The sequence below is a fragment of the Streptomyces sp. NPDC047982 genome, assembly GCF_043204165.1.
Taxonomy (GTDB): domain Bacteria; phylum Actinomycetota; class Actinomycetes; order Streptomycetales; family Streptomycetaceae; genus Streptomyces.
Genome location: NZ_JBIDBS010000002.1, coordinates 233,173 through 290,441, shown reverse-complemented (window position 1 = coordinate 290,441; position 57,269 = coordinate 233,173). Strand labels below are relative to the sequence as shown.

Genomic DNA, 57,269 nt, shown 5'->3' with positions numbered 1-57,269 from the left:
GCGCTGCTCGCCGCTGGGACGCACGAACAGGTCGACGTCCGGCATGTCCGGGTAGTAGATGTACTTCGCGAACGTCTTCTCGTTGACCTTGGACGGGTCCAGCTTCCCGGCCGCGACGTCCCGCGCGATGCGCTGCGCGGCGTCGGCGATCTCGGCCCGGCCGCCGTAGTTGACGCAGAAGTACAGCGTCATCCGGTCGTTGTCCTTCGTCTGCTCCTGGGCGACCTGGAGCTCCTGGACGACGGACTTCCACAGCTTCGGCATGCGCCCCACCCAGCGGATGCGGATGCCCAGTTCGTCCATCTCGTCGCGGCGGCGGCGGATCACGTCCCGGTTGAAGTTCATCAGGAACTTCACCTCCTCCGGGGACCGCTTCCAGTTCTCCGTGGAGAACGCGTACAGCGAGAGGTTCTTGACGCCCATCTCGATGCAGCCCTTGAGGACGTCCATGACGACGCCCTCGCCGACCTTGTGCCCCTCGGTGCGCGGCAGACCGCGCTCCTTGGCCCAGCGCCCGTTGCCGTCCATCACGATGGCCACGTGCTTGGGCACCAGCTCGCCGGGGATCCTCGGGGGCGTGGCACCGGAGGGGTGCGGCTCCGGGGTCTTGTAGTCGCGCCGGTTACGGCCGCCCAGCATCCCGCGTACTGCCATGAACTGTCTCGCTCCCTGTACCTGATCCATGCCGGATCCGTGCCTGATCCGTCCGTGTCACTTCTCTACGTACCGCAGTGAGCGCAGCCCGCGCTCCAGATGCCAGTGCAGATAGGCGGAAACCAGTCCGCTGCCCTCCCTGACATGACGCGCCTCGCACGCGTCCGCCGTCTCCCAGTCGCCGGTGAGCAGCGCGCTCAGCAGGCCGACGGCCTCGGTCGAGGGTACGACGCTGCCGGGCACCCGGCAGTCACCGCATACGACGCCGCCCGCCGCGACGGAGAAGAACCGGTTCGGCCCGGGCATGCCGCACCTCGCGCAGTCCTCGAAGCTGGGCGCGTAGCCGTTGACCGCGAGCGAGCGCAGCAGAAAGGCGTCGAGGACGAGATGCGGTTCGTGCTCGCCGCGGGCGAGGGTGCGCAGCCCGCCGACGAGCAGCAGATACTGCTGGACCGCGGGCTCGCCCTCGTGGTCGGTGAACCGCTCGGCGGTCTCCAGCATCGCGGTGCCCGCGGTGTAGCGGGCATAGTCCGTGACGATGCCGCCACCGTACGGGGCGATCGTCTCGCTCTGCGTGCAGAGCGGCAGCCCCCGGCCGACCAGTTCGCCGCCCCGGGCGAAGAACTGCACGTCGACGTGGGAGAACGGCTCCAGCCGGGCGCCGAACTTGGACTTGGTGCGCCGCACCCCGCGCGCCACGGCCCGTACCCGGCCGTGGCCGCGGGTGAGGATCGTGATGATCCGGTCGGCCTCGCCCAGCTTCTGCGTGCGCAGCACCACGCCGTCGTCCCGGAACAAGCTCATGCGTCCATTGTCCGGTACGGGGACGGGGCCCCGAACCCGCACGTCCCGGGAGGGGCCCCGTCCCGGGAGCGGTCAGGAGGGGGTACGGGCCGCCGCGGCCAGCAGCCGGGCGGTGTCCTGCGCACAGATCCGCAGCGCCGCGCCGACCGTGGTCAGCACCTCGCGCTCGGACGGGCCGTAGGGACCGTCGGCGAGGGCGATCCTGGCGCCCTGGAGGAGGATCGCCTCGCGTCCGGCGGGGGCCAGGTGCGGGGCGAGGGGCTCCAGCGCCTCGTGCAGTTCGATGGCGAGGGCCGCGCCACACGCCTCGGCCGCCGGGTCGAAGGCGGAGCCGCGGCCGATGTCGGCGGAGAGGACCTCGACGACGGTGGAGAGCTGTTCCTCCGTGCAGTCGTCGAAGCCCGCGCCGCGCACGGTCGCGGCGGCGGTCCGCAGGACCGTGCGGGAGGTGGTGCCACCGGCCGCGAGGACACCGAGGGCGACCGTGTGGACGGCGTCCCGGAGCATCGTGGAGAGCCGGGTGGTGGTCGGGTGGTCGAGCACATCGGTGTCGAAGCGCCCCCGGCAGGCGGCGCATTCGACGACGGGGCCGGTGGTGCCGCGGCGCAGCATCGGCACGCCGAGCACGGCGAAGCGGCGGCGTCCGGTGAGCCTGCGGTAGTTGCGGTCGCCGCCGCAGCCGGGGCAGAAGAACTCTCCGTCGCCGACGGCGTCCCAGACGGTGCGGATGCCGCAGATGCGCAGCTTCATGGCGCGTCGTCCCAGGGCTGACCGCACGTCGCACACCTCCGTAACTCCCCCGTGGCCCTCAGGGCACGGGGGTGCCCCTCCGGCAACATTGCCGCGTGGACGTGATGTTAACCACAGTCGCGAGGCGCCGTCAGTACCCCGATCGTCACAACCCCGGAGATGGCCGAACCCCGCCCCGGCTTGAGAGGGGGCGGGGTCCTGGGCCGTGCGGCTCCGGGCGCCCGTGGGCGGGTCGGGTCAGCGGCCGGCGCGGTTGACCGCGGAGACGACCGCCTTCAGCGAGGCGCGCGTGGTGTTGGCGTCGATGCCGATGCCCCACAGCACCCGTCCGTCGATGGCGCACTCGATGTACGAGGCCGCCTGGGCGCTGGCGCCCTCGCTCATGGTGTGCTCGGTGTAGTCCAGGAGGCGGGCGTCGATGCCGATGGCCTGCAGCGCCTCGAAGAACGCGGAGATCGGACCGTTGCCGGTGCCGGTCAGCACGGTGTCGGTGCCGTCCACGGTCGCCTCGACGGTGATCGTGTCCCTGCCGTCGGAGCCGGTCGTGGACTGGCCGGAGCGGATCTGCACGCGACCCCATTGAGCCGCCGCGTTCTCGGGGTTGGGCAGGTACTCGTCCTGGAACACGGACCAGATCTGTGCCGGGGTGACCTCGCCGCCCTCGGCGTCGGTCTTGGCCTGAATGATCCGGGAGAATTCGATCTGCATCCGGCGCGGCAGGTCGAGCTTGTGATCGTTCTTCAGGACGTACGCGATTCCGCCCTTGCCGGACTGCGAGTTGACCCGGATGACGGCCTCGTAACTGCGGCCGACGTCCTTCGGGTCGATCGGCAGGTACGGCACGGCCCACTCGATCTCGTCGACGGTCTTGCCCCGGGCGGCCGCGTCGGCCTCCATGGCGTCGAAGCCCTTCTTGATGGCGTCCTGGTGGGAGCCGGAGAAGGCGGTGTAGACGAGGTCGCCCGCGTAGGGGTGGCGCGGGTGCACCTCCATCTGGTTGCAGTACTCGCTGGTGCGACGGATCTCGTCGATCTGCGAGAAGTCGATCTGCGGGTCGACCCCCTGCGAGAACAGGTTCATGCCCAGCGTGACCAGGTCGACGTTGCCGGTGCGCTCGCCCTGGCCGAACAGGCAGCCCTCGATCCGGTCCGCTCCGGCCATGAGGGCCAGTTCGGCGGCGGCGACGGCGGTGCCGCGGTCGTTGTGCGGGTGGACGGACAGGCAGATGTGCTCGCGGCGGGTCAGGTTCCGCGACATCCACTCGAACCGGTCCGCGTGCGTGGACGGAGTCGAACGCTCCACGGTCGCGGGCAGGTTGAGGATGATCTCGCGCCCCTCCTCGGGCTGCCAGACGTCGCAGACCGCCTCGCAGACCTCCAGGGCGAAGTCCAGTTCGGTGTCGGTGAAGATCTCCGGGCTGTACTGGTAGCCGAAGATCGTTTCCGGGCCCAGCAGCTTCTCCGCGTACTCCATGACCAGCCGGGTGCCGTCGACGGCGATCTGCTTGATGTCGTCCTTGGAGCCGCGGAAGACGACCCGGCGGAAGGTGGGGGCCGTGGCGTTGTACAGGTGCACGGTGGCGCGGCGGGCGCCGATCAGGGACTCGACGGTCCGCTCGATCAGGTCCTCGCGGGCCTGCGTCAGGACGGAGATCGTCACGTCCTCGGGGATCGCGCCGTCTTCGATGATGGAGCGGACGAACGCGAAGTCGGTCTCGCCGGAGGACGGGAAGCCGACCTCGATCTCCTTGTAGCCCATGCGTACGAGCAGGTCGAACATCTCGCGCTTGCGGGCCGGCGACATCGGGTCGATCAGAGCCTGGTTGCCGTCGCGCAGGTCGGTGGAGAGCCAGCGGGGCGCGACGGTGATCCGCTTGTCCGGCCAGGTGCGGTCGGGGATGTCGACGGCCTCGTACCGGCCGTACTTGTGGATCGGCATCCCGGACGGCTTCTGCATCCGGGTGGCATGGGTGATCGGCGTCGGGCGTCCGACAGCGGTCGCGGCGGGCATCGGTGCGGGGCGGTCGGTGGTCATGGTGTGCGGCTCCTCGGGGTCCGACAAGGGGACGGCCGACGTGTCGCTGCACCACCAGACTCCGCGGGGAGGGGGTCGGCCTACGACTACAGGCCCTCGCCGCGGCAGCTAAGAAGAAGCAGCCCGAAACGCATGATGCGACGAGAGTAACCGAGATACGTCTGATGCGTCCGGGCCGTATCACTATGCGGGATCGGGATCGCCGTGCGGGATCGCGATCACCGTGCGGCATCGAGGTCGCACGGGCCGGAAACCTCTTTGCGCGGTCGGGCACTCGAAACGCCTGGGCGCGGCCGGTCACTCCATCTGACCAACCGCCGTCGCAACCGGTGACAAGGCGGTTACGTGCTGCCACAGTCGGGTGTATGCAGCCTCAGTATCAGAACGGGTTCCGCCCCGTCTTCTGCACCATCGTGCCGCCCCATGTCCTCGACAGGATCTCCCGGTCGGACAACCCCGACCTGGCCGGTCCGGCCCGTCGCACGCTGGAGAGCGACGCCGCCCGCCGCACCCGCCGCCAGATGGCGACGGCCACCGCCCCGCCCGCCGCCCGCACGCCCGGGAGCGAGCCGTCCGACACGCCCGATCGGACGCTGTACGACTGCCGGAACAGCACCCGGCTTCCCGGCACCAAGGTCCGCTCCGAGGGCGAGGAGCCGACGCGGGACGCGAGCGTCAACCGCGCGTACGCGGGACTCGGTGCCACCTTCGACCTCCTGTTCAAGGTGTACGGCCGCCGTTCGATCGACGACAACGGACTGCCGCTGATCGGTTCCGTGCACTACGACGAGAAGTACAACAACGCCTTCTTCGACGGCGAGCAGATGGTGTTCGGCGACGGCGACGGCGAGATCTTCCTGGACTTCACCCTGCCGATCGATGTGATCGCCCACGAGCTGGCGCACGGCCTGACCCAGTACACCGCCAATCTGAGCTACTACGGCCAGTCCGGCGCGCTCAACGAGTCGGTGTCCGACGTCTTCGGCTCGCTGGTGAAGCAGTACACGCTGGGTCAGAGCGCGGACCGGGCGGACTGGCTGATCGGCGCCGGGCTGCTGGCCCCCGGGGTCCAGGGCGTCGCGCTGCGCTCGATGAAGGAGCCTGGCACGGCCTACGACGACGACGTGCTCGGCAAGGATCCGCAGCCGGGGAAGATGGAGGACTACGTACGCACCAGTCAGGACAACGGCGGGGTGCACATCAACTCCGGCATTCCGAACCGCGCGTTCTACGTGCTGGCGACGGCGCTCGGCGGCCACGCGTGGGAGCGGGCCGGGCAGATCTGGTTCGATGTGCTCACGGGCGGCGAGTTGGCGGTGGACGCGGACTTCGCGGACTTCGCCCGGTTGACGGCGGCCGCCGCCCGCAGCCGCTTCGGGAACGGCGACGAGACCGAAGCGGTGCTGAAGGCATGGTCGGAGGTGGGCGTTCCGACCGCGTAGGACGATCGGACCGGCCACGCGGGACGATCGGGCCCGTGCTCCGGTCCGTCCGGCGACGACAGGGCCCTGCCCGGCCCGTCCAGCGATGGAGGACAACCGCATGCGGATTCAGGTCAGCAGGACCGGCGGCTTCGCCGGTATCGCACGCCACGGCGAGGTCGACACCTCCGGACGGGCCGATGCCGCGGAGTGGGAGGCGCTGGCCGAATCCGCGCTTGCCGCAGGCCAGGGTTTCCCGCCCCGGGGGGTGCCGGACGGCTTCCAGTACCGGATCACGGTGGATGGCCGTTCGGTGCACTGCGCGGACCCCCGGCTGACCGACGCGCAGCGCGCCCTGGTCTCACGCGTCCTGAAGGAGGGCGCGTGAGACGGCTCGGCCCCGAAGGGGACCAGGCACACGGCTGACGGGACGAACGGCGAGCGGCCTGGGGCCCGGACCCGGACCCGGTACGCCGGGTTCAGAAGCCCAGTTTCCGCAACTGCTTGGGGTCGCGCTGCCAGTCCTTGGCGACCTTCACGTGCAGGTCGAGGAAGACGGGCGTACCGAGCAGCGCCTCGATGTGCTTGCGGGACTTCGTGCCGACTTCCTTCAGCCGCCTGCCCTTCGGGCCGATGATGATGCCCTTCTGGCTCGGGCGTTCGATGTAGACGTTGGCGTGGATGTCGAGCAGCGGCCGGTCCGCCGGGCGCCCCTCGCGCGGCAGCATCTCCTCGACGACGACGGCGATGGAGTGCGGCAGCTCGTCGCGCACGCCTTCGAGCGCGGCCTCCCGGATCAGCTCCGCGACCATGACCATCTCGGGCTCGTCGGTGAGATCGCCCTCCGGGTAGAGCGGGGGGCTCTCCGGGAGCAACGGGGCGAGCAGATCGGCCAGCAGACCGACCTGGCTGTCCTTGACCGCCGAGACCGGGACGATCTCGGCCCATTCGAAGCCGAGTTCCTCGCCGAGGCGGGACACGGCGAGGAGCTGTTCTGCGAGCTGCTTGGAATCGACGAGGTCGGTCTTGGTGACGATGGCGATCTTCGGGGTCTTCTTGATGCCCGCGAGCTCCTTGGCGATGAACCGGTCGCCGGGGCCGAGCTTCTGGTCGGCGGGCAGGCAGAAGCCGATGACGTCGACCTCGGCCCAGGTGGTCCGCACGACATCGTTGAGCCGCTCGCCCAGCAGCGTGCGCGGCTTGTGGAGACCGGGCGTATCGACCAGGACCAGCTGGGCGTCCTCGCGGTGCACGATGCCGCGCACGGTGTGCCGGGTGGTCTGGGGCCGGTTGGAGGTGATCGCCACCTTCCGGCCGACCAGAGCGTTCGTGAGAGTGGACTTGCCCGCGTTGGGGCGGCCCACGAAGCAGGCGAAGCCGGCCCGGTGGGGTGCGCGGTCGGCGCCCTGCTGTGCGGCGGCTTCTGTGTCAGGTCGAACGCTCATGGCGCCCATTGTCCCCGATCCCGGCAGCCCCGCCGTACCGAGGGCCGCGGCGCGCCATCGAGTGTCGGCTCAGCCGTTGCGCGCGCGGCTCCGGCGGATCCGCAGCCGGATCGCCGCGCTCCCGGCGGCGACGGCCGCCAGCAGGACCACGGCCACCAACCAGGGCAGCGCGATGTACGGGACGGAGGCGGACTCGCGGGTGTCGCGGGCGCTCGCGGTCAGCTCGATCTCACCCCATTCCAGCTGCGGCGCGTCGGCCCATCGCTCGGTGAGCCGGACCCGCTGGCGGGGCAGCAGCTCGGATGGAATCGCTTTCAGTTCGCGGGCGAGCAGGGTGCGACCGAAGAGCCCCTCGGCCCGGAGGGCGACCTCGGGGTCGAGGGTGACATTGCCCCGGTTGTGGAGCGTGTACGAGATGACGGCGCTGCTCCGGCCCGTGCCCGGGACCAGCGGCCGGGTGTGCTCGACCTCGATGTCCTCCACGGAGAGCGCGGGCAGCGTCGGCCCGTTCACCCGCAGATAGATCCGTGCCCCGACCGCTTTCCGGATGCCGACGGCGACGGCTCCCCCGTCGGCGGGTTCGACGTGGTCGTCGAGGGCGACGAGGGCCCCGGGGTGGTCCCCCGGCTCGGCGTCGCGGGGAACGGTGATGGTGACCGGGACGCCGACCGACCCGCGCGGGGGCACGGTGACCAGGGTGCGACCGGGTCTGGCCCAGGCGCCGACCGAGCGCTGCCGCTCGCCCCGCGAGCGGACGGCGAACCCGCCGTCGCGGGCGGTGTTGTAGGCGTCGGCGGCGTACAGCCGGAACGTCCGCGGCCGGTCCGTCTTGTTGGCGACGGTGACAGTGTCGCGGAGGGTGGCTCCCGGGTCGGCGGAGAGGTAGAAGTACGGGCGCCGGCCACTCTGCGCGGCGGCCGGGTAGACCGACCAGCTGCCGTTGTCCGCGGCGTGGGCCGCGGGAGCGCCGGTGAGCAGGAGGGCGCCGGCCAGGAGGAGTACGTACAGCTTGCGCACGGTGCGGAGCCTCCGGATCGGTCGGGGGATCGGTTGCCCGGGCGGGGGCTGCGGGCCGGGGCCGGTGGTCCTGGGCGGGTGCGCGCCAGGACCACCGGCCGGGCCCGCGTCAGGTGAGGGTGAGGGTGAGCACGGCGGAGTACGCGCCGGGGGCGGTGTACGCCGGGACCTCCAGGGCGAGCCGCGCGTCGACGGTGAACTCGCCGCCGGTGGCCGTCGCGTTCGGCGTGGATGCCAGGGTGGCGCCCGCGCTGCCGACCGGCCCCGCCGAACCGGCCGCGCAGGTGCTGGGGCTGCCGGGCTTCGTCGCGCAGGCCGGGGTCCAGCGCAGCGCGGACGCGTCGATGACCGCGCCGCCGGGGCCGGTGAAGTCGGTGACCTTTCCGGTCAGGGACCAGCCGGCGGGTCCGCCGCGGTAGTCCTCGACCGTCACGGTCCGCAGGGAGCCCCGCGAGGCGCCGCCGCGTCCGAAGTCGACCGCCGACAGGTCGACGGTGTCGCCGTCCTGGACCATGGACAGGGTGCCCGCCCTGACGGAGGTGTGGAGCCGCTGGCTGCCGTCCGGGACCTCGCCGCCGCCGGTGACGGTGTACGCCTGCGGGCCCGCTCCCTTGGTCGCGTCCCAGGCATCGCCCTCGTAGGCGACGATCCCCGTGGTCGCCGGGTCGTCGACGGTGATCCGGCCGCTGAAGCCGCCGGTGGCGTCCGCCGTGACGGTGGCGGTGTCGGCGGTCTGGCGGTCGCCCGCCCGGCCCGCGAGCGTGACGGCCGCGCCCGGGGTGAACTTCGACCCGGTCACGCTGACCGCGTCACCCGCCGCACCGGACGCGGCCCCGAGCAGGATGGAGCGCTCGTTGACCTGTCCGCCGCCGTCCGTCGCGATGATCGTCTCGGAGACGGGGGCGGGCGGATCCGTCACCGTGCACGGGGTGTCCAGCTCCATGATGTAGCTGGTGTGGATGTTGTAGTCGCCGGGCGACAGGGTGATCGAGCCGGGCGCGGTGACCGTGAAGGTGCCGGTCATCGAGAACGACGGGAAGGCGCCCTTGCCGGGCACCGGCGCGTTCTTCTTCGGCCCGGTGACGGTGACGCTCGCGGTCTGGGCGCCGCCGACGGTGACCCGGCCGGTGGGCGTCATGATGTCGGCGGGCAGCGGCAGGTCGACCGGGTTGCCCGCGGCCGGCTGGACGACGGTGTACGTGACCGTGACCGTGTCGCCCACCTCCGGCACGGCGTTGTCGACGGTGATCTCGGCCTTCGTCGTCCCGTCGATCGGCGGGATGCCCGCGATGTCCGGCGGGATGCAGTGGGTGGGGAAGTCGACCGGCACGGAGGCCGTCACCATGGCCTGCGCGGGCGTCGCGAGCCCGCCTCCCCCGGCGACGACGAGCGCGCCCACGCCCAGCGCGGCGGCCCAGCGGCGTCCGCGGCCGGAGTGTCTTCGAGCGGCGGATCTTCGGATGGTCGGATGCGTGATCGGACGCATGGGCCCCCTCCTGCGGGACGCGGCGCAGCGGCTCTTTCGCGCCGACGGGGGCTCATTGACGGCTCCGGCCGAAAAGAAGTCAAGGACAGCGGGGCACCCTGACTGATGGGCCATCAGATGCTGTCAAGATCCCCTGTCCTGCGGGGCCTCGACCGGCCCCGGCGTCAGCCCGCCGTCACACTGACCCGCAGGGTGCCGTCGGGCCCGGCGAGCAGCACCGGGGTCCGCGGGCCGCCCAGGTCCCGCACCGCGGCCCGGTCCTCGTCCGACGGGGTCTCGGCCTCGGAGACAATCGCCGCCGCCTCCAGCGAGGTGGCGCCACTGGCCACGGCCATGGCCACGGCGGTCCGGAGCGCGCTGAGCCTCAGCGACTCCAGTTGCACGGTGCCCGCGACGTACGTGCGCCCGGTCTCGTCCCGGACGGCCGCGCCCTCCGGCACGCCGTTGCGGGCGCGGGCGCTGCGCGCCAGCGTGACGATCTTGCGGTCCTCGGGGCCGAGGTCGGTGCTCTCAGTCATGTGCCGAGCATACGAGTCCCGTCACGGCAGCCCCTCCCCCGCGGTTCCCGGGGCCGCGCCTTCGAACCGCCGTCGCCCGGCCTCCGGTCGGACGACGGCGGTTGTGGGACACGACCTACGCCCGGTCCAGCCGCAGCCGCTGGGCCCTGGGCAGCCCCGCGACCACCAGGTCGTAGGAGTCCTCGACGAGTTCGCGGAGCAGCCGGTCCGGCACGCCGGAGACGGTCACGGTGTTCCAGTGCCGCTTGTTCATGTGCCAGCCCGGCACCACCGCCTCGTGCTCCTCCCGCAGCCGCACCGCGTCGTCGGGGTCGCACTTGAGGTTGACCGTCAGCGGACGCGCGTCCAGCGTGCTGAGGGCGAACATCTTGCCGAGCACCTTGAAGACGGAGATCTCCGGACCGAACGGGAACTCCTCGACGCTCGCGTCGAACTCCAGGCAGAAATCCCTCAGTTGCTGCGGAGTCACTCCTTCTCCTCCCCCTCCGGCTCCACCGGCTCCACCAGCACCGTGACGATCTTGTTGCGGCGGCCCGCCGTGGACTCGGCGGTCAGCCGGATCCGCCGCCCGTCGGGCAGGTCGACCACCGCGGAGGCGCCTGCGATCGGCACCCGTCCGAGCGCCTTGGCCAGCAGCCCGCCGACCGTCTCCACGTCCTCGTCGTCGTACGCGCCGAGGTCGAACAGTTCCCCGAGGTCGCCGACGTCGAGGCGGGCGGTCACCCGGTAGCAGCCGTTCTCCAGCTCCTGGACGGGCGGGAGTTCCCGGTCGTACTCGTCGGTGATCTCGCCGACGATCTCCTCGAGGATGTCCTCGATGGTGACGATGCCCGCCGTGCCGCCGTACTCGTCGATCACGACGGCGACGTGGCTGCGTTCCTGCTGCATCTCGCGCAGCAGGTCACCGGCGTTCTTCGTGTCGGGCACGAACGCGGCGGGCCGCATCGCGGTGGAGACGAGGTCGGCCTCCGACTCGCGGTTGATGTGCGTCTTGCGGACCAGGTCCTTGAGGTAGACGACACCGACGATGTCGTCCTCGTTCTCCCCGGTGACGGGGATGCGGGAGAAGCCGGAGCGCAGGGCCAGGGTCAACGCCTGCCGGATCGTCTTGTAGCGCTCGATGCAGACCAGGTCGGTGCGCGGCACCATGACCTCGCGCACGAGCGTGTCGCCGAGTTCGAAGACGGAGTGCACCATGCGGCGCTCCTCGTCCTCGATCAGCGATTCCGCCTCTGCCAGGTCGACCATCGCCCGCAGTTCGGCCTCGCTGGCGAACGGTCCCTTGCGAAACCCCTTGCCCGGTGTCAGCGCGTTTCCGATGAGGATCAGCAGCTGCGGGATCGGGCCCATCACCCTGGCCAGCGGCAGGAGCACGTACGCGGCGGCCGTGGCGGTGTTCAGCGGATGCTGGCGGCCGATGGTGCGCGGCGAGACGCCGATGGCGACGTAGGAGACGAGGACCATCACCGCCATGGCGACGGCCAGCGCCTCCCAGGTCCTCTCGAACTCCTGGAGACAGGCGTACGTGACGAGGACGCCGGCCGACATCTCGCAGGCGACCCGCACCAGCAGGGCGACGTTGAGGTAGCGGGTCGGGTCCGCCGCGACCTGCTCCAGCTTCTGGCTGCCGCGCCGCGCGGAGCGGACCGCCTCGGCGGCCCGGAAGCTCGACACGCGGGCGATGCCCGCCTCCGCGCAGGCCGCCAGCCAGCCGGCGACGACCAGCAGGACGGCGCCCAGGACGAGGGGAAGGCTCACGAGACCGTGGGGGCGGGCGAGGGACCGGTGAGACCCCGCTCGGCGCGCCAGCCGTCGACGATCGCGGCCTGGAGGCCGAACATCTCGGCCCTCTCGTCCGGCTCCTCGTGGTCGTACCCGAGGAGGTGCAGCACCCCGTGGACGGTGAGCATCTGGAGCTCCTCGTCCATGGAGTGCCGGGTCTGCGCCTCCTCGCCCTGCTTCTTCGCGACCTCGGGGCAGAGCACGATGTCGCCGAGGAGCCCCTGCGGGGGCTCCTCGGTGTCCTTGGACGGCGGGCGCAGTTCGTCCATCGGGAAGGACATGACGTCCGTCGGTCCCGGCAGATCCATCCACTGGATGTGGAGCTGCTCCATGGCGTCGGCGTCCACCACGATCACTGAGAGCTCGGAGAGGGGGTGGATCCGCATCCGCGCGAGCGCGTAGCGGGCGATGTCGAGGATCGCCCGCTCGTCGACCTCGGTTCCGGACTCGTTGTTGACGTCGATCGACATGGTGCGCTGCGACTACTTCCCGTGGTGGCTGTTTCGGCTGTCGTACTTCTCGTACGCGTCGACGATACGGCCGACGAGCCGGTGCCGGACGACGTCGTGGGAGGTGAGCCAGGAAAAATGCACGTCCTCGACGCCTTCCAGAATCTCCTGGACCTGGCGCAGACCGCTCTTGGTCCCGTTCGGCAGATCGACCTGGGTGACGTCACCGGTGATGACGATCTTCGAGTCGAAGCCGAGGCGGGTGAGGAACATCTTCATCTGCTCGGGATTGGTGTTCTGCGCCTCGTCGAGGATGATGAACGCGTCATTGAGCGTCCTGCCACGCATGTAGGCCAGCGGCGCGACCTCGATCGTGCCCGCCGCCATGAGCCGGGGGATCGAGTCGGGGTCGAGCATGTCGTGCAGCGCGTCGTACAGCGGGCGCAGGTAAGGGTCGATCTTCTCGTAGAGAGTGCCCGGCAGGAAGCCGAGACGTTCGCCCGCCTCGACCGCGGGCCGGGTCAGGATGATCCTGTTGACCTGCTTGGACTGGAGCGCCTGGACCGCCTTCGCCATGGCGAGGTAGGTCTTTCCGGTGCCCGCCGGGCCGATGCCGAACACGACCGTGTGCTGGTCGATGGCGTCGACGTACCGCTTCTGGTTGAGCGTCTTGGGGCGGATCGTACGACCGCGGCTGGAGAGGATGTTCTGGGTGAGCACCTCGGCCGGCGTCTCCTCGCCCTCCCCCTCGCCGCTCTCGCTCGCCCTGAGCATGGCGATCGAGCGTTCCACTGCGTCCTCCGTCATCGGCTGACCGGTGCGGAGCACCAGCATCATTTCGTTGAACAGGCGCTGGATGAGGGCGACTTCCCTCGCGTCTCCGGCGGCACTGACCTCGTTGCCCCGGACGTGGATGTCGACCGCGGGGAATGCCTTCTCGATCACGCGCAACAGCGAGTCGCCCGAGCCCAGCACGGTCACCATCGGGTGCTTGGCCGGGACGGTGAACTGGGCTCGCGCCTGCCCGGGCGCGGGGGTCTGGGCTATGGGTGTCTGCGTCATGGGCCGGCCCTGTGGCCTGCACATACCTCCCGTTGCGGGGTTCTCGCCGATCGACAACCTCTGGCTACCAGCCTACGACTCGCCACGGACAGCACCGAGAGCTTTTTCGTGCGCGCCACGAACACGTGTACCGCCCATCACGCCGGGTGGCGGAAGCCGATCGTCGGTACGGCCCTGCGCAGCGGCCACGGCCGGGCGGTGGCGGGCAACAGGTGCTCCAGGAACGCGTACCGCCTGAGCGCCGCCGGGTCCTGGTCGGGGAGCGTGCGTACCCGCTGCCACCAGGCGGCGATCTCGTCCCAGTCCGGGGCCGACAGCGAACCGCCGAACTCCTGCACCGAAAGCGCTGCGGTCAGTCCGGCGAAGGCCAGCCGGTCGGCCAGCGGCCAGTCCGCCAGCGTGCCGGTGACGAATCCGGCGACGAAGACGTCACCGGCGCCGGTCGGGTCCAGCGCCTCGACCTCGATGGCGGGCACCTCCGCGCTCGCCCCGGTCCCCGCGTCCACCGCGTACGCGCCTTCCGCTCCGAGGGTGACCACGGCGAGCGGTACCCGCTCGGCCAGGGCGTGGGCGGCGGCGCGCGGGCATTCGGTGCGGGTGTAGCGCATGGCCTCCTCGGCGTTGGGCAGGAACGCCTGGCAGTGCTCCAGGTCGACGAGAGCGTCCAGGTCCCAGCGGCCGGTTTCGTCCCAGCCGATGTCGGCGAAGATCCTGGCTCCGTTCCCGGCCGCCGCGGCGACCCACGGTTCGCCGCACCCGGGAGCGAGCGAGGCGATGGCGGCGCGGGCGCGGGGCGGGCACCACGGGAAGGCGGTCGCCGCGTCGGGCGGCGCGGCGCCGACGGCTCCGGCGGGGGCCGGAACGCAGGGGCCCGTGGCTGCGCGCGTGCCGGGGACGACCGCGGGGGGCGGGGCCTCGTGGCCGTGCGAGACCATCGTCCGCTCGCCCTCGTACGCCATCGAAACGGTCACTGGCGAGTGCCAGCCGGGAACGGTGTGCGACATGGACAGGTCGATGCCCTCGCCGTGTTCCAGGGCGTCCCAGCAGTACTCCCCGTAGTGGTCGTCGCCGAACGCCGCGGCCAGGGAGGTGTGAAGTCCCAGCCGGGCCAGCGCGGTGGCCATGTTGGCGACGCCTCCGGGGCTGGAGCCCATGCCGCGCGCCCAGGTCTCGGTGCCGCGCACCGGGGCACTGTCCAGGCCGGTGAAGATGATGTCGAGGAAGACCGTGCCGGTGAGGAAGACATCGCAGTCGGGGTCCTGCGGGGCACGCAGCCCGTCCAGCGGGTCGATCCCGTCCAGCGGGGCGGTCTCCGGAATGTCCGCTCTCACCTTGCACTCCCCGGTCGTGGCAGATCCGGCCAGTCTGCCTGATCCGGGCCATCAACCGGAGTGCTCCGCGCCGCTCCTCCGCGAGGGCCTGCGTCTGCACCCGGGCTCCGACCTGCAAAAACGTTTGCGCCTACCCGCCCATGCGGCATGCAAACCAATTGGTGACTCGGATCACACCAAGGTGCCTTCCTGGGAGCCGAAGCCAGTTGATACAAATTGGGCCGCGAGCCCGGTCGGCGACTCTTGCCGACGCGTGCGCCTCGTCTCCCCCGCCCTGCTTCTCCCCCGCTCCACCACCCCATGCCTCCCTGCCGTCCTTCGGCATGCCCTCGTGTCCTCAGGAACGCCCATGTCCCCGCGCCCGCGCACCGCCTGGCCCCTGGTCGCCGTCTTCACCGCCGGTCACCTCGCCGCCTACCTGCTCCCCACCGTCGTCGGCCGGCTCTCCGTCCATCTGGGCCTGGGCGCGACCCGGGCCGGCGTGGTGGGCAGCGCCCTGCTGCTGAGCTCGGCGGTCGCCGGGTTCGCGCTGGCGGGCCGGGTCGAATCGTTCGGGCCGCGCAGAGCCGCCCGGACCGGCCTGGTGCTCGCCGCGGCGGGATACGGCTGCGCGGCACTGGCGGGCTCCGTGCCGCTGGTGGTGGCCGGTGCGGTGGTCGGCGGTCTCGGTTCCGGTACGGCAAGCGCGGTGGCCGCGGCGGGTATCGCCGGACGGCAGGACCCGCACCGGACTTCGTCGCTCGGCCTGCTGGGCGTCTCCGCGACGGCCGGCGCCCTCTATCTGACGCTCCCGCACCTCGGCGGTGGCCACCGGCTGCCGTTCGCGTCGATCACACTGGTCGCGCTGCTCGTATGGCCCGCCACCGCCCGGCTCGACGGGGCCACGGGCAGCGGAACCGCCGCCCCCGCCGCCCGTCGGCTGCCGCACCGCCGCTCCGGCATGGTGTTGGCGGGCGGCATGCTCGTCTGGTCCATGGCGCAGAACGCGCTGTGGGGCGTCAGCGGCCGGATCGGCACGGTGCAGGCCGGGCTGTCGGAGGTCACCGTCGGGGCGGTGTTCGCCGCCGCGCTCGGCGCGGGCCTGCTCGGGGTGACGGGCGCCGGGATGCTGGGCGCCCGGCTCGGCCGGGCGGTGCCGGTCGGCCTGGGCACGGTGGTCATCGCGGCGAGCATCGTGCTCAGCTCGTCGGCCGGGAACCTCGGCTCGTTCGCGACCGGCGAGATCCTGTGGAACACCGTCTACCCGGTGGTCCTGTCGTACCTGATCGGCCTGGCCGCGTCCCTGGACGTGCACGGCCGGTGGGCGGTCCTCGCGGGCTCCGCCTCGTCCGTCGGCGTGGCCTGCGGGCCGGTGCTCGGCAGCGTGCTGTCCGAGCGGGCCGGGTACCCGGTCATGGGCCTGCTGCTCGGTTTCCTCACGCTCCTGGTCGCCGTCCCGTTCACGGCCGTCGCCCTGCACACCGGCGGCCGCCCGCTGCTGCCGGGAGCGGTGCGCCGCGGGGGCGGCGCCCCGGCCGCGCTGCTCGCCGCCGTCGGCGGCGGCGCGGTGCCTGGGCCGGGGCCGGAGCCTGTCCGGAGCCTCCCGCCCGCGGTGCGCCGGCCGGTGCGGTACCTCGCCGCGTCAAGATCGCCCGCGTACGTCCGGTACGCGGGCGGCCCTCCGCCGTGCGACGCGCCGCGCCGAGCGCCGCGGCGCCTGCCCTGCGGGCGGACGACGGAAATCTCCGGACAGGCCCTGCGCCTGCCGGGGCAGGCCGTCGCGGAGATCAGCCCGCCCGCGCTGCGCGGCGGCGTCCCGGACAGGGACGCGTTGCCGACGGCCGGCCCCTCGGGCGGGGCCGCTCAGTCGAACGCGTACGCGTCGACCTCGGCCAGGTAGCGGGCCCTGCGCTCCTCGTCGTGGTCGAGGAAGGCGGCCTCGAAGGAGTTGCGGGCCAGGGTGCGCAACTGCTCCCGGTCCAGGCCGAGGGCCTCGTGGACGGCGTGGAAGGTGTCGGCGACGTAGCCGCCGAAGTAGGCGGGGTCGTCGGAGTTCACCGTGCAGAGCAGCCCGGCGGCCATCATCTCCCGCAGCGGGTGCCGCTCCAGGGTGTCTATCGCGCGCAGCCGTACGTTGGACAGCGGGCAGAGGGTGAGCGGCACGCGCTCGGCGACCAGCCGTTCCACCAGCTCCGGGTCCTCCATGCAGCGCAGTCCGTGGTCGATGCGCTCGACGCCGAGGACGTCCAGGGCCTCCCGGACGTACGCGGCGGGGCCCTCCTCTCCGGCGTGGGCGACCTTGCGCAGCCCGAGCGCCCCGGCCGCCTCGTACACCTCGCGGAACTCGGCGGGCGGGTGCCCGACCTCCGCCGAGTCGAGGCCGACGGCGCTGATCCGGTGCAGGAACGGCTTCGCGGACTCCAGGGTCTCCATGGCCGACTCGGCGGACTGGTCACGCAGGAAGCACATGATCAGCTGGGTGGAGATGCCGTGCTTCTCCTCGCTGCGGTCCAGCGCCCGGCCGAGTCCCTCGACGACGGTGCCGATCGGGACGCCGCGGCCGGTGTGCGCCTGCGGGTCGAAGAAGATCTCGGCGTGCCGGACGCCCTGGGCGGCGGCGCGGGCGAGATAGGCGTCGGCGAGTTCCTCGAAGTCCCGCTCGGTCCGGAGCACCGCCATCAGCGCGTAGTACAGGTCGAGGAAGCTCTGCAGGTCGTCGAAGAGGTAGGCGGTGCGGAGCTCTTCGGTGTCCGCGTACGGCAGCCGCACGTCGTTGCGTGCGGCGAGCGCGAAGGCCAGCTCGGGTTCGAGGGTTCCCTCGATGTGGAGGTGGAGTTCGGCCTTGGGGAGGTGGTGCACGGGCTTCTCGCTCACAGGGGGTGGTGGTGATCGGGGCGCCGCGGCTGCCGGGGCACGGCAGGCGGCCGGGTCACCTCCAGGCTATGCCGGGTCGGGACGGGCCGAGGCGTGGTGCCGGGTGGGCACGGGGATCCGGTCGAGGTCGCGGGCGACGGTCAGCCCGCCCTCGAACCCCGCCGCGCGGGCCTGGGTCTCGAAGACGGCCGGGTCGTCGTACCGCTGGGAGAAGTGGGTCAGCACGAGGTGCCGTACGCCCGCGTCCCGGGCGACCCGGGCCGCCTGTCCGGCGGTCAGATGGCCGTGGTCGGCAGCGAGTCGCTCGTCCCCGTCGAGGAAGGTCGACTCGATGACCAGCAGGTCGCACCCCTCGGCGAGGACGTGGACGCCGTCGCAGAGCCGGGTGTCCATGATGAACGCGAACCGCTGGCCGGGCCGGTGCTCGGAGACGTCGTCGAGCGTGACGCCGCCGAGGACGCCCTCGCGCTGGATCCGGCCGATGTCGGGGCCCTTGATGCCGTGCTCGGCGAGCCGGTCGGGCAGCATGCGGCGCCCGTCGGGTTCGACGAGCCGGTAGCCGTACGACTCGACGGGGTGCGAGAGGCGGTGGGCGCTGAGCGTGTACGCGTCCGTGACGGCGAGCACGCCGTCGACGGCGACCGGCGCCTCGGTCAGTTCGACGGACTCGCGGTAGGCGGTCGCATACCGCAGCCGTTCGAAGAAGCGCCGACCGCTCTCCGGGTAGTGCGCGGTGACCGGGTGCGGCACCTGGTCGAGGTTGATCCGCTGGATCACCCCGGCCAGGCCGAGCGAGTGGTCGCCGTGGAAGTGCGTGACGCAGATCCGGTCGATGTCGTGCGCGGCGACGCCGGCCCTCAGCATCTGGCGCTGGGTTCCCTCACCGGGGTCGAAGAGGATGCCCTCGCCGTCCCAGCGCAGCAGATAGCCGTTGTGGTTGCGGTGTCGGGTCGGGACCTGGCTGGCGGTGCCGAGGACCACGAATTCGCGTACGGACATGGTTGCGTTCTCGCTCGCTGCCGTTTCTTTCTCGTGCCGGGAGCGCCCTCAGCCGGGGGGCCACTGCATGCCACGGCCGCCCAGCACGTGGGCGTGCGCGTGGAACACGGTCTGTCCGGCGCCGGAACCGGTGTTGAAGACGACCCGGTAACCGGTCTCCACGATCTTCTCGTCCGCGGCGACGTTCCCCGCCTCGCGGAGTATGTCGGCGGCGACCCCCGGCGCGGCGGCGGCGAGGGAGGCGGCGTCCGGGTGGTGGAGGCGCGGGATGACGAGGACATGGGTGGGCGCCTGGGGGTTTATGTCCCGGAAGGCCACGGTGGTCTCGGTCTCCCGCACAATGGTCGCCGGGACGTCACCCGAAACGATCTTGCAGAACAGGCAGTCGGGCTGCGGTTCTCCCGCCATGGGCTCGGCTCCTCGGTCGGTGCTGGTCGCTGTGGGGTGGTGATCGTTGTACGGCATGGTATCGGGAGGGCCGGGACCGGCCACGGGCCCGGGTGGGGCACGGGCGGTCCGGGCCGCGACCTCGGTCCGGACCGCCCGGGGAGCGCTACGCCCCCGGCCGCTCCGGCGCGCGCTTGGCCGGGGTCTCGGCCAGCGACGCCAGCGCGATCCTGATCGCCTCGTCCAACTGCGGGTCGCGTCCCGCCGCGTGGTCCTGAGGAGCCATCATGACCTCGACGTCGGGGTCGACCCCGTGGTTCTCCACGCCCCAGCCGTAGGTCTCGAACCAGAACGCGTACTTGGGCTGGGTGACCAGCGTCCCGTCGACGAGCGTGTACCGGCTGTCGATGCCGATCACACCGCCCCAGGTGCGCGTGCCGACCACCGGACCGATGCCCAGCGCCTTGATCGCGGCGTTCACGATGTCGCCGTCCGAGCCGGAGAACTCGTTGGCGACGGCGACCACCGGGCCGCGCGGCGCGTCCCCCGGGTAGCTGTACGGCTGCATGTCGCGCGGCAGGTCCCAGCCGACGATGCGCCGGCCGAGCTTCTCCACGACCAGTTGCGAGGTGTGGCCGCCGCGGTTCTCGCGGACGTCCACGATCAGGCCCTCGCGGGCCACCTCGACGCGCAGGTCGCGGTGGAGCTGCGCCCAGCCCGAGCCGACCATGTCGGGGACGTGGAGGTAGCCCAGGCGTCCGCCGGACCGCTCGTGGACGTACGCCCGGCGGTCGGCGACCCAGGCGTGGTAGCGCAGCGCCTCCTCGTCGGCGACGGGCACGACGACGACATGGCGCGGGTCCCCGCCGTCCACGGGCGAGACGGTCAGTTCGACCGGCTTTCCGGCCGAGCCGGTGAGCAGCGGTCCGGGCCCGGTCACCGGGTCGACGGGGTATCCGTCGACGGCCAGAATCGTGTCCCCGACGCGCGCCGCCACCCCCGGGGCGGCGAGCGGCGAGCGGGCTTCGGGGTCGGAGGTCTCGGACGGCAGGATGCGGTCGATGCGCCATGCGCCCTCATCCGTACGGGAGATGTCCGCGCCGAGCAGTCCCTGGCGGGCGATCTCGTCGCGCCACCAGGCGGGGGGCCTCACATAGGCGTGCGAGGTGCCGAGTTCGCCCTGCACCTCCCACAGCAGGTCGACCAGGTCGTCGTGGGTGGCGACGCGGTCCAGCACCGGGCGGTAGCGGTCCAGGACCGCGTCCCAGTCGACGCCGCCCATGTCGGGGCGCCAGAAGTTGTCCCGCATGACGCGCCCGGCCTCGTCGTACATCTGGCGCCATTCGGCGGCCGGGTCGAGGGTACGGCGGATCCGGGTGAGGTCGACGGTGACGCTGGTGTCGCCGTCGTGGTCGTCGTCCCCGGCCGAAACCCGGCTGTCGGACGGCACGACGCGCAGCTTGCCCCGGGTGTGCAGGACGAGGCGCCTGCCGTCGCCGCTGACCGCGAACGCGCCGACGTCGGAGGCGAGTTCCTCGCAGCGCAGCTTCTCCAGGTCGTACCGCTCCAGGACGGTCTCGGGCTCGCGGGAGTCGGGCGTGGCGCCGCTGGTGCCGAGCACCCCGGTCACCGGGTGGCACAGCCACAGCAGCCCGTCCTTCGCGGCGCGCAGCGTGGAGTACCTGGCGGCCTCGACGGGCACCGGCACGATCCGGTCGGCCAGCCCTTCGAGGTCGATGCGGGTGACGGGCAGCGCGGTCGGGTTGTCCTCGCCCTCCCCGCCGCCCTTCTCCTTCTCGGTCGGGCGGCCGTGGCGCTGCGGCCCGAACGGGGAGGGCGTGGTGGCGGCGAGCGTCAGCAGGTGCGGGCGGCAGGCTCCGATGAACGCCAGGTCGAAGACGTGGGCGTCGTAGACCGGGTCGAAGGACCGCTCGGAGAGGAACGCGAGGTGCTTGCCGTCGGTGGTGAACGCGGGGTCGAAGTCCCGGAAGCGCAGCGGGGTGGCCTCGGCCACCGACAGGTCGGCGAGGTGCGCCAGCTTGAGCTGCCGGAGCGGCTCGGGCCCCGGGTGCGACCAGGCGAGCCAGGCGGAGTCGGGTGAGAAGACCAGGCCGGAGGCGTCGCCGTGTTCGCTGCGGTCCACCTCGTGGACCTCGCCGCTCTCCCGCTCGACGACCAGCACCCGCCCGTCGTGGGCGGCGACGGCGAACCGGCTGCCGTCCGGTGCCGCGGCGAGGCAGAGGACCCGGCCCAGGCGGCCTGCGGCGAGACGGCGGGGCACGGTGCCCGGTGCGGTGCCGGTGGCGGGGGCGCATTCCAGGGCGTCGTCGCCCTCGGCGTCGGTGACCCAGACGACGTGCTGGTCGCCGTCGGCCTGGAAGGTGCGGGGCAGCCTGGCCCGTACGCCGGGTTCGACGGCGAGCGCGCGGACGGGGCCGTCGCGGTGGGTGACCCAGTGGACGGCGCCGCGTGTGGCGACCGCGCTGCCGCGTCCGGTGCGGTCCGGGGAGGCACTTTCGAGGTGGCCGCCCGCGTGCAGCGGGTGCGGCTGGAGGTCGGCGCGCTGGCCGCCGAGCCGGATGTCGAGGCGGCGGGGCTCGGCCCCTTCGAGGTCGTCCAGCAGCCAGAGTTCACCGGCCGACGCGTAGCAGACGCGGGTGCCGTCGCTGGTCGCGTGCCGGGCGTAGAAGCCCTCGACGCCGGTGTGGCGGCGCAGGTCGGAGCCGTCGGGGAGGGAGGAGTAGACCGCGCCGACACCCTCGTGGTCGGAGAGGAACGCGAGACGGCCGCCCACCCACATCGGGGCCTCGATGTTGCCGTCGAGGTCCTCGTGGACGCGTATGAACTCCGCTGCCCCGTCGGCCTCTTCCTCCGCGGCGATCCACAACTTGCCCGCGGTGCCGCCCCGGTAGCGCTTCCACGCGGCGGCCTCGCGCCCCATGGTGGCCGAGAGCAGCAGGACCCGTCCGCCGGGTCCGTACGCGAGGGAGCCGACCGGTCCGTACGGCAGCGTCCGCGCGGGCCCGCCGTCGACCGGGACGGCCCTGGCCCAACTGCGTCTGAACGACGCCTGGTCGTGGGCGCTGATGGCCAGTACGTCGCCCTCCGGCGTCCAGCCGCGTACGGAGGTGGTGGTGTCCCCCCAGTAGGTGAGCCGCGTGGAGGGGCCGCCGTCGACGGGGGCCACATGCACCTCGGGTGCCCCGTCCCGCGTGGACACCCAGGCGACCCTCGTGCCGTCTGGGGATATCCGCGGCTGGGAGACGGGCCGGTTGTCGGCGCTGACGCGCCAGGCCCGGCCGCCGTCCAGCGGTGCCAGCCAGACGTCGTCCTCGGCGGTGAAGGCGATCACATCGCCCTGGACATGGGGGTATCGGAGGTAGGCAGACTGCGTCACACCGATCACCCTAGGCCGCGGTCGTGCTCCGCGGTACCGGGTTGGCCGGAGTGCGCCGGGCTCCCGCGGCGCCGCGACGTGCGAGGCGCGGAGCGGGGGCGGCGGGCGCGCGGAGCGGGACGGGCGCCGACCCGCGCTCACGTGCCCCGGGGTGTGCCGGTCACCGTGACCGTCACGGTGACCGTGGGCCGGGCGCCGCCCTGACCGCTGCTCCCGGGCGGGTACACCGCGCCGAACGTCGGTCTGGCGTCGCAGTCGCCGAGCACATCCGTCCGGAACACGTCCCTGCCGTCGGCCCGCGCGGTCAGGTCGCCCCGCACGCATCGTCCGTCGAGGGCCTGGGTCACCCTGCCGCTGATCGAGATGTCCTGTCCGCTCCCGGTCCTTCCGGTGCAGTCGACGTGCCCGGTCCGGGGCGCGGAGGCGGCGGGCGACCCGTTCACCGTCCCGCCTGCGTCGAGACGGTCGACACCGGCCGAGCAGCTCAGCCAGCGCACGTCGACGCCGTTGCGCTCCAGGGCGCTGGTGCCGGTCCGGTCGGTGGTCACGGCGATGGACGCGGAGTTCAGACCGCCCGCCGGATCACAGGCGACGAGCCCCGCGACCGCCGCGCCCGTGAGCGCGGGCGCGGCCAGAAGGCGACGGATTCCCCTGCGACACCATGCCCTTGTTGTCCCCATACGGGCACCTTCCCACCGTTCGCCCGCGTGGCGGTAGACGGCTTGCGGCCTCTTCGGGGGTGGCACCGGCGCGCGGGCGGGCGCTCACGACCAGCGGCCGGTGCGCCCCATCAGCAGGGCCGTTGCCGCCGTGCCGGCCGTGGAGGTGCGCAGCACGCTCGTGCCGAGGCGGCAGGTGCGGGCGCCCGCGGCGGCGAAGACGGCCAGTTCGTCCGGCGACACGCCGCCTTCGGGGCCGACGACGAGCACGATCTCGCCCTCGGCGGGGAGTGGGACGGTGGCCAGCGGTTCGCTGTCATGGTCGCGGTCCTCGTGCAGGACGGCGGCGAAGTCCGCCGCGCCCAGGAGCGCGGCGACCTGCTTGGTCGTCAGCGCGTCCGCCACCTCGGGGAAACGCACCCGCCGCGACTGCTTGCCCGCCTCCCGGGCGGTGTTGCGCCATTTCGCGAGGGACTTGAGGCCGCGCTCGCCCTTCCACTGGGTGATGCAGCGCGATGCCTGCCAGGGCACGATCGCGTCGACGCCGGTCTCCGTCATCGTCTCCACGGCGACCTCGCCCCGGTCGCCCTTGGGCAGGGCCTGGACGACGGTGATCCGGGGGGCGGGAGGCGGCTCCTCGTGGACTCCCGCCAGGCCGGTGACGACGAGCCGGTCCTTGCCCTCGGCGGCGCCGACGACGCCTTCCGCCCAATGACCGTGACCGTCCGTCAGCACGACGTCCTCGCCGGGCCGCAGCCGCTTCACCGAGACGGCGTGCCGCCCTTCGGGCCCTTCCAGGACGAACTCGGGCCCGTCGGGGACCCGTTCGACGACGAAGACGGGTGCGGTCATCGCGTGCTCCCCGCGTTCAGTGCCGCCCGTGCGGCATCCAGTTCCTCGACGAGGAGGCCGACCAGCCGTCCGGCGGGCAGCTCGCGGGCCATCCGGTGCCCCTGCCCCGCCCACAGGGCCATGCCCTGGGCGTCCCCGGACGTGGCCGCCGCCTTGCGCAGTCCGGCGGTCAGGTAGTGGACCTGGGGGTAGGCGGCGGGGGCGTACGGACCGTGCTCGCGCATGAACCGGTTGACCAGCCCGCGGGCGGGGCGGCCGGAGAACGCACGGGTCAGGGCGGTGCCCGCGAACAGCGGATTGGTCAGCGCCTGCCTGTGCAGCGGGTTCGCTCCGGACTCGGGACAGACGAGGAACGCCGTGCCGAGCTGCGCCGCCTGCGCGCCCGCGGCGAGCACCGCGGCGATCTGGGAGCCGCGCATCAGTCCGCCCGCGGCGACGACCGGCAGATCCACGGTCTCGCGGACCTGCGCGACCAGGGAGAGGAGGCCGATGCCGGTGCCGTCGTTCAGCGGGTCGTCGCGGTGGGTGGACTGGTGACCGCCCGCCTCCACGCCCTGCGCGCAGACCGCGTCGGCGCCCGCCCACTGGGCCGCCTGTGCCTCCTCGGGCGTGGTCACGGTCACGACGGTGTACGTGCCGACGCCCGCGAGCGCGTCGAGGGTGTCACGGGTCGGGCAGCCGAAGGTGAACGAGACGGCCGGGACGGGGTCGTCCAGGAGGACGGCGAGCTTGGCCTCGTAGCCGTCGTCGCCGCCGGGGGCGTCCGGGTCGCCGAGCGGGGTCTCGTACCAGGCGCCCTCGCCCGCGAGCTGGTGCCGGTACACGTCGACGGCGCTCGGGTCGGCGAGGTCGGGCTGCGGCATGAAGAGATTGACGCCGAAGGGCCGGCCGGTGAGCGTGCGCAGCCGCTCGATCTCGTGGGACATGCCGTCGGCCGTCTTGTACCCGGCGGCGAGGAAGCCCAGCCCGCCCGCCTCCGAGACGGCTGCGGCGAGCTCCGGACGGGACGTACCGCCCGCCATGGGGGCCTGCACGATCGGATACCGGCAGAGATCGGTCAACACGGATGACATGACCGCATCGTGTCACGTCCCGCGCGCCCCGGCGTGCACGGGACGCGGCCGTGCGCCGTTCCCCGTCGGCCGGGGAACGGCGCACGCAGGCCGCACACGTGCGCGCGGGGCCGCTCGGCGGCCTGCGCGGGGCCTGTCAGCGGCCGTTGAAGGCGTCCTTCAGCCGGGAGAACAGCCCCTGCTGGCCGGGCTGGAACTGGCCGGTGGGCCGTTCCTCGCCGCGCATCTTCGCCAGCTCGCGCAGCAGTCGTTCCTGCTCCGGGTCGAGCTTCGTCGGGGTCATCACCTCGACGTGCACGACCAGGTCGCCGCGCCCGCCGCCCCTCAGATGGGTGATGCCGCGTCCGTGCAGCGGGACCGACTGGCCGGACTGGGTGCCGGGCCTGATGTCGACCTCCTCCAGGCCGTCGAGCGTCTCCAGCGGCACCTTCGTGCCGAGCGCGCCCGCCGTCATGGGAATCGTGACGGTGCAGTGCAGGTCGTCGCCGCGGCGCTGGAACACCGGGTGCGGCAGTTCGTGGATCTCCACGTACAGGTCACCTGCCGGGCCGCCGCCGGGGCCGACCTCGCCCTCGCCCGCGAGCTGGATGCGGGTGCCGTTGTCGACGCCCGCGGGGATCTTCACCGTGAGCGTGCGGCGCGACCGGACGCGGCCGTCCCCGGCGCACTCCGGGCACGGGGTCGGCACGACCGTGCCGAAGCCCTGGCACTGCGGGCAGGGCCGCGAGGTCATGACCTGGCCCAGGAAGGACCGGGTGACCTGGGAGACCTCGCCGCGCCCGCGGCACATGTCACAGGTCTGGGCCGAGGTGCCGGGAGCGGCGCCCTCGCCGCTGCACGTGGTGCAGACGACGGCCGTGTCGACCTGGATGTCCTTGGTGGTGCCGAACGCCGCCTCGGCGAGATCGACCTCCAGCCGGATCATCGCGTCCTGGCCGCGCCGGGTGCGCGAGCGGGGCCCGCGCTGCGACGACGTACCGAAGAACGCGTCCATGATGTCGGAGAAGTTGCCGAAGCCGCCCTGGCCGAAGCCGCCCGCGCCGCCACCGCCGCCGGAGGCGGACAGCGGGTCGCCGCCGAGGTCGTAGACCTGCTTCTTCTGCGGGTCCGACAGCACCTCGTAGGCGGCGTTGATCTCCTTGAACCGCTCCTGGGTCTTCGGATCGGGATTCACATCCGGGTGCAGCTCGCGGGCGAGCCTCCGGAATGCCTTCTTGATCTCGTCCTGGGACGCGTCGCGGCGCACGCCGAGTACGGCGTAGTAGTCCGTGGCCACTTACGACTCCGCCAGGATCTGTCCGACGTAACGTGCCACTGCGCGTACCGCTCCCATCGTTCCGGGGTAGTCCATGCGGGTCGGTCCGACCACGCCGAGTTTGGCGACTGCCTCGTCGCCCGAACCGTAGCCGACTGTGACGACGGACGTGGAGTTCAGTCCCTCGTGGGCGTTCTCGTGCCCGATGCGTACGGTCATGCCCGAGTCCGTGGCCTTGCCGAGCAGCTTCAGCAGCACGACCTGCTCCTCCAGCGCCTCCAGCACCGGCCGGATCACCACGGGGAAGTCGTGTCCGAAGCGCGTGAGGTTGGAGGTGCCGCCGATCATCAGCCGCTCCTCCGTGTCCTCGACCAGGGTTTCGAGCAGGGTGGAGAGCACGGTGGACACGGTCCCCCGGTCCTCGCTCTCGAAGGATTCCGGCAGGTCCTGCACCAGCTGCGGGACGTCCGAGAAACGGCGTCCGACGACCCGGCTGTTGAGACGGGCCCGCAGATCGGCCAGCGAGGTCTCGCCCAGCGGGGCGGGGCAGTCGATCATGCGCTGTTCGACCCGGCCGGTGTCCGTGATCAGCACGAGCATCAGCCGGGCGGGGGCCAGCGACAGCAGTTCCACGTGCCGCACCGTCGACCGGGTCAACGAGGGGTACTGCACGATGGCGACCTGCCGGGTCAGCTGCGCGAGCAGCCGGACGGTACGGCTCACGACGTCGTCGAGGTCGACCGCACCGTCGAGGAAATGGTGGATGGCGCGGCGTTCCGGCGACGTGAGGGGCTTGACGCCCGCGAGCCTGTCGACGAAGAGCCGGTAGCCCTTGTCCGTGGGGATACGCCCGGCGCTGGTGTGGGGCTGGGCGATGAAGCCCTCGTCCTCCAGCACCGCCATGTCGTTGCGGACGGTGGCCGGGGACACCCCCAGCTTGTGCCGCTCGGTGAGCGCCTTGGAGCCGACGGGCTCCTCGGTGCCCACGTAGTCCTGAACGATGGCGCGCAGCACTTCGAGTCTGCGTTCGCTGAGCATCGCGCGCACCTCCAGGTAGCTGGTTCAGCGGTGGTTCCCGGGCCGTCCCCGGCTTCCTTCCCCAGGGATCCGCCTGGCACTCTGTCGGCAAGAGTGCCAGCCATCCCCCGGTCAGTGTACGGCGGCGGAGTGGGGACCTAGCAAGAGTGATCGGCCACGCGCTCGCGAGACCGTTCCGGGCCGCTGCCGATAGCGTTCCGGTATGGACACCTCTTGGGAAGAGTTCGGCTGGGAGCGGATCGGTCACGGTATGGGACGGCGCCGCCTCCCCGGCTGGGACGCGACGACCGCGCTGGTGGCCGGGGCGGAGGGCGCGCTGCTCCTCGACACCGGGTCGACCCTCCGCGAGGGAGCCGGCATCCGGGACGGGGCACGGGCCCTGCTCGGCCGGGAGGTGACGCATATCGCACTCACCCACCCCCATTTCGACCACGTGCTGGGCACCGCGGCGTTCCCCCGTGTCCGGGAATCCGGGAACGTCCGGGAGTCCGGGAACGTCCGGGAATCCGGGAGCGTCCGGGAATCCGGGAACGTCCGGGAATCCGGGAACGTCCGGGAATCCGGGAGCGTCCGGGTGTACGGGGCGGCCGGGACGGCGGACCTGCTGAGGAGCGGGCGCGGGGCGGCGGACCTGTGCGCCGACGCGGTACGCCATGGGGTGCCCGAGCGCGAGGCTGCGGAGGCCGTCGCCGCGCTGGTGGCGCCGGATCACGAGGTACGCGACGAGCTGACGGTCGATCTGGGCGGTGGTCGGCGGGTGCTGCTGGTGAACCTGGGCCCCGCGCACAGCGGCCACGATCTGGTGGCGGTGGTGCCGGGCTCCCCCGCGGTGGTGTTCTGCGGCGATCTGGTCGAGGAGTCCGGCGAACCACAGGCGGGCCCGGACGCGGCCTTGGCCCGCTGGCCGGCCGCGCTGGACCGGCTGCTGGCGCTGGGGGGCGAGGAAGCGGTCTACGTGCCGGGCCACGGGGCGGTGGTGGACGCGGCATTCGTCCGGGACCAGCGCGACCGGCTGGCGGCGGCAGCGCGGGGGACTGCGGGGGCCTGAAGCGGGACGGGAAGCGCCCCTCGTCCGCCGGAAGGGGACGGGGAGCAGCCCTCATCCCTGAAGAGTCGGCCCCCCCCGACCCTGAAGAGCCGGCCCCCCGACCCTGAAGAGGCAGCACCTCGACCCTGAAGAGGCAGTCTCTCGGCCCTCAAAGGAGCGAGCGGCGGCTCGCGCGTTGCCCGGAAGGGAACGGGCAGGCGGGCCCCTCGGCGTGTCGTGGGCCGTTCCCGTCCTATCGTCGTCCGATGCGCAGCTACCAGCCCGACCTGACCCCGCCGTGGAAGAGGTCCGTCCCCGTTCCCGAGGTCCCCGCCGAAGCCGATCTGGTCGTGGAGGAGGTCTCCACCGGGTTCTGCGGTGCGGTGATCCGCTGCGAGAAGACGGCCCAGGGTCCGACGGTGACCCTGGAGGACCGTTTCGGCAAGCACCGGGTGTTCCCGATGGAACCGCGCGGCTTCCTGCTGGAGGGCAAGGTGGTCACGCTGGTGCGGCCGTCGGCGGCTCCACCGGCGCGCCCCGCGCGCACGGCCTCGGGTTCGATCGCGGTTCCCGGGGCGCGCGCCCGGGTCGCTCGGGCGGGGCGGATCTACGTGGAGGGCCGGCACGACGCGGAACTGGTCGAGCGGGTATGGGGCGACGACCTGCGGCTCGAGGGCGTGGTCGTCGAGTACCTGGAGGGTGTCGACGACCTCCCGGCCGTCGTGCGCGAGTTCTCCCCCGGCCCGGACGCCCGGCTCGGTGTCCTGGTGGACCACCTGGTCCCCGGATCCAAGGAGTCCCGGATCGCGCAGCAGGTATCGGACGCGGACGTGCTCGTGGTCGGCCATCCCTACATCGACGTGTGGGAGGCGGTGAAGCCGTCGTCCGTGGGCATCGGCGGCTGGCCGGTGGTGCCGCGCGGCCAGGACTGGAAGACGGGCGTGTGCCGGGCCCTGGGCTGGGAGGAGAACACTGGCGCCGCCTGGCAGCACATTCTGTCCTCGGTGCGCTCGTACCGGGATCTGGAGCCGACCCTGCTGGGTTCGGTGGAACATCTGATCGATTTCGTGACGGCGCCCGCATCCGGCCCCGCCGGCATGTGAGGAGCGGAGGGCCGGAGGCGGAGGCCCGCGGCAGCGGGAAGGGCGCGCGTCCGGGGACGCTCCGGTCTCGGAGAGGACACGGCCCGCCGCGGCCGCACCGCATCCGTCCGGCCGCGCCCCGCTTCCTCAGTCCACCAGATCCCGTACCACCGCGTCGGCCAGCAGCCGCCCGCGCAGGGTGAGTACCGCCCGCCCCCGCCCGTACGGCTCCCGCTGCAACAGCCCGTCCTCGACCGCCCGGCCGGCCGCGGCCAGCCCCTCCGGCTTCAGCAGGGACAGCGGGCAGCCGTCCGAAAGGCGCAGTTCCAGCAGGATCCGCTCGACCCGGCGATCCTCGGCGGAGAGGATCTCGCGCCCGGCGCCCGGCGACCGTCCCTCGGCCAGCGCCTGCGCGTACGCCCCCGGATGCTTCACGTTCCACCAGCGCACGCCTCCGACGTGGCTGTGTGCCCCCGGCCCGGCGCCCCACCAGTCGGCCCCGCGCCAGTACAGCTCGTTGTGCAGACAGCGGGCCTCGGGCGTGCGGGCCCAGTTCGACACCTCGTACCAGGAGAAGCCCGCGGCCGTCATCGCCTCGTCCGCGATGAGGTACCGGTCCGCGTGGGCGTCGTCGTCGGTCATCGGGATCTCGCCGCGCCGGATGCGGCGGGCCAGCCCGGTGGCCTCCTCGACGATCAGCGCGTACGCGGACACGTGGTCCGGACCGGCCCCGATCGCCGCGTCCAGCGAGGCCCGCCAGTCGTCGTCCAACTCGCCGGGCGTGCCGTAGATCAGGTCGAGGTTGACGTGGTCGAAGCCCGCCGCGTGCGCCTCGGCGACACACGCCTCCGGCCGTCCGGGAGTGTGCGTCCGGTCCAGGACCTTCAGCACGTGCTGCCGGGCGCTCTGCATGCCGAACGAGATCCGGTTGAAGCCACCCTCCCGCAGTTCGGCCAGATACGCCGGACCGACGGATTCCGGGTTTGCCTCGGTGGTGATCTCGGCGTCGTCCGCGAGACCGAACTCGTCGCGGATCGCCCCCAGCATCCGGACCAGGTCGGCGGCGGCCAGCAGCGTCGGCGTCCCGCCGCCGACGAAGACCGTACGGACCCGGCGCGGATCGTCGCCGAGGACCTCGCGGGCCCGGCGGACCTCGCCGATCAGATGGGCGGCGTAGTTGTCCCGGGAGGCCAGGGCGCCGCCGGAGCCGCGCAGCTCGGTCGCGGTGTAGGTGTTGAAGTCGCAGTAGCCGCAGCGGGTCGCGCAGTAGGGCACGTGGAGGTAGAAGCCGAGCGGACGGTCGGCGGCGCCTTCCAGGGCATGGCGGGGCAGCGCCCCGTCGTCGGGCACGGGTTCACCATCGGGCAGTACGGAAGGCATACCGCCCATTGTCCCCCGTCGGCCGGAGACGCCCGGCCATGCCCATGACCACGAGCCCCGGCGTACGGCCCGCGCCTGGCCACCGCCGTCGTCCGCACCGTCCGGCGTCGGCCCCGGGCCCGGTCCCGCGCCCGCCCGGAGCCCGGGCTGCTCACCCCGCCTGGAGCACCAGCAGCGCCAGGTCGTCGTCCGGCGGGCGCTCGGCGAACTCGTGCACGGCCCGTTTGATCCGGTCCGCGATGCCGTCCGCCGACAGACCGGCGCAGTCGGCCAGTGCCCGCGCCAGACCGTCCCCGTCGTCGAACATCAGGGTTCCGGAACGCCGCTCGGTCACTCCGTCCGTCACGCACAACAGGCTGTCGCCCGGGGCCAGATCGAAGTCCTGGCTCTCGTACGCGACATCGTCGAAGAGCCCGAGCAGCATCTGGGGCTCGGCGGCCGGGCGCACCTCGCCGTCGGGCCGCAGCAGCAACGGCAGGGGGTGTCCGGCGCTGGCCAGGGTGCAATGCGCACCGCCGTCCGGCAGCGGGACGAGTTCCCCGTACAACAGGGACAGGAAGCGGGACTGCCCGGTGTCCGCGGTCTGCTGACCGCCCGCCGCCGCCACCATGAGGGCGGCCGCCTCGGCGGCCTCCATCGCGTCGTCGAGGAGCAGCCGGTTGAGCCGGTCCAGCACCTCGCCGACGCCGAAGCCCTCGCGGGCCAGCAACCGCAGCCAGGGCCGGGCGAGGCCGGTGACGACGGCGGCTTCGGGGCCGCTGCCCTGGACGTCGCCGAGGACGAAGCACCAGCGGTCGCCGGGGCACGGGAAGATGTCGTAGAAGTCGCCGCCGACGACCCCGTCGTCGCTGGGTTCGTACACCAGCGCGCTGGTCACCCCGGGTATGTCGGCGACCTTGCCGGGCAGCAACGCCCGTTGCAGGATGCGGCTGATGGTGGCCTGCCGGGTGTAGGCGCGGGCGGCGCCGACGGCGAGGCCGACCCTGCGGACGAAGTCCTCGATCAGGGCGGTCACCTCGTCGGGGACGCGCCCCGCGCCCTCCCGGCCGAGGAGCACGGCGCCGAGCGTGCGGCCGCCCGAGGTGATGCGGTAGGCGAAGGCGGCCCCGGCGCGCGCCTCCGGTTCCTCTCCTCGCCCTTCTTCCCCTGCCTGCTCTGCCTTCTCTTCCTCCTCGCCCCAGGGCCAGGGCAGGCAGACGGGACCGGTGCCGACCCGTTCGGGCAGCCGGATGGGATCCTGTTCGAGCACCGTGCGCAGGGGCGCGGTCTCGGTCTCGTCCCGGTGCCAGACGCTGGCGAGCCGGGGCACGGCCGCCGGACCGCCGTTCTCGGGCTCCAGCCATATCGCGCACCAGTCGGCGAGCCTGGGCACCAGTAACTGTCCGGCGAGTGCCGCGACGATGTCCTCGTCGAGCTGACCGGCGAGCAGGTCCGAGGCTTCGGCGAGGAACGACAGCGCGCCCCGGCCCGCCCAGTCCGCGTCGTCGCGCAAGGCGCGGCGGGCCGTGGGGGCGAGCAGTTCGGCGGCGCGCAGCCCCTGCTGGAATCCGGTTTCTGCGGATGGTTCGGGAAAGGGGTTCCAGTCGTCGACGGGGAGCCGGGCCCAGACGGTCTTGAGGCCGGTGCGGTACGTGATGCCCCAGCGCTCGGCGAGGGTGCCGACGAGCTGGAGCCCGCGACCGTACTCGGCGGGACCGGTGGGCGCGGCGAAGCCGGTGGCCGTCCCGTCGTCCGCCGCGGCGCCGTCCTCCGGGCGTTCGCCGCGCACGGTACGGGCGGGGTGGTGGTCGGAGACCTCCAGCACCAGAGCCGCGGCGTCGTCCTCGGTGGCCGACTCCAGTCGGCACAGCAGCTCGACGTTGGTCCCGGCGTGCACGACCGCGTTGGTGACCAGCTCGCTGGCGACGACCGAGGCGTCGTCGGCCAGACGCTCGCCGACACGCACGGCCGCGGGCAGTCCGCTCCCGGTCCACTCGGTGAGCGCGGCCCGCACGAACCGGCGACCGGCGGCAGGGGCAAGGAGATTTCCGGGCAGAGATGTACGGGCCACCTGCCGCTCATCCGCACGGCCGACGGTGATACCGGGACGCTGAACGATGTCCCGCTGCAAGGGAATGGACCCCACGGCGCAGCTCCTGACCTGTTCTCGCTCTGACTGTTCTCGGTGCTGTCTGTTCTCGCTGGAAGCCTCTGACGACACCGACAGACTGACAGATGGACCAGGCCCATAAGCGGTGAGTTGCCGAAGTGAGCGGAGAAGAATGCGGACCGGCCTCATGGTGCGGCCGGCCCGAAAGCCCCTGTCACCGCACCCCGCGGGCCTCGATGCCGGGCGGCGGGGTGCGGTGGGGAGCTGCGGCGCCGGGCGCCCTGCGGATGCCGCCGCGCCTTGGCGAGAATGCGCGGTTACGCCTCGCGGGCTCCCACGTACATGTCGTCGATGAGGTCCTTGTACTCGCGCTCGACGACGGGCCGCTTCAGTTTCAGACTTGGCGTCAGTTCACCGTGCTCGATGTCCAGATCGCGGGGCAGCAGCCGGAACTTCTTGATGGTCTGCCAGCGTTGCACCCCCGCGTTGAGCCGCTGCACGTAGCCCTCGATGAGCTCGACGGTCCGCGGGGAGGCGACCACGTCGGCGTACGGCTTCCCGCCCAGACCGTTCTCGGCGGCCCAGCCGAGGATGGTCGGCTCGTCGAGCGCGATGAGGGCGGTGCAGTAGTTGCGGTCCGCGCCGTGCACCAGGATGTTGGAGACGAACGGACAGACCGCCTTGAACCGCCCCTCGATCTCCGCCGGGGCGATGTACTTGCCTCCGGACGTCTTGATCAGGTCCTTCTTGCGGTCGGTGATCCGGAGGTAGCCGTCCACGGACAGTTCGCCGATGTCCCCGGTGTGGAACCAGCCGTCCGCCTCCAGCACCTCGGCGGTCTTCTCCGGCTGCCCGTGGTAGCCCTGCATCACACCGGGGCCGCGCAGCAGGATCTCGCCGTCGTCGGCGATCCGTACCTCGGTGCCGGGAAGCGGCTTGCCGACGGTGCCGGTGCGGTACGCCTCGCCCGGGTTGACGAAGGAGGCAGCGCTGGTCTCGGTGAGGCCGTAGCCCTCCAGAATGTGGATGCCGGCGCCCGCGAAGAAGTATCCGATGTCGGGGGCGAGTGCCGCGGAACCGGAGATGCAGGCGCGCAGTCGGCCGCCGAACGCCTCACGGATCTTGGCGAACACGAGGGTGTCCGCGATCTTGTGCCGGACCCCCAGGGCGAACGGGACGGAGGACGTGCCGGTGCGCCGGAAGTTGTCCTGCGAGACCGTCGCGTACTCGCGGGCGACCGCGGCCGCCCACTGGAAGATCTTGTACTTGGCCCCTCCGCCGGCCCGCGCCTTGGCGGCGACACCGTTGTAGACCTTCTCGAAGATGCGGGGCACGGCGGCCATGTACGTCGGCTGGACCACCGGCAGGTTCTCGATGATCTTGTCGACCCGGCCGTCCACGGCGGTGACGTGCCCCACCTCGATCTGGCCGGAGGTGAGGACCTTGCCGAAGACGTGCGCGAGCGGCAGCCAGAGGTACTGGACGTCGTCCTTGGTGATCAGACCGGTCGCCACGGTGGCCTTGGCCATGTACGACCAGCTGTCGTGCGGCAGGCGCACTCCCTTGGGGCGGCCGGTGGTACCGGATGTGTAGATCAGGGTGGCCAGTTGGTCGGAAGTGATGGCGGCGACCCGCTTCTCGACCGCGTCGGGGTGCTTGGCCAGGTGCTTCGCGCCCCGGGCCTCCAGATCGGCGAGGGTGAGCACCCAGCCCTCGGGGTCGCCTTCGGCGGGTCCGGCGCCCTCGGGGTCGATGACGACGACGTGGGCGAGGTGGGGCAGCCCGTCGCGGCGTTCGCGGGCCTTGGCCAGCTGCTCCGCGTTCTCCGCGATCAGGACCCTGCTCTCGGAGTCGGAGAGGATGAACGCCGACTCGTCCGCGTTGGTCGACGGGTAGACGGTGGTGGTGGCGGCGCCCGCGCACATCACGCCGAGGTCGGCGAGGATCCACTCCACCCGGGTGCCGGAGGCGAGCGCGACCCGCTCCTCCGGCCGCACGCCCAGCTCGACGAGTCCCGCCGCGATCGCGTACACCCGCTCGGCGGTCTGCGCCCAGCTCAGCGACTTCCAGTCATCGGGCCCCTCGCCGGTGGCCGAGGGAACCGGGTAGCGGTACGCCTCCCCGTTCGGAGTCGCCGCCACGCGGTCGATGAAGAGGTTCGCCACGGAGGGCGGTCGGTTCTCGATCTGGGTCTGTGTGTCGCTCACGACATCCTCCGGGCCTGCGGCGGTGCTTCACGACCGGCTGCTGGTCGCTGCTGGTGGCTACGTGTGGCTGCTTGTTTCCTGCTGCGCTGCTGTTCCGTGTTGCGTTTCCCTCGGGCCGGTACCGCGTTCCTTCGTGCGTCCGTGTACTCGCCGTCCCGCGCGAGCCGGACACGCCCCGCGCGGCACCTGCCCCTTGAGGCTCACCCCGCAGTGCCCAGCCCACTTGTTTAACTGGCGAGTAACCACGAGGCCGTGATCAGGGTAGAGGGCCCGCGTCCGCCGCGTAAGAGGCAAGGGGCCGCCGCTTCATAACAAACGGGCCCCCGTGTCGCGCGGCACGCTGCGACACGGGGGCCCGCCGTGGCCTCACGGGGTACGAACCCGGCGAGGAAAGGGCCGAGCTACTTCTTGCCCTTGCCGTCCCCGCCCGACTCGTCCGTGGACAGCACCGCGATGAAGGCTTCCTGCGGCACCTCCACGCTGCCGACCATCTTCATCCGCTTCTTGCCTTCCTTCTGCTTCTCGAGCAGCTTCCGCTTACGGGAGATGTCACCGCCGTAGCACTTGGCGAGAACGTCCTTGCGGATGGCGCGGACGGTCTCACGGGCGATCACCCGGGAACCGATGGCCGCCTGGATCGGCACCTCGAAGTTCTGCCGCGGGATCAGCTCGCGCAGCTTGGCGACCAGCCGCACGCCGTACGCGTACGCCTTGTCCTTGTGCGTGACCGCCGAGAACGCGTCGACCTTGTCGCCGTGCAGCAGGATGTCGACCTTGACGAGCTGGGCGGTCTGCTCGCCGGTGGGCTCGTAGTCGAGGGAGGCGTACCCCCGCGTCTTGGACTTCAGCTGGTCGAAGAAGTCGAAGACGATCTCGGCGAGCGGCAGGGTGTAGCGGATCTCGACCCGGTCCTCGGAGAGGTAGTCCATGCCGAGCAGGGCGCCGCGGCGGCTCTGGCAGAGCTCCATGATCGCGCCGATGAACTCGCTGGGCGCGAGGATCGTGGCGCGCACGACGGGCTCGTGCACCTGGTCGATCTTGCCCTCGGGGAATTCGCTCGGGTTGGTGACGGTGTGCTCGGTGCCGTCCTCCATGTCGACGCGGTAGACCACGTTGGGCGCGGTGGCGATGAGTTCGAGCCCGAACTCGCGCTCCAGGCGCTCGCGGATCACGTCGAGGTGGAGCAGGCCGAGGAAGCCGACGCGGAAGCCGAAGCCGAGCGCGGCCGAGGTCTCCGGCTCGTACACGAGGGCGGCATCGTTGAGCTGGAGCTTGTCGAGCGCCTCGCGCAGGTCCGGATAGTCCGAGCCGTCCAGCGGATACAGACCCGAGAACACCATCGGCTTGGGGTCCTTGTAGCCGCCCAGCGCCTCGTCCGCACCCTTGTGCTGGGAGGTGATCGTGTCACCGACCTTGGACTGCCGGACGTCCTTCACACCGGTGATGAGGTACCCCACCTCGCCGACGCCGAGGCCGTCGGCCGCGGTCATCTCCGGGGAGGAGACGCCGATCTCCAGCAGCTCGTGGGTGGCTCCGGTGGACATCATCCGGATCCGCTCGCGCTTGTTGAGCTGGCCGTCGACGACACGGACGTACGTGACCACGCCGCGGTACGAGTCGTAGACCGAGTCGAAGATCATCGCGCGGGCGGGGGCGTCGGCCCGGCCGACCGGGGCCGGGATGTCCCGGACCACCCGGTCGAGCAGCGCGTCCACGCCGACGCCGGTCTTCGCGGAGACCTTGAGCACGTCCTCCGGCCGACAGCCGATGAGGTTGGCCAGCTCCTCGGAGAACTTCTCCGGCTGGGCGGCCGGAAGGTCGATCTTGTTGAGCACCGGGACGATGGTGAGGTCGTTCTCCATCGCCAGGTAGAGGTTGGCCAGCGTCTGGGCCTCGATCCCCTGCGCGGCGTCGACGAGCAGGATCGTGCCCTCGCAGGCGGCGAGCGAGCGCGAGACCTCGTAGGTGAAGTCCACGTGGCCCGGGGTGTCGATCATGTTGAGGACGTGGGTGCGGCCCTGGTCCTCGCCCGTGGTCGGGGCCCAGGGCAGACGGACCGCCTGGGACTTGATGGTGATGCCGCGCTCGCGCTCGATGTCCATGCGGTCGAGGTACTGGGCGCGCATCTGCCGCTGGTCGACCACGCCCGTCAGCTGGAGCATCCGGTCGGCGAGCGTCGACTTGCCGTGGTCGATGTGCGCGATGATGCAGAAGTTGCGGATCAGCGCCGGGTCGGTACGGCTCGGCTCGGGCACGTTGGTAGGAGTCGCGGGCACGCAGGGTCCTGATTCTTGAGACGCCGAACGCCGTGTCTCGGGTCGATGTCGGGTCGGTCGGATCGATACGTAGCCTCCATCGTCCCATGGTTGCGGGGCGGAGACCGGTTTGGGCCGGTCGGAGCGTGGCTGGTACCGTTGACAGCTGTGCTTCGTGACTCTCCCAGGCCGCGGGGCACACATCGAAGATCCAACGAACCTGAAAAGGCTCTTTCGTGGCGAACATCAAGTCCCAGATCAAGCGGAACAAGACGAACGAGAAGGCGCGCCTGCGCAACAAGGCCGTCAAGTCCTCGCTCAAGACCGCTATCCGCAAGGCCCGTGAGGCCGTCGCCGCCGGTGACGTCGAGAAGGCCACCACGGCCGCTCGCGACGCCTCCCGCGCGCTCGACAAGGCCGTCTCGAAGGGTGTCATCCACAAGAACGCCGCCGCCAACAAGAAGTCGGCGCTGGCCTCCAAGGTTGCCTCCCTCCAGGGCTGAGCTGTCTGAGATCCACCTGCCGGAACGGACCAGCGGGCCCTCTCTCCCGCCCCTGCCCGGCCCCCGTGCCGCACACCGAACCTGCGTTCGCCACGCGGGTGCGGCGCACCAGATGTGACCCGAAGGCCCCGGCCCCGCTCTTCCCCGGAGCGGGTCGGGGCTTTCGGCATGCCGAAGGCCCCCGCCCCGATGCCCGGTGCGGCTCCGACGGGCCATTTCCGCGTTCCGCCCCCGGCGAGGCTCCGCTCCCCCGGCCTGGCGAGACTCCGCTCCCGCTCCCGGCTCCCGCTCCCCGCAGGGCTCTGCCCTTCGGTGAGGCTTCTGTTCTTCGGTACGACTCTGCCGTCCGGCGAGGCTCCGCCCTTCGGTAAGGCTCTGTCCTCCGGTAAGGCTCGGGCTCCGTCCTCTGGCCCGGCCCTGGCCCGGAGAGGTCGAGCGCGGCCCGGACCCGAGGCCCGGACCCGACCCTGGCTCCGTACGCAGCCGGACGACCCCGTTCAGGCGTCGGTGCCGGTCAACGCCCCGAGCCGGGCCCCGCAAGCGGCGGACCGGCCCGCCCGCAACCGTGCCGGCCGGTACGCCCGTACCGGTCAGCGCCGTGATCGCGCCGCCCTGGCGACTGCCACGACGGCCTTCTCCAACGCGTACTCCGGATCGTCGCCACCGCCCTTGACCGCGGCGTCCGCGTCCGCGACCGCCCGCAGCGCCACCGCCACGCCGTCCGGCGTCCATCCCCGCATCTGCTGACGCACCCGGTCGATCTTCCATGGCGGCATGCCCAGCTCACGGGCGAGGTCTGCGGGCCGCCCGCCCCGCGCCGAGGAGAGCTTGCCGATCGCCCGCACGCCCTGCGCCAGCGCGCTGGTGATCAGCACGGGTGCCACGCCGGTCGACAACGACCAGCGCAACGCCTCCAGCGCCTCCGCCGCCCGCCCCTCCACCGCACGGTCCGCGACGGTGAAGCTCGACGCCTCCGCGCGGCCCGTGTAGTAGCGCGCGACGACCGACTCGTCGATCGTGCCCTCGACGTCCGCGACGAGCTGCGAGACCGCGCTGGCCAGCTCCCGCAGATCGCTGCCGATCGAGTCGACCAGCGCCTGGCACGCCTCGGGGGTCGCGGACCGCCCCAGCGTCCGGAACTCCGACCGTACGAAGGAGAGCCGCTCGGCGGGCTTGGTCGTCTTCGGGCACGCGACCTCCCGCGCCCCCGCCTTGCGCGCCGCGTCCAGCAACCCCTTTCCCTTGGCTCCGCCCGCGTGCAGCAGAACGAGGGTGATCTCCTCGACCGGATCGCCCAGATACGCCTTGACATCCTTGACCGTGTCGGCGGAAAGGTCCTGCGCGTTGCGCACGACCACCACCTTGCGCTCCGCGAAGAGCGACGGGCTCGTCAGCTCGGCGAGGGTGCCGGGCTGGAGCTGGTCGGGGCTGAGGCCGCGGACGTCGGTGTCGGGGTCGGCGGCACGGGCCGCCGCCACCACCTGTTGCACGGCACGATCGAGGAGCAGGTCCTCCTGTCCCACGGCGAGCGTGACGGGGGCGAGCGGGTCGTCGGTCGAATTCCTTCTGGTGGCCATCGCCGTCCAGCATCCCACGCACCACTGACATTGATACGCGGAGGCGGTTCCGGCGGTCGTGGCTCTGCCACTGTCTGACACGGCGGGCCCGCCGCCCGGCTCCCTGCCGCCGCACGGACCGACGGACACCAAAAAGGCCATCAAACTGCCCTTGAACTGCCAGCGCCCGCCACGGACCGGGCCGTACGTACGGCGTCCGGCGTGTGCGATCGCAGCACGGGGGACCACCCTCGCCCGGAACGCGCGAGGACAATTCGGCAACGCCGCAAGGGATGAGGGTCTCCCCGCCCGAACGAAGCCGGGAGGCCGGGGAAGCGCCGGGCGTCGCACAGCAGGCGGCACACGGCAGGCGGCAGTACGAAGGCCGTCCCCGGGTGCCTGCCGACCGCCCGCCGGGAGCCGTGCCGGACAGGACCACACGGTCTGCTCCGTACGGGAGAATGTGCAGGTGAGTGATGTGAGACATGTGTTGGTCCTGCCGGACCGCGACGCCGCGGAGGAAGTGGCCGAGGAACTCGGCGACCGGTTCGAGGTGAGCGAGGAGCCACAGCTCGTACGTGACGCGCTGGCCGGCGAGGACGACGCCGAGGACGCCCAGTGGCTGGTGATCGTGGAGGATCCGTCGGGCCGACTGGACGCTTCGGCGCTCGACGCGCTCGCCGCGCAGTACGAGGGCTGGCTCGAGACCCCGTGAGGGCGGGGGGCGTGGCCCTGATCAGCTCCCCTGTCCGGCCTTGGGGACGATCTGGATGTCCAGGTCGATGGAGATGCTGGAGCCGATGGCCGCGATGCCCCGGGCGAGCATGGTCTGCCACGTAAGGGTGAAGTCCTCGCGGTGCAGTTCCGTGGTGGCCCGGCAGGCGGCCCGGGTCTCGCCCTCCAGACCGCTGCCCAGGCCGAGGTACTGGGCATCCAGAGTGACCGTGCGGCTGACGCCGTGCAGCGTGAGCGCGCCGGTCACGCCCCAGCGGGTGCCGCCGCGGTGGACGAAGCGGTCGCTGTAGAACTCCAACGTCGGATAGCGGCCGACGTCCAGGAAGTCGCTGGACCGCAGATGGTCGTCACGCATCCGGACATTCGTGTCGATCGACGCGGCGTCGATGACCACGTGCATGGCGGAGTCCTCCATGCGGTCGGCGATCCGGACGGCCCCGGCGAAGGTGTTGAACCGACCGTGGATGCGTGCCATGCCGATGTGCCGGACCGTGAAGCCGATCTGCGAATGCGTCGGCTCCACCTCCCACTCGCCCGGGGTGGGGAGCTGCGGGGGCGCAACGATCTGCAGGGTGATGTCGCCGAGGCTCGCGTGGCCGCCCTCGACGACCGTGGCCGTGCCGTGGAACGGTGTGAAGCCCTCGGCCGTGACGGCCAGTCGGTACTCGCCGGCCGGGACGGTGGCGAGGACGTTGCCGTACGGATCCGTCTCACCGCCGACCACCTTCCGGCCCGCGCTGTCCGTGACGACGAACTCGGCCTGCTGGACGACATCGTCGACCGGGTCGAGCACGCGACAGCTGAGCACTCCGGCGGTCTGCGGCACATCCAGCCCGGTGAGGGCATGACCACGCGGAACGCTCGTCGTTCCCCTGCTTCGCAGCCAGCGACCGAACATGTCTTGCCTACCCCCTGGGGTGAGTCACCTTGGGGCCTGACCACTGGACATACGCGTCGGAGCACCGCCCCACCGACGAGATTGCATTCGACCACCAATGTGGCGTTCGAGGCAAACAGAGCAGCTCGCAGGTTCTTGCGTAGAGGTATGACCGAAGGTCCGAATTAGCCGTTCCATCCGCACCGCGGCCGGTGGCACGGCGCATCGGCCGCCGACGCCGAAGCGCCTGGCGCACGGCCTCGTTGCGGTCGAGGTCACACCGATCGGGCGCTCCGGAACCGGCCCCGTCCGTGCCCGACGCCGTTCTCGTCGGGACGGTGCCCACGCCGGCCCGCGCGGCCGTGCCTGTGGAGGGGGCCCAGACACGGCCGACGCGACACGCCCGCACGGGCGGCGGTATGACGGCCCGTCGCGGTGGCGTTCACGAGCGACCGACCGCCCGCAGTCCCGCCCCGGCTCCCGACACGGCGATCGCACCGTCCGTGTCCGTGCGGAGCACTGCCGCACCGCCCGCCCTGAGCGCGTCGACAGTCTGCGGAGCGGGGTGCCCGTACGGGTTGTCCCTGCCCACGCTCACCAGGGCGAGCCTCGGGTGCACGCCGCGTGTCAGAGCGGGGTCCTGATGGGCGGAACCGTGATGGGCGACCTTGAGCACGTCCACGTGGGGCAGCTCTGGATGTCTTCGCAACAGCCCCTGCTGGGCCGGGGGTTCGAGGTCGCCGAGGAGCAACAGCGTCGGCCCGCCGGTCCGGACGTACAGAGTGATGCTGGCATTGTTCGGCTCCCTCGGCAGGAATTCCCCCGGCAGCACGGCGGCACCGCTCGCCGCCCCGTGCGGCCCCGCACCTCCCGCCGGCCAGAGGACCTGCCAGTCGAGCGGGCCGAGCCGTCGGCGTTCACCGGGGAAGGCCCGGACCAGGGGAACGCCCGACGCGGTGGCCGTTCTCCGTACGAACGCGGCCTGGTCCGGCGGTTCGTCCAGGCTCGTCGTCTGGATCGCCCCCACGGCTCTGCCGCGCAGCACGCCCGGCAGTCCCCGGACGTGGTCCGCGTGGAAGTGCGTGAGCACCAGGAGCGGCACCTCGGAGATGTCCAGGTCGTCCAGGCACCGGTCGACGAGCCCCGGGTCGGGTCCGGTGTCGACGACCACGCCCCTGGCACCCCCTGCGGCCAGCACCAACGCGTCCCCCTGTCCCACGTCGCACATCGCGAACGCCCAGTCGGGAGGCGGCCATCCGGTCAGGACCCGGGTGAGCGGCACCGGGCGGAGCACCGCGAGGACCAGGAGCAGCGCGGCCGCCGAGCAGACCCATGGGTGGCGCACCGCACGACGGACGAACAGCACCACCAGAACCGTCAGCACGGCGAGCAGCACCGCCCCCTTCCCGCCGTCGGGCCAGTCGACCGTGGCCCCGGGCAGCGCCGCTCCGGTGCGGGCCACCGAGGCGATCCACCCGGCGGGCCATCCGGCGACCCGGGCCGACCATTCCGCCACGGGCATGGCCACCGGCGCGACGGCGAGCGCGGCGAACCCCAGAATCGTGGCCGGTGCGACCGCGAACTCGGCCAGCAGGTTGCACGGGACGGCCACCAGGCTGACGCGCGAGGCGAGCAGCACGACGACCGGCGCGCACACCGCCTGGGCGGCGGCCGCCGCAGCCAGCGCCTCGGAGACCCGTGGCGGGACCCCGCGCCGCCGCAGCGCGTCGCGCCAGTTCGGCGCGATGGTGAGCAGGGCTCCGGTGGCGAGCACGGAGAGGACGAAACCGTAACTGCGCGCCATCCACGGGTCGTACAGCACCAGCAGCAAGGTCGCCGCGGCCAGGGCGGGGATCAGCGATCTGCGGCGGCCCGTACCGATGGCGAGCAGGGTGATCAGTCCGCAGGCCGCGGCCCGCAGCACGCTCGGCTCGGGTCGGCAGACGATGACGAAGGCGAGCGTGAGCCCTCCGCCGAACACGGCGGTCAGCCGCAGCGAGATGCCCAGCCGGGGCGCCAGGCCACGGCGTTCGGCGCGCAGCGCGGTGCCCGGCGGCCCGATCAGGAGGACCAGCAGAATAGCCAGGTTGGCACCCGAGACCGCCATCAGGTGGGTGAGGTCGGTCGCCCGGAACGCGTCATGCAGTTCCGGCGGGATCCTCGACGTGTCGCCGACCACCAGGGCCGGCAGGAGCGCCCGGGCATCGGGATCGAGCCGATCGGTCGCCCGCCGCAGACCGCTTCGCAGCGCACCCGCCGTGCGCTGGACGAAGGAGGGCGGCCCGATGATGCGGGGCGGGCCCTTGCCCTCCGGCCGGAGCACGGCGGCGCTGCGCTCCCCCTCGTGCAGCGGCGGCGCCAGTCGGCCGCCGATGCGCAGTCGGGTGGAGGGGAGCAGTTGCTGCCACCGGGCCGTCGATCCACCGGGCGGGACGATCAGCAACACGGGCGTGCTCAGTCGGGTGACCGCGCCGTCGGGCCCGGTCAGCCGCGTGATCTCGACGTCCAGGAGAAGCGAGACGGGTGTGCTGTGGTCGCCGCGCACCCGTGGCATGGTGCGCCGCGCGTCGGAGGTCACGGTCACCTCCGCCTCGACGCTCACGAACCGCTCCGCCAGGTCGTGCACCGGCCCCTGTCGTACGTCCGCGCCGTGCAGTCCGGCCGACGCGGCGCCGACGGCGGCACAGAGCAGCACCGCCGCGGTCGCGGTCGCGGTGGTGTACGACCACCGTCCACCTGCCGTCCTCCCGTCATCGACCGGCTCTCCCCCGGTACGGGCACCGGGCCCACGGAGCCCACCGGCCGTCGAGCCCCTCCGCAGCGCCAGGAGCAACAGGGCCGTGCCGACGCAGAGCGTCGCACCCGTCGCCGTCCACCACCCGGGCGCGCTCAGCGCGAGCGCCGCCCCGGCCCAGGCCGCGATCGCGGGTGGGACCAGCCGCAGGTCAACCGGCCCCTCCCGCCGCCCGTCGGACGTCCCGAGCCGACTGCCCGCCACCGCGCGGGTCCCCGCCGGTTTCATGGCCCCACCAATGGCCGGAGGTCGGCGAACCGCCGGTCGCCGATGCCGTTGACCTCGCGCAGCTCGTCGACCGACCGGAAGCCGCCGTGCTGTGCGCGGTAGTCGATGATGTGCCGAGCGAGCACGGGTCCGACGCCCGGCAGTGTGTCGAGTTGATCGACGGTCGCGCTGTTGAGACTGACCGGCCCGGTCACGGGGCCTGGACCGCCGCCCGTGCTGCCGCCGGGCGCACCGCTGTTGACGGCGGGAGTGCCCACAGGGGCGCCCACCACGATCTGCTCCCCGTCCACGAGGACCCGCGCCCGGTTGAGCCCGGTGAGGTCGACATTCGACCGGGCGCCGCCCGCCGCCCGCAGTGCGTCGGCGACCCTCGCACCGGACGGCAGTCGCTGGATTCCCGGCCGCCGCACCTTCCCGCTCACGTCCACGACGACATGAACGGCCTCCACTCCGGCGGGCGCCACTCCGGGCGACGGCCCGGGGACGGCAGCGTCATCGGTCGCCGGTTGCGACGCCCCGGCACGCACGGCCGCGCCGACCGGATCGGGGGGCCGCACGGGATGGGGACGTGCCGACCAGAAGTGCGCCGCCGCGAAGCCCACGGCCACGGCCAGGACAACGGCCAGCGCGGCAAGGGTCTTGGGCTCGACCCCACACCTGAGCTGGATCCATACCGGAATCCGCTCCCGCAGCGCGGACCCCGCTCGCGCCCGCGGTCCCGGTCCCGGTGCGACGAAGCCGTGGCCCGGGGACCCGGCCGGTGCAGGCGCCGTTCTCGAACGGGGGGTTGATGCGGGAACGGGGTCCGACGCCGTTGCCGGTAACGGGCTCGGCGCCAGGAGCGAGTCGGGATCCGGGCCGGTGGGCGTCCCCGGAGCGGACCGCGTGCCGGGCCCGCCGTCCGCCCCTCCCATGAGCGCGTCCGCGCGACGGCGCGCGGACGCCGCCACACCGTCCCTGCTCCCACGCGCCGGTCGCCGTCGTCCGGGTCCGAGACCGCAGCCGCCGCGACCACGCCCCGGTCCGCCACTGCTACCGCCCCCGCCACCGCCATTGGTCGCATGAAGTGTGCTGGTCGCACGGAGTGTTCGCGGAGTCATGCCTCACGACAGTAGGCACCTTGGCCCGAACCCGCTGAGCCGACGCCATTCCGGTGGACAACCGGCCGGTTGTGAATAACTCGGTCACACCGAGGAGTGAAATGCGCGGAACCATCGGACCGCGGGGTGCGGGGTGCGGGCTGCGGGTGCGGGGTGCGGGCTGCGGGCCGGGGTTCGAGATCCAGGGAGCGCAGACCACGAGCCGAGGACGGGACCCGAGAGGCGAGAGTCGAAGACCATCGGTCGCCAAAGGAACCGCAGGCGAGGAACGAGAAGCGGGGAGCGGGGAGCTATGGGCAAGGGTCGATGGTCACCAGAGGATCCCGAAACCGGGCAGCAAGGGTTCGGAGCCGAAGGCCGAGAGCCGTCGGGCCTCAGCGCGGCGAGACCACCGCTCCGAGCAGACCAGGTCCGGTGTGCGCGCCGATCACCGCACCCACCTCGCTGACGTGCAGATCGACCAGACCGGGCACCCGCTCGCGCAGCCGTTCGGCAAGCCGTTCGGCCCGCTCCGCCGCCGCCAGGTGGTGCACGGCGGCATCCACCCGCGCGCTGCCCGCCGCGTCCGTGACGATCTCCTCCAGGCGTGCGATCGCCTTCGACGCCGTCCGTACCTTCTCCAGCGGTTCGATACGGCCGCTGTCCAGCCGAAGCAGCGGCTTCATCGCGAGCGCCGATCCCAACAGCGCCTGTGCGGCGCCGATACGGCCGCCGCGGCGCAGATAGTCCAGCGTGTCGACGTAGAAGTACGCGGACGTGCCCGCGGCCCGCTTCTCCGCGGCGACGACGGCCTCGTCCAGGCTTCCGCCCTCCTCCACCGTCTCCGCCGCCTCCAGCGCGCAGAACCCGAGGGCCATGGCGACCATTCCGGTGTCCACCACACGTACCGGAACCGGCGCGTCCTTCGACGCGAGCAGCGCGGCGTCGTACGTGCCCGACATCTCGGCGGAGAGGTGGAGCGAGACGATGCCGGAGGCTCCGGCGTCGGCCGCCGCCCGGTACGCGGCCGCGAAGACCTCCGGGCTGGGCCGGGACGTCGTCACGGGGCGGCGTTTCTGGAGCGCCGAGGCGAGCGAGCGGGCCGAGAGCTCCGTGCCGTCCTCCAGGGCCTGATCACCGAGAACGACGGTCAGAGGCACCGCGGTGATGCCGTGCCGCTCCATCGCCTCGGGCGGCAGGTAGGCCGTGGAATCGGTGATGATCGCGACATGGCGGGACATGAGCGGGAGGTTACCTCGCGGGCGCACCACTCGGCAGTCCAACCCCGGCCGATGGACCGCTCCCGTTCGCTTCAGGCCACATCCTGGCGGTTTCGGGCGCCGAACGGTTCAGGTCGTCGTTTCCGGCCGGGCCGTCTTCTGCCACGGGTACTCGGGCTGACCCCGGGGGTCCGGGGCCGGTATCGCCCGCTCCTGGCCGTCGGCCGCCCCGCTCTCGTGCCGCTCCCCCGACCCCTGCGCCGGTCCCCTCCCCTGTCCTTGCCCGCCACGGTCGGCCTGCCCGTGGCCGTCGGCCTGTGTGTGGCCGGACTGCGGGTGGTGGCTCCGCTCCCGGACGGGTTCGTCCGGCTCGACCGTCCAGTGCCGCAGCGCTCCGGCCTCCATGTCGATCTGTGCGTTCAGCGCCTCCAGATCGTCGTCGCCGAACCTCCGTGCCCGGTCGCGGGCGGCCCAACGCAGCGAATCCGCCGAGTGCGTGATCCGCTCCGTGCGCTCCTTCAGTTCCGGCAGCATCGCGGCGACCGTCGCCCGGTCGGGCTCGCGCTCCAGCCTCTTCAGATCCTCGTCGAGATCGCGTCCGTGCACACTGAGCCGCCGGAAGAGGTCCAGTGACTCCGAGAGTGAGGCGTCCTCGACGACCCCCGCCCGCAGTGCCTCCTGCGTGGCCCGCATCGAGGTGCGCAGCGAGAGCCGTAGCTGCGCGAGCTCTCCGCCCAGACCCGTCTGGCCGTAACTCTTCGCGCGCAGTGTGGTGTCCTCGACCGCGCGGCGTGCCTGGACGATCGTGCGATCCACACCCCGCTTCGCCGCGCCGATGGCTTTGACGCCCGCGTACACGCCCAGGGCGATGAACGCGAAAAAGAGCAATCCCAGGATCAGGATCACGGCTTCCATGAGCGCCCCTCGGGTGTCGTATCGATGCCGGCCACTCCACCGTAAACGCTACGGGCAGGCCGAGGGTTCCTTCAGAACCCCCAACCCGCCCGTAGGGGAACGCCCCCACTCACACGAGGCGGCCTGTCGGTCGCCTGGCCGTGCCCGTCACGCGGGGACGATCACCGCCATTCGTGCGGGAGCGATCAGCGTCGTTCACGCGGGAACGATGTTGACCAGCTTCGGCGCCCGGACGATCACCTTCCGGATGCCCGCTCCGTCCAGAGCCGCGACCACGGCCGGGTCTGCCAGGGCCTGGGCCTCCAGTTCCTCGTCCGAGATCGTCGGGGGGATCTCCAGGCGTGCCTTGACCTTGCCCTTGACCTGCACCACGCAGGTCACGGTCTCGTCCACGACGTACGCGGGGTCGGCGACCGGGAAGTCCTGGTGCACCACGGACTCGGTGTGGCCCAGGCGCCGCCACAGTTCCTCGGCGATGTGCGGGGCCAGCGGCGCCACCAGCAGCACCAGCGCCTCGGCGACGCTCCGGGACACCGGACCGCCGGCCTTCGTCAGGTGGTTGTTCAGCTCGGTGATCTTGGCGATGGCCGTGTTGAAACGCATGCCGGCCGCGTCCCGGCCGACCCCGTCGATCGCCTTGTGCAGCGCCCGCAGCGTGTCCTCGTCCGGCTCCGTGTCGACGACGGTGACCACGCCGGTCTCCTCGTCCACGATGTTGCGCCACAGCCGCTGCAGCAGCCGGAACTGGCCGACGACGGCACGCGTGTCCCACGGCCGCGACACGTCCAGGGGGCCCATGGCCATCTCGTACAGGCGCAGCGTGTCCGCCCCGTACTCGGAGCAGATCTCGTCCGGTGTGACGGCGTTCTTCAGGGACTTGCCCATCTTGCCCAGGACGCGGCTGACCTTCTCGCCCTGGTAGTAGAACGTCCCGTCACGTTCCTCGACCTCGGCCGCCGGGACCGCGATGCCGCGGCTGTCCCGGTAGACGTAAGCCTGGATCATGCCCTGGTTGTACAGCTTGTGGAACGGCTCGGAGGACGAGATGTGCCCCAGGTCGTGCAGCACCTTGGACCAGAAGCGGGCGTACAGCAGGTGCAGCACGGCGTGCTCCTGGCCGCCGATGTACAGGTCGACGCCCCCGGTCGGCTGCCCCTCGCGCGGGCCCATCCAGTACTGCTCGATCGCGGGGTCGACCAGCTTCTGGTCGTTCCTCGGGTCCAGGTAGCGCAGCTCGTACCAGCAGGAGCCCGCCCAGTTGGGCATGGTGTTGGTCTCGCGGCGGTACTTCTTCGGGCCGTTGCCGTCGCCCAGGTCCAGGGTGACGTTGACCCAGTCGGTGTTCCGGGACAGCGGCGCCTCCGGCTGGGTGTCCGCGTCGTCGGGGTCGAAGGTGCGCGGCGAGTAGTCGTCGACCTCCGGCAGTTCCAGGGGCAGCATCGACTCGGGCAGCGCGTGGGCGACGCCGTCCTCGTCGTAGACGATCGGGAACGGCTCGCCCCAGTAGCGCTGGCGGCTGAACAGCCAGTCGCGCAGTCGGAAGTTGACGGTGCCCTCGCCGACACCGTGTGCCTTCAGCCACTCGGTGATCTTCGTCTTGGCGTCGACGACGCCCAGTCCGTCCAGCGAGATCTCGTCGTTGGCCGAGTTGACCAGCTTCGCGTCGTACGAGGCGAAGGCGTCGTCCCAGGTCGAGGGGTCCGTGCCACGGTCGTCCGACGGCTCGACGACACAGCGCATCGGCAGCTCGAAGGCCCGCGCGAAGGCGAAGTCGCGCGCGTCGTGCGCCGGGACGGCCATGATCGCGCCGGTGCCGTACCCCATGAGGACGTAGTCGGCGATGAAGACGGGGACCTTGTCGCCGCTGACCGGGTTGGTCGCGTACGCGCCGGTGAAGACACCGGTCTTGTCCTTGGCCTCGGCCTGCCGCTCCACGTCGGACTTGGCGGCGGCCAGCTTGCGGTACGCGGCGACGGCCTCGGCCGGGGACGCGTGTCCGCCGGTCCACACCGGGTGGGTGCCCTCGGGCCAGGCGGCCGGAGTGATCCGCTCGACCAGCTCGTGCTCGGGCGCCAGCACCATGTAGGTGGCACCGAACAGGGTGTCCTGGCGCGTGGTGAAGACGGTGATGCTGCCTGTGCCGTCGACCGGGAAGTCGACCCGCGCACCCTCGGAACGACCGATCCAGTTACGCTGCTGCAGCTTGATGGCCTCGGGCCAGTCCAGCCCGTCCAGGTCGTTCAGCAGCCGGTCGGCGTAGGCCGTGATACGCATGTTCCACTGGCGCAGCTTGGCCTTGAAAACCGGGAAGTTCCCGCGCTCGGAGCGCCCGTCGGCCGTCACCTCCTCGTTGGCCAGAACCGTACCCAGGCCGGGCGACCAGTTGACCGGCGCGTCGGAGGCATAGGCCAGGCGGTACTCGCTCAGGATGTCCGCGCGCTCGACGGCACTCAGCGCGCTCCAGTCACGACCGTCCGGGGTGGGACGAGCGCCGCTCTCGAACTGTGCGACCAGTTCATCGATCGGGCGCGCCCGGTCGGCCTCGGTGTCGTACCAGGAATTGAAGATCTGCAGGAAGATCCACTGGGTCCACTTGTAGTACTCCGACTCGATCGTGGCGAACGAGCGGCGCTTGTCGTGGCCCAGACCCAGTCGGCGCAGCTGAGCGGTCATGTTCTCGATGTTGGCCTCGGTGGAGACCCGGGGGTGCGTGCCGGTCTGCACGGCGTACTGCTCGGCGGGCAGGCCGAAGGCGTCGAAGCCCAGGGTGTGCAGCACGTTGTGCCCGGTCATCCGCTGGTGGCGCGCGAAGACGTCGGTGGCGATGTAACCCAGGGGGTGTCCGACGTGCAGCCCCGCACCCGAGGGGTACGGGAACATGTCCATGATGAATTTCTTCGGTTTGGCGACCAGCTCCGGGTTGCCCGCCAGGTCACCGGTCGGGTTCGGCGCCTCGTACGTGCCCTCGGCGTCCCAGAAGTCCTGCCAGCGTGCCTCGATGTCGGCGGCCATCGCCGCCGTGTAGCGGTGCGGCGCAGCCGTCTCGGCTGCGGAATTCGTCTCGCTCATGATCCTCAAAGCTCCATCGATCGTCATCTGCTGGCGCCCACGTCTACGGACACGCGTCTGCGGAAACGAAAAAACCCCTCGCACAGGAGGGGACGCCGCGCCGATTCCGACCAGGCATTCTCACCGGTCGGGACTGATCAGCGCGGCTCGCTAAGCAGAAGGCGTACGGCACGCATGGCGCCAGGGTACCGCACGGGCCCGGAACCGGTCCGTGCGTGACCGGTCCTCGGACAAGTGGCAGGGCCTCCTCCGCAAGCCTCACCCACCCTCCGGGACCCACACCCTCTTCGGCACGCGCCCCACGCAGGATGCGGACCGGCTGAGCCGCACCGACGTACCGGATCGGCCCGCCGCTGCGTGGGCCGATGCCTGGGCCGACGCACAGCGGCGCATGGCCGCACGAGCCGGGCACACAAGCCCGGTGCTCGAGTCCGACGCACCAGATGCGCCTGATGGTCTGGCGCTGCTGCTCCGACGCATGCACGCGAGAAGCGGATCACCCTTTGAGGATGACCCGCTTCTCGTTCTTTGTTGTGGAGCTAAGGAGAATTGAACTCCTGACCTCCTGCATGCCATGCAGGCGCTCTACCAACTGAGCTATAGCCCCGCGTTGTCCGCCTTCCGGTTCCCCGCGGCGACATCGAGAACATTACCGGTGCCCCCGCCACTCCACCAAATCGTTTCCCGTCCGACCGCTTCCGACCTGTTTTGTCGGCGTCTTGGTCGCACCCGACGCGAGGTCTCAGGCGGTGGCGAAGGAATAGAAGCGCTTGAGCGTGCAGTGCTCGTCCAGCAGCCGCCCGTAGATCGGCTCCCCCTCCAGCTCCCGGTAGGTCTCGATGGGGTCGCCTTTTATGATCAGCGCCCGCGCGCACTCCTCGCACCAGTACTGGTACTCGGGGTTGACCGGGTCCATGTCCCTGACGATGGGCGTACCGCTGCCGCACCAGTCGCACTTCCGCCTGTGTGCACCCATGAGTCAGCTCCGGCCTCGCTCGCCGGCGGCGCGCAGGTGAAGGACCCGGCCGTCGCGGCCGAGCACACGGGCCGCGCGGAGCGGGCCATCGGCGGGCCGGTCGGCACGGGTGCGGTGGGTGAGAGTGCGGAAATCGGGGAAGAGGGGCAGGTCCGGGACCTCGTGGCGGCTCGCAGGCATCACGCGCTCCCTCCCGTTCCGTCCGTAGCCCCCTCCGGCGCTCCGATTCTGCCATGAGCCCGCGAGAGGGGCAGCCCACCGCGTATCCGGCCGGTCACCGCCGCCTCGCGAACACCGACGAATCCTCCACCTCCCGGCATTCCGCGGGGACGAATCCGCCAGTGGCCAGAGCTACTTGGCATCGCCCGGACCACCGTCGTACGACACGGCCGCGTCGCACGGAGCCCCCGTCGGATCGGGAACGGGGACACACGCCGCCAACTCCCTTACGCAACACCGGCGACGAGGAACATCGGCGATGACTGCGTGTCAGTTACGGCACGCCGAGGACATCCCGCGCGGACGCCGCCGAAGGCGAACGGAACGAGCGGGCATCGCCGCGACGGGCACCGGAGCACCTGGCGCGGAACGGCAGAGCCGTACAACCTGGGGACCTCGGCGGCGGAACGAAAAGATCCCGCCCCCTGACAGGGACGGGATCCTTGACCGTGGAGCTAAGGAGAATTGAACTCCTGACCTCCTGCATGCCATGCAGGCGCTCTACCAACTGAGCTATAGCCCCGCTGTTCGCTTTGTTTCTTGCGTTTCCGCCCCGCGAACAAGAAGAACTCTAGCCTGTGACCAGCCAGAAAGTGAAATCCGGCTGCTGCCGCCCCACGCGAGGCCCTCCTGGGGCTCTGCGCGGGCCTTCGTACGGCCCCCGCCCCGGCCGAGAGCCCGGCTATGTGTCGTCGCCGAGCACCGGCTCGGGCAGCGTGCCCGCGTTGTGCTCCAGCAGGCGCCAGCCGCGCGCGCCCTCGCCGAGCACCGACCAGCAGCAGTTGGAGAGCCCACCGAGCCCTTCCCAGTGGTGCGACTCCAGGCCCAGCAGTCGGCCGATGGTGGTGCGGATGGTGCCACCGTGGCTGACCACGACGAGCGTGCCGCTGTCGGGCAGCTTGTCGGCGTGTTCGAGTACGACCGGGGCGGCCCGGTCGGCGACCTCGGTCTCCAGCTCCCCGCCACCGCGGCGCACCGGCTCGCCGCGCTTCCACGCGGCGTACTCCTCGCCGTACCGTCCGAGGATCTCCTCATGGGTGAGCCCCTGCCAGGAGCCGGCGTAGGTCTCGCGCAGCCCCGCGTCGTGCGCGACCTCTATGCCGGTGATCGCGGCGAGCTCGGCCGCCGTGGCGGCCGCCCGTCGCAGATCGGACGCGACGATCGCGTGCGGCTTCAGCGAGGCGAGCAGCCGGGCGGCCCGACGGGCCTGTCCGACACCCGTCTGGGTGAGCGAGATGTCCGTGGACCCCTGGAACCGGTGCTCCAGATTCCACGATGTCTGGCCGTGCCGCCAGAGGACGATCTTGCGGCCCTTGCCGCTCCTGCTGCCGTTCAGCTCCGCTCACCTTCCGCGCCGCCGGTGAGCTGGGCCTGCTCCTCGGCCTTGCCCCGGGTCCTGACGGCGTCCTCGGGGAGCTCGATCTCGGGGCAGTCCTTCCAGAGGCGCTCCAGCGCGTAGAAGACCCGTTCCTCGTTGTGCTGGACATGGATGACGATGTCGACGTAGTCGAGGAGGATCCAGCGGGCGTCGCGGTCGCCCTCACGGCGTACCGGCTTGGCGCCGAGCTCCTTCAGGAGCCGTTCCTCGATCTCGTCGACGATGGACTTGACCTGGCGGTCACTGGGCGCCGAGGCCAGCAGGAAGGCATCCGTGATCGACAGCACATCGCTGACGTCGTACGCGATGATGTCGTGCGCGAGCCGGTCGGCGGCAGCCTGGGCGGCGGTGTTGATGAGCTCGATGGAGCGGTCCGTGGCGGTCACATGCAGGCTTTCGTCGGCGGTCGGATCTACCCTCGCGGGGGGCGTTGGGAACCTCCCCGAGGCTGCTGCTCGTCCCGGCCGTCCGCCCGCGGCCGTCCGGTAGGCACGACCGCGGGCCGCCGAGGCGGCCTCCTGGCGGAGCAATGGGGCCGTTTCGGCGACGCCGCAGACGTACGCACCGGGCGTCGGGGACCCGGCCGAGATCTTCAGCACTCCTAGGGTCTCACGGACCACCGACAGCCCACACAACAAACGTTCGCAGAGCCTCCGGCATCGGCGGACCGGTCCGGTCCGGGTGACGGAGGCCCCACGCCAAGGCCCGGCTCAGATCACTTGACCGGGTAGTCCTGCCCGAGCAGGACGGACACGTCCGCGTTCGAGAAGGGACTGCCCTGCTTGACCGCGCTCGTCGGCAGCCCCAGGGTCTTGGCGACCTGCGTCGCCGTGTCCTTGTCCTCCGCCTTCTCGTAGATCACCTCGGACAACGCCGCTGTCCCGGCCGTGCCGCTGCCGCCGCCGACGATGGCGTACCCGCCGTTGACCAGCTTGACCCGGGCGGATTCCGAGCCGTCCTCGTCACCGGTGGCGTTCTTGACGCCCACGCGCACCGCCGCACCGGCTTCCGGAGCCTTCACCTTGCCGCCCAGGATGTCCTTGACGACACTTCCGGCGGCCGAGTCGCCGAGCGTGCCGTCGGCCTGCACCGGCAGCAGTGTCGTCTTGTAGTCGCCGATCTTGGCGTGACGGGCGAGCTTCGCCAGGGAGGCACCGAGGTCCTTCTCGGGCAGCGACGGATCGAGGATCTGCCCCAAGGTCTGCACGGTGACGGTGGCCGCCTTCGGGTCGTCCGACATCTTCCGCAGCACGCCCCGCAGCACCTCGCCGAATCGCACGAGCTGCTTCGCCTCGTCCTCGCCGGGCGCCCGGTAGGTGGCGTACGCGACGGCCATACGGCCGCTCAGCGTCTGCGCCTCTCCCTTCTTCACCAGTGGCGAGGCGCCCTTCTTCGTGTCGGGCACGTCGGTGTCGGTGTCGATGTCGATGTTGCCGACGAGATCGACGAGCGTCTCCAGGTAGGGAGTGTCGAGCCGCCACGTGCCACTGATCCTGGTGCCGAGCAGCGTGTCGATCGCTTCGCGGGTGCCGGTGGTGCCGTCGTCATCGACGGACTTGCCGAGGGTGGTCGTGCCGTCGTCGTCGGAGACTGTGAGGGAGTTGGGGAGCAGGACGGTGCTCCCCTTCTTGGTCGTCGCGTTGTCGACGAGCAGCGCCGTGGAGGTGCCGCCCTTCTTGGTGTCGTGGAGGTGGACCACGATGACGTCCCGCTGCTGCGGACCCGCCGACGCGGCGCTGTCCTTCTCCGAGTCGGAGAGGCCGGGGAGCATTCCGGCGGACCAGAGGTAGCCGACGCCGCCGACGATCACGAGGGCCGCCACGACTATCAGCGCGACCATGCGGTTACGGCCGCGGCGTCGCGCCTCCTCGCGTCGTTCGCTACGGCTCTCGGTGAACTTGAGCCAGTCGATGACGTCTTCGGAGTCCTCGTCGGGCTCCTCGATGAAGGAGAACTGCTCGGTGCGGTAGTCCGGACGGTGCTGCCCCGGAACGGCTGGCTCCGGTTCGGCCCCGGACTCCGGCTGCGGTCCCGGCTCGACCGGGTCGGAAGCCCGTTCCCCTGGCACGGCCGGCGCGGACGGCGCCGGTTGCGCGGCGGCCCGCTGCTGCGGATACGCCTCGGCCTCCTGCGGGGGTGCCGACGCCTGCTGCGGGATGTTCCACTGCTGCGTGGTGTCGACGGCGGCGGCCTGCCTGCCGGTGTCGTAGCCGTAGCCGTCGTAGCCGGCGTATGCCTGCTGTTCAGGCTGGTGCTGCTGGGACTGGGACTGGTGTGTCTGCTGGGACGTCTGGGCGGCATACGGGTCATACGCCTGCGGCTGAGCCGGATGCGCTTGCTGAGGCTGTGCGTAGGGGTCGTATCCGTACGCCTGCCCGGTTCCGTCGCCGCTCGGGTCGGTTCCGTAGCCGCCCTGGTCGTTTATGTAGCCGCCCTGGCCGGTTCCGTCGCCGCTCGGCCCGGTTCCGTAGCCCCCCTGGCCGGCCGGGTACGAGTGCTGCCCGGACTGCTGCGGGTCCTGAGTCTGCTGGGACGCATACGGGTCGTACGTGTCGTACGCCTGCGGTCCGGCCTGCTGATACACCGGCTGCCCGTACTCGTCGTAGCCGACGGTCTGCGGCTGCTGGTAATACGGGTCGTACGGGTTCTGTCGGTCGTTCACCGGTGCCCCTCTGGCTCATTCGCCGCGGTACAGCTGGCGCTTGTCGATGTAGCGAACCACGCCGTCCGGCACCAAGTACCAGACCGGCTCCCCCTTCGCGACCCTCTCGCGGCAGTCCGTGGACGAGATCGCGAGCGCGGGCACCTCCACGAGGGAGACCCCGCCTTCCGGCAGTCCGGGGTCGGTGAGCGTGTGGCCGGGCCGTGTCACGCCGATGAAGTGGGCGAGCGAGAAGAGTTCGTCGGCGTCCCGCCAGGTGAGGATCTGGGCGAGCGCGTCGGCGCCGGTGATGAAGAAGAGATCCGCGTCGCCGTGGATCGCGCGAAGGTCCCGCAGTGTGTCGATGGTGTACGTCGGTCCGCTGCGGTCGATGTCGCTCCGGCTGACCGAGAACTGGGGGTTGGAAGCCGTCGCGATGACCGTCATCAGATAGCGGTCCTCGGCCGGGGAGACGCGCTTGTGGCTCTTCTGCCAGGGCTGCCCGGTCGGAACGAAGATCACCTCGTCGAGGCGGAACTGGGCGGCCACTTCACTGGCCGCCACCAGGTGTCCATGATGAATCGGGTCGAACGTCCCGCCCATCACGCCGATACGGCGTTTTCCGCTGCCGGTAGGCACTTCCTGCTCTTCCATGCATGCAGAGCCTACTGGCACAGTTGTTCGCCTTCGCCTTAGCGGTCGCGGTTGAAGCGGGTGGTGATCCACAGCAGAAGCATCAACACAATGAACGCGCCGCCACCGACGACGTACGGGTTGAGGCTCGGGTGGTTGCCACCGTGCTCGGCGGCAAGGGTGACCATCTGGTGCGCGGTGCTCGTGAGGCTCATCTTCGACAGGACCTTCGATCGGGGCTCGGAAGCGGGACGTCGCGCACATCGTATGTGGGCGCCTCGGGCGCGCTCACGCCGACTCAGCCGTTGCCGTCGTCGTCACCGTTGCCGCGGTACCCGCGGAGCAGGAACCAGGCGACCAGCACGCATCCGACGAGCGAGGCGAGCAGCACGATGCGCAACGTGCCGCCGAGCCCTTGGTCCTCGGACGCGGCGGCGAGCAGGGCAACGGTGTGTGGCATGTCGGGCGTCTCCTCAGTTGTCCACAGCCCCCCGCACACCGTAGCCCCAGCGCCTACGCTGGGATCCGTCAGGGGGGCGAGTGATGTCTGGTTACGAAGAGGGGGCCATTCATGACCGAACGCAACCACGAGAGCGGCGAGAACGTACCGAGCAGGCAGCGTCGGCGTTTCGCGGGTATCTCGTCCCGGGCCTATGAGCACCCGGCGGACCGCTCGGCCCTGGTGGCCCTGCGGAAGCTGAGCGGTTTCGACACCGTCTTCAGGACACTGAGCGGCCTGCTGCCCGAGCGCAGTCTGAGACTGCTCTTCCTCTCCGACTCCGTTCGGGTGAGCGACGCGCAGTTCGTCCATCTCAACGACATGCTGCGGGACGCCTGTTACATCCTGGACCTGGAGAAGGTCCCGCCGATGTACGTCAGCCAGGACCCGCAGCCCACCGCCATGTGCATCGGTCTCGACGAGCCGATCATCGTGGTGACGACGGGGCTGGTGGAGCTGCTCGACGAGGAGGAGATGCGGGCCGTCATCGGCCACGAGGTGGGGCACGCCTTGTCCGGCCACGCCGTGTACCGCACGATCCTGCTGTTCCTCACCAACATGGCGCTGAAGGTCGCCTGGATCCCGCTGGGCAATGTGGCGATCATGGCGATCGTGACGGCACTGCGCGAGTGGTTCCGCAA

The 57,269-nt window shown here is 71.6% G+C and carries 49 protein-coding genes and 2 tRNA genes (2 of these 51 only partly in view); 8 read left to right on the top strand and 43 right to left on the bottom strand.

The genetic code is table 11. The annotated features are described in order from the left end of the window. The 4 genes from ACGF2V_RS03145 to leuA form a co-directional block, all read right to left on the bottom strand. Positions 1-654, bottom strand: partial view of an isoprenyl transferase gene (locus tag ACGF2V_RS03145; protein WP_362620496.1) — the 5' portion only. The gene continues 171 nt to the left of window position 1, outside the view; only the first 654 of its 825 coding nucleotides appear in the window; the start codon lies at positions 652-654; its stop codon lies beyond the left edge, outside the window. A 57-nt stretch (positions 655-711) separates the two neighbouring features. After that, positions 712-1,458 (bottom strand): DNA repair protein RecO, encoded by a 747-nt coding sequence (gene recO / locus ACGF2V_RS03140; RefSeq protein WP_362620494.1) that lies wholly within the window; start codon positions 1,456-1,458, stop codon positions 712-714. A 72-nt stretch (positions 1,459-1,530) separates the two neighbouring features. Then, positions 1,531-2,208 carry a TerB family tellurite resistance protein gene (locus ACGF2V_RS03135; RefSeq protein ID WP_362620670.1) on the bottom strand — a complete coding sequence of 226 codons (678 nt, stop codon included), beginning with the start codon at positions 2,206-2,208 and terminating at the stop codon, positions 1,531-1,533. Between the two features lie 237 nt (positions 2,209-2,445). Then, on the bottom strand, positions 2,446-4,242 hold the full coding sequence (leuA, locus tag ACGF2V_RS03130) for a 2-isopropylmalate synthase (RefSeq protein WP_362704325.1): 1,797 nt from the start codon (positions 4,240-4,242) through the stop codon (positions 2,446-2,448). A gap of 365 nt (positions 4,243-4,607) precedes the next feature. On the opposite strand from leuA, the gene ACGF2V_RS03125 reads away from it, so the two are divergent. Beyond that, positions 4,608-5,684, top strand: a complete 1,077-nt coding sequence (locus ACGF2V_RS03125; protein WP_362620490.1) for a M4 family metallopeptidase — start codon at positions 4,608-4,610, stop codon at positions 5,682-5,684. Positions 5,685-5,784: 100 nt separating this feature from the next. Next, positions 5,785-6,051 carry a protealysin inhibitor emfourin gene (locus tag ACGF2V_RS03120; RefSeq protein ID WP_362620488.1) on the top strand — a complete coding sequence of 89 codons (267 nt, stop codon included), beginning with the start codon at positions 5,785-5,787 and terminating at the stop codon, positions 6,049-6,051. A 91-nt stretch (positions 6,052-6,142) separates the two neighbouring features. Here ACGF2V_RS03120 and era read toward each other — a convergent pair whose 3' ends face one another. From era to ACGF2V_RS03075, 9 genes are all read right to left on the bottom strand, one after another. Further along, the gene (gene era / locus ACGF2V_RS03115; protein WP_362620486.1) at positions 6,143-7,117 is read right to left on the bottom strand and encodes a GTPase Era; all 975 of its coding nucleotides are present in this window, start codon (positions 7,115-7,117) and stop codon (positions 6,143-6,145) included. A gap of 60 nt (positions 7,118-7,177) precedes the next feature. Continuing rightward, positions 7,178-8,125, bottom strand: coding sequence for a WxL protein peptidoglycan domain-containing protein (locus ACGF2V_RS03110; protein WP_362620484.1), 948 nt, complete (start codon positions 8,123-8,125; stop codon positions 7,178-7,180). A 109-nt stretch (positions 8,126-8,234) separates the two neighbouring features. Beyond that, a complete protein-coding gene (locus ACGF2V_RS03105) occupies positions 8,235-9,611 on the bottom strand; it encodes a beta-xylosidase (RefSeq protein WP_392910554.1) in 1,377 nt (458 codons plus the stop codon). A 164-nt stretch (positions 9,612-9,775) separates the two neighbouring features. Beyond that, positions 9,776-10,129 carry a cytidine deaminase gene (locus ACGF2V_RS03100; RefSeq protein WP_362704323.1) on the bottom strand — a complete coding sequence of 118 codons (354 nt, stop codon included), beginning with the start codon at positions 10,127-10,129 and terminating at the stop codon, positions 9,776-9,778. Positions 10,130-10,244: 115 nt separating this feature from the next. Continuing rightward, on the bottom strand, positions 10,245-10,598 hold the full coding sequence (locus ACGF2V_RS03095) for an MmcQ/YjbR family DNA-binding protein (protein ID WP_362620481.1): 354 nt from the start codon (positions 10,596-10,598) through the stop codon (positions 10,245-10,247). Beyond that, a complete protein-coding gene (locus ACGF2V_RS03090; RefSeq protein WP_362620478.1) occupies positions 10,595-11,887 on the bottom strand; it encodes a hemolysin family protein in 1,293 nt (430 codons plus the stop codon). The genes ACGF2V_RS03095 and ACGF2V_RS03090 overlap by 4 nt, the downstream gene beginning before the upstream one ends. Then, positions 11,884-12,381: an rRNA maturation RNase YbeY gene (ybeY, locus tag ACGF2V_RS03085; RefSeq protein WP_362620477.1), complete on the bottom strand. Its 498-nt coding sequence runs from the start codon at positions 12,379-12,381 to the stop codon at positions 11,884-11,886. Before ybeY ends, ACGF2V_RS03090 begins: the two co-directional genes overlap by 4 nt. Before the next feature lie 12 nt (positions 12,382-12,393). Next, the gene (locus ACGF2V_RS03080; protein WP_362620475.1) at positions 12,394-13,422 is read right to left on the bottom strand and encodes a PhoH family protein; all 1,029 of its coding nucleotides are present in this window, start codon (positions 13,420-13,422) and stop codon (positions 12,394-12,396) included. A gap of 137 nt (positions 13,423-13,559) precedes the next feature. After that, positions 13,560-14,753 carry a PfkB family carbohydrate kinase gene (locus tag ACGF2V_RS03075; protein ID WP_362704320.1) on the bottom strand — a complete coding sequence of 398 codons (1,194 nt, stop codon included), beginning with the start codon at positions 14,751-14,753 and terminating at the stop codon, positions 13,560-13,562. Between the two features lie 349 nt (positions 14,754-15,102). On the opposite strand from ACGF2V_RS03075, the gene ACGF2V_RS03070 reads away from it, so the two are divergent. Beyond that, positions 15,103-16,632 carry an MFS transporter gene (locus tag ACGF2V_RS03070; protein ID WP_362620471.1) on the top strand — a complete coding sequence of 510 codons (1,530 nt, stop codon included), beginning with the start codon at positions 15,103-15,105 and terminating at the stop codon, positions 16,630-16,632. Here ACGF2V_RS03070 and ACGF2V_RS03065 read toward each other — a convergent pair. The 9 genes from ACGF2V_RS03065 to hrcA form a co-directional block, all read right to left on the bottom strand. Continuing rightward, positions 16,596-17,606 carry an adenosine deaminase gene (locus tag ACGF2V_RS03065; RefSeq protein WP_362620470.1) on the bottom strand — a complete coding sequence of 337 codons (1,011 nt, stop codon included), beginning with the start codon at positions 17,604-17,606 and terminating at the stop codon, positions 16,596-16,598. The two genes, ACGF2V_RS03070 and ACGF2V_RS03065, sit on opposite strands and share 37 nt — an antisense overlap. A 66-nt stretch (positions 17,607-17,672) precedes the next feature. Further along, on the bottom strand, positions 17,673-18,605 hold the full coding sequence (locus ACGF2V_RS03060; protein ID WP_362620468.1) for a ribonuclease Z: 933 nt from the start codon (positions 18,603-18,605) through the stop codon (positions 17,673-17,675). A gap of 48 nt (positions 18,606-18,653) precedes the next feature. Further along, the gene (locus tag ACGF2V_RS03055) at positions 18,654-19,013 is read right to left on the bottom strand and encodes a histidine triad nucleotide-binding protein (protein ID WP_362620466.1); all 360 of its coding nucleotides are present in this window, start codon (positions 19,011-19,013) and stop codon (positions 18,654-18,656) included. Positions 19,014-19,158: 145 nt separating this feature from the next. Beyond that, a complete protein-coding gene (locus ACGF2V_RS03050; RefSeq protein WP_362620464.1) occupies positions 19,159-22,389 on the bottom strand; it encodes a S41 family peptidase in 3,231 nt (1,076 codons plus the stop codon). A 137-nt stretch (positions 22,390-22,526) separates the two neighbouring features. Beyond that, positions 22,527-23,069, bottom strand: a complete 543-nt coding sequence (locus tag ACGF2V_RS03045; protein ID WP_362620463.1) for a hypothetical protein — start codon at positions 23,067-23,069, stop codon at positions 22,527-22,529. A gap of 84 nt (positions 23,070-23,153) precedes the next feature. After that, complete coding sequence (locus ACGF2V_RS03040) at positions 23,154-23,900, bottom strand: 16S rRNA (uracil(1498)-N(3))-methyltransferase (protein WP_362620462.1); 747 nt, start codon at positions 23,898-23,900, stop codon at positions 23,154-23,156. Beyond that, positions 23,897-24,973 carry a nitronate monooxygenase gene (locus ACGF2V_RS03035; RefSeq protein WP_362620461.1) on the bottom strand — a complete coding sequence of 359 codons (1,077 nt, stop codon included), beginning with the start codon at positions 24,971-24,973 and terminating at the stop codon, positions 23,897-23,899. The genes ACGF2V_RS03040 and ACGF2V_RS03035 overlap by 4 nt, the downstream gene beginning before the upstream one ends. 136 nt (positions 24,974-25,109) lie before the next feature. After that, positions 25,110-26,249: a molecular chaperone DnaJ gene (gene dnaJ, locus ACGF2V_RS03030; RefSeq protein WP_362624429.1), complete on the bottom strand. Its 1,140-nt coding sequence runs from the start codon at positions 26,247-26,249 to the stop codon at positions 25,110-25,112. Continuing rightward, entirely contained in the window at positions 26,250-27,266 is a 1,017-nt protein-coding gene (hrcA, locus tag ACGF2V_RS03025; protein ID WP_362624431.1) for a heat-inducible transcriptional repressor HrcA, read from the bottom strand. A gap of 202 nt (positions 27,267-27,468) precedes the next feature. On the opposite strand from hrcA, the gene ACGF2V_RS03020 reads away from it, so the two are divergent. After that, on the top strand, positions 27,469-28,314 hold the full coding sequence (locus tag ACGF2V_RS03020) for an MBL fold metallo-hydrolase (protein ID WP_362704317.1): 846 nt from the start codon (positions 27,469-27,471) through the stop codon (positions 28,312-28,314). A gap of 245 nt (positions 28,315-28,559) precedes the next feature. Next, positions 28,560-29,396, top strand: a complete 837-nt coding sequence (locus ACGF2V_RS03015) for a DUF3097 domain-containing protein (RefSeq protein ID WP_362704315.1) — start codon at positions 28,560-28,562, stop codon at positions 29,394-29,396. Between the two features lie 126 nt (positions 29,397-29,522). Here the strand turns inward: ACGF2V_RS03015 and hemW are convergent, their stop codons facing one another. The 4 genes from hemW to lepA all read right to left on the bottom strand — a co-directional run bounded on the left by hemW (position 29,523) and on the right by lepA (position 37,327). Further along, on the bottom strand, positions 29,523-30,764 hold the full coding sequence (gene hemW / locus ACGF2V_RS03010; RefSeq protein WP_362704313.1) for a radical SAM family heme chaperone HemW: 1,242 nt from the start codon (positions 30,762-30,764) through the stop codon (positions 29,523-29,525). A 142-nt stretch (positions 30,765-30,906) separates the two neighbouring features. Next, on the bottom strand, positions 30,907-32,865 hold the full coding sequence (locus ACGF2V_RS03005) for an ATP-binding SpoIIE family protein phosphatase (RefSeq protein WP_362624536.1): 1,959 nt from the start codon (positions 32,863-32,865) through the stop codon (positions 30,907-30,909). A gap of 296 nt (positions 32,866-33,161) precedes the next feature. Then, complete coding sequence (locus ACGF2V_RS03000) at positions 33,162-35,051, bottom strand: AMP-dependent synthetase/ligase (RefSeq protein ID WP_362704310.1); 1,890 nt, start codon at positions 35,049-35,051, stop codon at positions 33,162-33,164. A gap of 401 nt (positions 35,052-35,452) precedes the next feature. Continuing rightward, on the bottom strand, positions 35,453-37,327 hold the full coding sequence (gene lepA, locus ACGF2V_RS02995; RefSeq protein ID WP_362624440.1) for a translation elongation factor 4: 1,875 nt from the start codon (positions 37,325-37,327) through the stop codon (positions 35,453-35,455). Between the two features lie 215 nt (positions 37,328-37,542). On the opposite strand from lepA, the gene rpsT reads away from it, so the two are divergent. Beyond that, positions 37,543-37,809 carry a 30S ribosomal protein S20 gene (gene rpsT, locus ACGF2V_RS02990; RefSeq protein ID WP_073787504.1) on the top strand — a complete coding sequence of 89 codons (267 nt, stop codon included), beginning with the start codon at positions 37,543-37,545 and terminating at the stop codon, positions 37,807-37,809. A gap of 590 nt (positions 37,810-38,399) precedes the next feature. Here rpsT and holA read toward each other — a convergent pair. Then, positions 38,400-39,386, bottom strand: a complete 987-nt coding sequence (holA, locus tag ACGF2V_RS02985) for a DNA polymerase III subunit delta (protein WP_362704308.1) — start codon at positions 39,384-39,386, stop codon at positions 38,400-38,402. 448 nt (positions 39,387-39,834) lie between these two features. Between holA and ACGF2V_RS02980 the strand changes: the two genes are divergently transcribed. Further along, positions 39,835-40,080 (top strand): hypothetical protein, encoded by a 246-nt coding sequence (locus ACGF2V_RS02980; protein WP_362624442.1) that lies wholly within the window; start codon positions 39,835-39,837, stop codon positions 40,078-40,080. A gap of 21 nt (positions 40,081-40,101) precedes the next feature. Here the strand turns inward: ACGF2V_RS02980 and ACGF2V_RS02975 are convergent, their stop codons facing one another. The 16 genes from ACGF2V_RS02975 to ACGF2V_RS02900 form a co-directional block, all read right to left on the bottom strand. After that, on the bottom strand, positions 40,102-40,998 hold the full coding sequence (locus ACGF2V_RS02975; protein ID WP_362624443.1) for a YceI family protein: 897 nt from the start codon (positions 40,996-40,998) through the stop codon (positions 40,102-40,104). 421 nt (positions 40,999-41,419) lie between these two features. Then, complete coding sequence (locus tag ACGF2V_RS02970; RefSeq protein WP_362704306.1) at positions 41,420-43,999, bottom strand: ComEC/Rec2 family competence protein; 2,580 nt, start codon at positions 43,997-43,999, stop codon at positions 41,420-41,422. Next, positions 43,996-44,421 carry a helix-hairpin-helix domain-containing protein gene (locus ACGF2V_RS02965; RefSeq protein WP_392910533.1) on the bottom strand — a complete coding sequence of 142 codons (426 nt, stop codon included), beginning with the start codon at positions 44,419-44,421 and terminating at the stop codon, positions 43,996-43,998. Before ACGF2V_RS02965 ends, ACGF2V_RS02970 begins: the two co-directional genes overlap by 4 nt. A gap of 1,052 nt (positions 44,422-45,473) precedes the next feature. Beyond that, positions 45,474-46,319: a DegV family protein gene (locus tag ACGF2V_RS02960; RefSeq protein WP_362624447.1), complete on the bottom strand. Its 846-nt coding sequence runs from the start codon at positions 46,317-46,319 to the stop codon at positions 45,474-45,476. A 108-nt stretch (positions 46,320-46,427) separates the two neighbouring features. Next, complete coding sequence (locus ACGF2V_RS02955) at positions 46,428-47,213, bottom strand: hypothetical protein (protein WP_362704301.1); 786 nt, start codon at positions 47,211-47,213, stop codon at positions 46,428-46,430. Positions 47,214-47,408: 195 nt separating this feature from the next. After that, positions 47,409-50,282: a leucine--tRNA ligase gene (leuS, locus tag ACGF2V_RS02950; RefSeq protein ID WP_362624450.1), complete on the bottom strand. Its 2,874-nt coding sequence runs from the start codon at positions 50,280-50,282 to the stop codon at positions 47,409-47,411. 534 nt (positions 50,283-50,816) lie between these two features. Further along, positions 50,817-50,889 (bottom strand) — tRNA-Ala (locus tag ACGF2V_RS02945). Positions 50,890-51,024: 135 nt separating this feature from the next. Beyond that, on the bottom strand, positions 51,025-51,258 hold the full coding sequence (locus tag ACGF2V_RS02940) for a hypothetical protein (RefSeq protein ID WP_026277450.1): 234 nt from the start codon (positions 51,256-51,258) through the stop codon (positions 51,025-51,027). Positions 51,259-51,261: 3 nt separating this feature from the next. Next, entirely contained in the window at positions 51,262-51,438 is a 177-nt protein-coding gene (locus tag ACGF2V_RS02935) for a hypothetical protein (protein WP_362704298.1), read from the bottom strand. A gap of 489 nt (positions 51,439-51,927) precedes the next feature. Continuing rightward, positions 51,928-52,000, bottom strand: a tRNA-Ala gene (locus ACGF2V_RS02930). A 159-nt stretch (positions 52,001-52,159) separates the two neighbouring features. Beyond that, entirely contained in the window at positions 52,160-52,813 is a 654-nt protein-coding gene (locus ACGF2V_RS02925; RefSeq protein ID WP_362624537.1) for a histidine phosphatase family protein, read from the bottom strand. Next, a complete protein-coding gene (gene rsfS / locus ACGF2V_RS02920) occupies positions 52,810-53,241 on the bottom strand; it encodes a ribosome silencing factor (RefSeq protein WP_362624454.1) in 432 nt (143 codons plus the stop codon). The genes ACGF2V_RS02925 and rsfS overlap by 4 nt, the downstream gene beginning before the upstream one ends. A 329-nt stretch (positions 53,242-53,570) precedes the next feature. Next, positions 53,571-55,517 carry a LytR C-terminal domain-containing protein gene (locus tag ACGF2V_RS02915; RefSeq protein ID WP_362704296.1) on the bottom strand — a complete coding sequence of 649 codons (1,947 nt, stop codon included), beginning with the start codon at positions 55,515-55,517 and terminating at the stop codon, positions 53,571-53,573. Between the two features lie 15 nt (positions 55,518-55,532). Continuing rightward, positions 55,533-56,150, bottom strand: a complete 618-nt coding sequence (nadD, locus tag ACGF2V_RS02910) for a nicotinate-nucleotide adenylyltransferase (protein ID WP_362624458.1) — start codon at positions 56,148-56,150, stop codon at positions 55,533-55,535. A 38-nt stretch (positions 56,151-56,188) separates the two neighbouring features. Next, positions 56,189-56,344, bottom strand: a complete 156-nt coding sequence (locus ACGF2V_RS02905) for a hypothetical protein (protein WP_362704293.1) — start codon at positions 56,342-56,344, stop codon at positions 56,189-56,191. Positions 56,345-56,427: 83 nt separating this feature from the next. Next, complete coding sequence (locus ACGF2V_RS02900; RefSeq protein WP_362624461.1) at positions 56,428-56,589, bottom strand: hypothetical protein; 162 nt, start codon at positions 56,587-56,589, stop codon at positions 56,428-56,430. Between the two features lie 111 nt (positions 56,590-56,700). Between ACGF2V_RS02900 and ACGF2V_RS02895 the strand changes: the two genes are divergently transcribed. Continuing rightward, positions 56,701-57,269, top strand: partial view of a M48 family metallopeptidase gene (locus ACGF2V_RS02895; RefSeq protein WP_362704290.1) — the 5' portion only. The gene runs 565 nt beyond the window's last position; 569 of the gene's 1,134 nt are visible here — the first part of the coding sequence; its start codon is at positions 56,701-56,703; the stop codon falls past the right edge of the window.

Excerpts from the sequence above, each read along its gene's own strand:
- ACGF2V_RS03055 (WP_362620466.1), bottom strand. The coding sequence starts at position 19,013 with ATGGCGGGAGAACCGCAGCCCGACTGCCTGTTCTGCAAGATCGTTTCG.
- ACGF2V_RS03105 (WP_392910554.1), bottom strand. The coding sequence starts at position 9,611 with ATGCGTCCGATCACGCATCCGACCATCCGAAGATCCGCCGCTCGAAGA.
- ACGF2V_RS02940 (WP_026277450.1), bottom strand. The coding sequence starts at position 51,258 with ATGGGTGCACACAGGCGGAAGTGCGACTGGTGCGGCAGCGGTACGCCC.
- ACGF2V_RS02900 (WP_362624461.1), bottom strand. The coding sequence starts at position 56,589 with ATGCCACACACCGTTGCCCTGCTCGCCGCCGCGTCCGAGGACCAAGGG.
- ACGF2V_RS03035 (WP_362620461.1), bottom strand. The coding sequence starts at position 24,973 with ATGTCATCCGTGTTGACCGATCTCTGCCGGTATCCGATCGTGCAGGCC.
- ACGF2V_RS03135 (WP_362620670.1), bottom strand. The coding sequence starts at position 2,208 with ATGAAGCTGCGCATCTGCGGCATCCGCACCGTCTGGGACGCCGTCGGC.
- ACGF2V_RS02970 (WP_362704306.1), bottom strand. The coding sequence starts at position 43,999 with ATGAAACCGGCGGGGACCCGCGCGGTGGCGGGCAGTCGGCTCGGGACG.
- nadD (WP_362624458.1), bottom strand. The coding sequence starts at position 56,150 with ATGGAAGAGCAGGAAGTGCCTACCGGCAGCGGAAAACGCCGTATCGGC.
- ACGF2V_RS03070 (WP_362620471.1), top strand. The coding sequence starts at position 15,103 with ATGTCCCCGCGCCCGCGCACCGCCTGGCCCCTGGTCGCCGTCTTCACC.
- ACGF2V_RS02955 (WP_362704301.1), bottom strand. The coding sequence starts at position 47,213 with ATGGAAGCCGTGATCCTGATCCTGGGATTGCTCTTTTTCGCGTTCATC.
- hrcA (WP_362624431.1), bottom strand. The coding sequence starts at position 27,266 with ATGCTCAGCGAACGCAGACTCGAAGTGCTGCGCGCCATCGTTCAGGAC.
- ACGF2V_RS03020 (WP_362704317.1), top strand. The coding sequence starts at position 27,469 with ATGGACACCTCTTGGGAAGAGTTCGGCTGGGAGCGGATCGGTCACGGT.
- holA (WP_362704308.1), bottom strand. The coding sequence starts at position 39,386 with ATGGCCACCAGAAGGAATTCGACCGACGACCCGCTCGCCCCCGTCACG.
- ACGF2V_RS03060 (WP_362620468.1), bottom strand. The coding sequence starts at position 18,605 with ATGTCCGTACGCGAATTCGTGGTCCTCGGCACCGCCAGCCAGGTCCCG.
- ACGF2V_RS02935 (WP_362704298.1), bottom strand. The coding sequence starts at position 51,438 with ATGCCTGCGAGCCGCCACGAGGTCCCGGACCTGCCCCTCTTCCCCGAT.
- era (WP_362620486.1), bottom strand. The coding sequence starts at position 7,117 with ATGGGCGCCATGAGCGTTCGACCTGACACAGAAGCCGCCGCACAGCAG.
- ACGF2V_RS02960 (WP_362624447.1), bottom strand. The coding sequence starts at position 46,319 with ATGTCCCGCCATGTCGCGATCATCACCGATTCCACGGCCTACCTGCCG.
- hemW (WP_362704313.1), bottom strand. The coding sequence starts at position 30,764 with ATGGGCGGTATGCCTTCCGTACTGCCCGATGGTGAACCCGTGCCCGAC.
- ACGF2V_RS03080 (WP_362620475.1), bottom strand. The coding sequence starts at position 13,422 with ATGACGCAGACACCCATAGCCCAGACCCCCGCGCCCGGGCAGGCGCGA.
- leuS (WP_362624450.1), bottom strand. The coding sequence starts at position 50,282 with ATGAGCGAGACGAATTCCGCAGCCGAGACGGCTGCGCCGCACCGCTAC.
- ACGF2V_RS02905 (WP_362704293.1), bottom strand. The coding sequence starts at position 56,344 with ATGAGCCTCACGAGCACCGCGCACCAGATGGTCACCCTTGCCGCCGAG.
- ACGF2V_RS03045 (WP_362620463.1), bottom strand. The coding sequence starts at position 23,069 with ATGGGGACAACAAGGGCATGGTGTCGCAGGGGAATCCGTCGCCTTCTG.
- ybeY (WP_362620477.1), bottom strand. The coding sequence starts at position 12,381 with ATGTCGATCGACGTCAACAACGAGTCCGGAACCGAGGTCGACGAGCGG.
- ACGF2V_RS03040 (WP_362620462.1), bottom strand. The coding sequence starts at position 23,900 with ATGACCGCACCCGTCTTCGTCGTCGAACGGGTCCCCGACGGGCCCGAG.
- ACGF2V_RS03100 (WP_362704323.1), bottom strand. The coding sequence starts at position 10,129 with ATGACTGAGAGCACCGACCTCGGCCCCGAGGACCGCAAGATCGTCACG.
- leuA (WP_362704325.1), bottom strand. The coding sequence starts at position 4,242 with ATGACCACCGACCGCCCCGCACCGATGCCCGCCGCGACCGCTGTCGGA.
- ACGF2V_RS02975 (WP_362624443.1), bottom strand. The coding sequence starts at position 40,998 with ATGTTCGGTCGCTGGCTGCGAAGCAGGGGAACGACGAGCGTTCCGCGT.
- recO (WP_362620494.1), bottom strand. The coding sequence starts at position 1,458 with ATGAGCTTGTTCCGGGACGACGGCGTGGTGCTGCGCACGCAGAAGCTG.
- ACGF2V_RS03120 (WP_362620488.1), top strand. The coding sequence starts at position 5,785 with ATGCGGATTCAGGTCAGCAGGACCGGCGGCTTCGCCGGTATCGCACGC.
- ACGF2V_RS03015 (WP_362704315.1), top strand. The coding sequence starts at position 28,560 with ATGCGCAGCTACCAGCCCGACCTGACCCCGCCGTGGAAGAGGTCCGTC.
- ACGF2V_RS03125 (WP_362620490.1), top strand. The coding sequence starts at position 4,608 with ATGCAGCCTCAGTATCAGAACGGGTTCCGCCCCGTCTTCTGCACCATC.